Raw genomic sequence first — 57,671 nt, 5'->3', positions numbered from 1 at the left:
GTGCCCCGGCAGGTCCTCGGCGTTCGCCAGGGTGACCACGTGCGCGGCGACGTCCGCCAGCGCCTCCCGGTCGTACTCCACGACCTGGACGCCGCGCAGGAAGGTCTGCACCGACAGCCCGGAGGAGTGGCAGGCGCAGCCGCCGGTCGGCAGCACGTGGTTGGAGCCGGCCGCGTAGTCGCCCAGCGAGACCGGGGTCCAGCGGCCGATGAAGATCGCGCCGGCGTTGACCACCCGGGCGGCCACGGCGTGCGCGTCGCGGGTCTGGATCTCCAGGTGCTCGGCCGCGTACGCGTTGACGACGGCGAGGCCCTGGTCCAGGTCGTCGACCAGGATGATGCCGGACTGCTTGCCGCCCAGCGCCTCGGCCACCCGCTCGCCGTGCTTGGTCCGCGCGACCTGAACGGCCAGCTCGGCCTCGACCGCGTCGGCCAGCTCCGGGGAGTCGGTGACCAGCACCGAGCCGGAGGTCGGGCCGTGCTCGGCCTGGCTGATCAGGTCGGCGGCGACGTCGGAGGCCAGCGCGCTGTCGTCGGCGAGGACGGCGATCTCGGTCGGGCCGGCCTCGGAGTCGATGCCGATCCGGCCGGCGAAGTAGCGCTTGGCGGCGGCCACGTAGATGTTGCCCGGGCCGGTGACCATGTTCACCGGCGCGCACTCCTCGGTGCCGAGGGCGAACATCGCGACCGCCTGGGCCCCGCCGACGCTGTAGACCTCGTCCACGCCGAGCAGGGCGCAGGCCGCCAGGATGGTCGGGTGGACGCGGCTCCCGAACTCCTTCTGCGGCGGCGAGGTGACCGCGATGCCCTTGACGCCGGCCGCCTGGGCGGGCACCACGTTCATCACCACGGAGGACGGGTAGACCGCCAGCCCGCCCGGCACGTACAGGCCGACCCGCTCGACCGGCACCCAGCGCTGGGTGACCGTGCCGCCCGGCACCACCTGGGTGGTGTGCCCGGTGCGCCGCTGGTCCGCGTGCACGGCGCGGGCCCGGCGGATCGACTCCTCCAGCGCGGCGCGGACCTTCGGGTCCAGCGTCTCCAGCGCGGCGGTCAGCTGCTCGGCCGGGACCCGGGTCGACTCCAGCCGGACGCCGTCGAAGCGCTCGGTGATCTCGATCAGCGCCGCGACCCCGCGATGGCGTACGTCCTCGGCGATCGGCCGCACCTTCTCCAGGGCGGCCGCGACGTCGAACTCGGCACGGGGCAGCAGGTCACGCGGGTCGTCGAGCGAGCCGCGGAGGTCGATTCGAGAGATCACGCCATCCAGTGTAAGGAGTGGCCGGAACCGCTGGTCCCGCATTTCAGTCCGTGATACGAAAGGCGAGACGACCGGGGGGACGGGGAAAACCATGGCGGAGCGCGCTCCGGAGAGCTGGACCGAGACCGAGCACGCGCTCTGGGAGGCCTACCACCAAGGCGAGATCCTGGACCTCCGCAGTGGCGAAGCCGACACCGACGACGCCTTCGGCGAGGTCGTCTGGGGCCCGGAACGCACCGTCCGCGCCGAGGCGCTCGCCCACCTGCTGCTGGTCCGTCCGGAGCCCGCCCCCGGGCGGGTCGCCTCGCTGCGCCTCAGCGGCGTCCTGGTCACCGGCTCGCTCAACCTGGCCGGCGCGGCCATCGGCGACTACGTGGAGCTCCACGACTGCCGCTTCGAGCACAAGATCCTCATCTCCGAGGCGGCGGCCTCCACGCTGCGCTTCGTGAAGTGCCTGATCCCCCGCCTGGAGGCCTCCCGGGTCTCCACCACCGGCGACCTCCACCTCGCCCGCTGCCGCGTCCCCGACGGCATCCGGCTCACCGACGCCCGGATCGGCACCGACCTGCTGCTCAACCAGACCGTCGTCGGCGGCGACCGCCACGGCCGCGCCGTCTCCGCCGACGGGATCACCGTCAACCAGGACTTCGAGGCCGAACGCCTGGAAGCCCTGGGCGAGTTGAGCATACGCACCGCCCGGATAGGCGGCCGGCTCTCGCTGCGCGGCGCCCAGCTGCGCGCCGACCTGGACCACAACCGCACCTGCCTCAACGCCGTCCGGGTCACCGTCGGCCACACCCTCTACCTGACCGGTTCCGCCGACCTCGGCTGGGTCGGCTCGCGCGGCTACTACGGCTCCGGCTACGGCGAGACCCCGCCGCCCGACGGCCCCATCACCCCCTTCCGCGCCTTCGGCCGGGTCCGGCTGTCCGACAGCCGCTTCGACGGCGCCTGCCTGATCTCCGGCGAATTCCACCTGGAGGGTGACGACGAGCTCTCGCTGCGCCGCATCCACACCCCCGAACTGCGCTTCACCTGCAAGTTCCGCCCCACCGGCACCGTCTCGCTCTCCCGGGCGCGGGTCGGCAACCTGGTCGACACCCCGGAGGCCTGGCCGCGCGGCAAGCACCTGGGCCTCACCGGCTTCGTCTACGAGAACCTCCGCCCGGTCGACCCCTTCCCGGTCCAGCGGCGGATCGCCTGGCTGGAGGGCTCCGCGGTGGACTTCCAGCCGGAGTCCTACGAGCAGCTCGCCGCCGCCCTGCGCCGCGACGGCGCAGACGACGACGCCCGCGAGGTGCTGTACGCCAAGCAGCGCCGCCGCCGGAGCACCCTGCCGCTGCCCGCCCGGGTCTGGGGCGCCGTCCAGGACGCCACCGTCGGCTACGGCTACCGGCCCGGCCGGGCGGGCCTGTGGCTGCTGCTCGCCTGGATCCTCGGCAGCCTCTGGTTCGCCACCCACCCGCTGGAGCCGCTCAAGGCCGACGAGCGGCCGCACTGGAACCCGGTGCTGTACACCCTCAACCAGCTGCTGCCGATCGTGGACCTCAACCAGGGCGGCTGGAACCCCGGCGGCCTCAGCCAGTGGCTCTCCGCCGGGCTGGTCGTGATCGGCTGGTTGCTCGCCTCCACGGTGGTGGCCGGCGCCACCAGGATGCTCCAGCGCGGCTGAGCCGGCGGCGGGTCGGCGGAAAGCGGCGGCCCGGCCGAGCGGAAGGCTGCGGGCCCGGCCGAGCGGGCCCGCCGGCCGGTCGGCGGCGCGGCCCGTCGACCGGCCGACCCCGATAACCGTGCGACAAGGCCCCCGTCCGGGGAACTACGCTGTCCGCCGTGACAGAACGGCTCCCGCTCTTCCCGCTGAACACCGTGCTCTACCCGGGCCTGGTGCTGCCCCTGAACGTCTTCGAGGAGCGCTACCGCCGTCTCGTCGCCGACCTGCTCGAACAGTCCGAGGACACCCCCCGGCGGTTCGGCGTGCTCGCGATCAGGGACGGCCGGGAGGTCGCCCCGGTCAGACCCGAGGAGGGCCCGGCCGGTCCGCTGGACGGCCTGGGCACCGTCACCGGGGACCCGCTGGAGGCGATGTTCCACATCGGCTGCGTCGCCGACATCGCCTCGGTCGAACACCGGCCGGACGGCCGCTACGAGCTGCTGGTCACCGGCACCACGCGCTTCCGGCTGCACTCGGCGGACGTCTCCGGCCCGTACCTGACCGGGGAGATCGAGCCGATCGAGGAGCGCCCCGGCGAGGGCTCCGGCGCGTTGGCCTCCGAGGTCGAGCGGGCGTTCCGGGTCTACCAGAAGCGCCTGGCCGGCGCCCGCGAGGCCAGCACCGTCGGCCACCAGGACCTCCCGGACGACCCGCAGGTGCTCTCCTACCTGGTCGCCGCCGCCTCGGTGTTCGAGACCCCGGTCAAGCAGCGGCTGCTCGCCTGCCCGGACAACGCCCAGCGGCTGCGCACCGAACTCGACCTGCTGCGCCGCGAGACGGCCGTCCTCAGCTGGCTGCCCTCGCTGCCCGCCGCCGACCTCACCCGCCAGCGCTTCAGCCCCAACTGACCGAGGATCCCGAGGACCCGACATGGCCAAGAAGCCCAGGAAGGGCGGCCAGGGCACACCCGCCACCGTCGCCCTGGAAGCCGCCGCCGTCCCGTTCACCGTGCACGCCTACGACCACGACCCGGCCGCCGCGTCCTACGGCGGCGAGGCCGCGGAGGTCCTCGGCATCTCCCCCGCGCGGGTCTTCAAGACGCTGGTCGCCGACGTGGACGGCACCCTCACCGTCGGCGTGGTCCCGGTCGCCGGCCAGCTCGACCTCAAGGCCCTGGCGGCGGCCGTCGGCGGCAAGCGCGCCGCCATGGCCGACCCGGCCGCCGCCGAGCGCAGCAGCGGCTACGTCCTCGGCGGCATCTCCCCGCTGGGCCAGCGCCGCCCGCTGCGGACCGTCGTCGACGCCAGCGCGCTCGGCCACCCCACCGTCTACGTCTCGGCGGGCCGCCGGGGCCTCGAAGTCGAACTGGCCCCCGCCGACCTCGTCACCCTCACCCAGGCCCGCACCGCCCCCATCGCCCGCTGAGCCCGCTGGAACCGCTGAGCCCGCTGGGACCGCCCCGAGCGCCCCGGCCCGCAGGGCGCCGAGGCGTGCGGGGAACGGGCGCGCGTCAGTGCCCCGTACCGCTCCCCGGCTCCGGCCCCGCCCCGGTCCCGGTCCCGGTCCCCGGGAGCGGCCCGGCCCACGGCCCCGTCGGCGCCCCCGCCGACGGCGCCCCCAGCGGCGTCGGCGCGATCGGCGCCCAGTACGGCGGCGGGTCCTCCTCCCGCTTCCCGAACGCCGCCGAGAGCAGGAGCAGCACCACCATCGCCGCCATCGGCCAGACCAGCAGCGCCCCCAGCGCCCCCAGGTCGATGCCCGCGTCGAAGTGCCCACCGTTGCCGACCCGCCGGGCCTCGGCGATCAGGTCGTTGCCCGGGCCGAGCCGGCGACCGATCCGCCAGGCCCCGATCGATCCGAGCAGCCCGCCGACGGTCAGCCCCAGCGCGACCGCGATGCCGCCGCCGCGCCTGCGGGTGGCCAGGAAGGCCCCGAGCGCGGTCAGGATCCCCGCGCCCAGGCCGATGAGCACGAACACCGCGTCGGCCCCGGCCCGCTGCTCCCCCTCGGGGTCGGCGTAGAGGATGCGGTCCCCGTCCACCACCAGCGGCACCTTCGGCGCCAGCCAGGCCCACAGCCCAGCCGCCACCAGACCGGCCACCAGACAGGCGACCACGACCCCCGCCCCGACCCGCGCCTCCGGCAGCAGCCGCTGCCCCAGCGGGGTCGTCGTCCCGTGTCCGAGGGCGGTGGCCCCGTGCGGCGGCGCGAACGGGTCGGACGCTGCGGCCGGCACCGCCTGCTCGTCGCGCACGTCGTGCACCCGGTGCACGTCGGCGGGGGCGGGATCCGGAGGTGTGTTCGGTACGGTCACAGGCCCCATCGTGTCACGACGGCCACTCGAACGACCCACCACCGTACCGACCGCTGTACCGACCCGCCGGGCCCGGGCACCGCCGCCGGACGCCCTACCGCGAGACCGCCCGCCGGTACGCCCAGGTGGCGAGCGCCAGCGAGACCACACCCACCCCCGCGCAGACCGCCAGGTCCCCGAGTACCAGCGCCCAGTCCGGGTCCGGCGCGAACGTCCGCGCGAAGGCGTCCACCCCGTACGTGGACGGCAGCAGGTCCCGCAGCCACTGCACCGGCTGCGGCAGGTGCTCCACCGGCAGCACGCCCAGCAGCAGCGCGGCCGACATCCCGAGCTGCCCGAGCATCGTCGCGATCTCCTGGCGCGGCGCCAGCAGCCCGCAGACCGCTCCCAGCCCGGACAGCGCGGCCCCGGCCAGCGGCACGACCGCCAGCAGCACCCACAGCTGCCCGAGCGGCAGCCCGAAGGTGACCGCCCCGAACACCGCCGTGACCAGCGTCCCGGGCAGGGTGAAGGAGGCGTACGCCCCGGCCGCCCCCAGCACCACCGAGGCGGCCGGCACCGGCAGCGTCGCGTAGTGGTCGAGCCCGCCGGTGGCGCGCAGCTTCCCGAAGTACTGGGCGAGCAGGTTCAGCGCGACGAAGGCCACCACCAGCACGCTCGACCCGGCGACCACCGACCGCGCCTCCGAGGTCTGCCCGGCGTCCACCACGCCCCGCATCATCACCAGGATGCCCACGGACTGGAAGGTGGCCACGAACAGCAGCGGGATGCGCGCCACCCGCGCCCGGGCGAGCTGCGCCCGGTAGACGGCCGCGAGCGCCGGCAGCAGCCTGGCCGCGGGGGCGAGCGGAGCGGGAGCGGCCGTGGACCAGTCGGTCCGCGGGGGCACCGAGAGCAGCGTCACTTGGCCAGTCCTCCGTGGCGGCCGCCCAGCTTGAGGTACGCGTCCTCAAGGCTCGGGGTGGCGAGGGTGAAGTCGTCGAGGGCGGCGAAGGCCGGGCCGGTGGTGACGGCGGCGACCAGTTCGCGGGCCTGCTCGGGGGTGGTGCGGACGGTCCAGCGGCGGCCGGTGCACTCGGCCCGCTCGCGCAGCGCGGCGACGGCGGGCACCCCGAGCGGCGCCTCGTCCCGCCAGACCAGGTCGAGCCGGACGTCGCCGTCCACCAGCGCCTTGAGCCCGCCAGGTGTGTCGCAGGCGATCACCCGGCCGTCGTCCACGACGGCGACCCGGTCGAGCACCGTCTCCGCCTCGATCACGTTGTGGGTGACCAGCAGCACGGTCGTCCCGCGCTCGGCGCGCCGCCGGTCCACGGCGCTCCACACGGCCCGCCGGGCGACGGGGTCCATGCCGGTGGTCGGCTCGTCCAGGACGAGCAGCGGCCGGTCCCCCACCAGGGTGGCCGCGACGCAGGCGAGCCGCCGCTGTCCGCCGGACAGCTTGGCGAGCGGCCGGGTGGCGATCGGCTCCAGGCCGAGCTCCGCCAGCACGTCGGCGGCCGCGCCGCGGGCCTGCGCCCGGGTGAGTCCCCGCAGCCGTCCGGTGGTCTCGGCGGCGAGCGCCACCGTCAGCTCGTCCAGCGCGGTGGACTCCTGCCCGAGGTAGCCGAGCAGCCGGGCGGCCCGCTCGGGGTGCCGCACGATGTCGTGGCCGAAGAGTTCGACGGATCCCGAGTCGGGGCGCAGCAGCCCGGTGAGCTGGCGCACCAGCGTCGACTTCCCGGCTCCGTTGGGCCCGAGCAGCCCGAAGATCTCGCCGGTACGGACGGTGAGGCTGATCCCGTCGTTGGCCCGGATCTCGGTGGCGGCGGCGCCGCGGCCACTGCGATAGGTCCTGACCAGGTCGCGCACGACGGCGCACGGCTGGGGTTCCTCGGGTGCTCGCCCGGCCGTCTCGTTCACGACCGAAGACTCTACGCGCTCATACGGGCGAACCGGACAACGGGGCCCTACCGGCCCCCGGGCCGCCGACCGGTCGGCCCAGTCGTCGGTCCGGCCGTCGGCTCGGCTCCGTCCTCGGGGCGGTTCAGCGGGCGGCCCGTCCCTCGGCCCGCCCCCGGCCCGACCGTCCGCCCGGCTCAGTCGTCGACGACCATCGACCCGCCCGGCACCCTGGCCGCCAGCTCCTTCCAGAACCCGGCCCGGATCGCGTAGCGGTCGTGCTCGTCGATCTGGTCGTCCTTGTGCGCCAGCAGCCCGAAGCGGGCGGCGTAGCGCAGCAGCTCGCCGTCCACCCGGTGCGGGATGCGCGGGTAGTCGGGCCAGAGCATGGTGAGTCTCTCGGCGTCGCCGACGCGTTCGCTCCAGCGGCGGGCGAAGACCTGCCCGACTTCGTGGGCGTCGCCGCCGATGGAGGTGATGTCCTCCTCGCGGTCGGCCCAGCGCTGCTCGGCGGTGGTGAGCTGGGCGAGGGTGGGCAGGCTGTCGCCGGCGGTGACGGCGGGTTCCGGGGCGGGCCGGTCCACCCAGCCGCGGTCGGAGGACCACCGCAGCACCGGCCCGGCCTGCGCGACGGCCCCGGTCCCGTTGACGCCGTGGCCGTTCATGCCGTGCCCGTTGGTGCCGTGCCCGTTCGTGCCGTGCCCGCTGGCCGCGTGGCCGTTGGTGCCGTTGGCGACCGGGGTGATCGGGGTGACGGAGGAGGCCCGCCCGGCCAGGTCCTTCGGTGTCGGGACGACCTTGAGCGCGGCCGCGGCCGGCTGCGGCCCTCCGTCGGCGGCGGGGTCCGCTTCCCCCGGAGCCGAAGCCGAAACGGCGGCCGCGGCGCCCGTCGCCGCGGCCGCCGCCGGACGGACCACCGGTGGCACCACGGTGGGCAGTACGGCGGGCGGGGCGGCGAGGATCTTGGCGATCTCCTGCCGGGCCCCCGGGGCCGGGAACATGCTGGAGTGCTCCCGCAGCGAGAAGGACCCCTCGATCCACTCCCGGTCCAGCACCCGCCGCTCGTCCGCCTCGCCGACCAGGTCCTCGGACTGGTTGAAGTCGCCGTCGGCGGCCTGCAGGGCCCACAGGTGGACGGCCACCCCGTGTTCCTTGGCGGTCATCATGCCGGGCAGCAGGTCCCCGTCGCCGGTGATCAGCACGACGTCGGCGCAGGCCCGGTTGCGGGCGAGTTCGGAGAGTTCGGCGTGCATCGCGGCGTCCACGCCCTTCTGCACCCAGCGCCCCTCGGCCCGGGTGAGCGCGCCGAGCCGTACGGTGACCCGGGGCAGCACCCGCAGCCGCCGGTGCTCGGGCATCGGGCGCCGGTCGGGCGCGGCGTCGAACCAGTAGATCCGCAGCAGCGGCAGGCCGGTCTCGGCCTCGGCGCGCTCGCGCAGCGCGGTGATCAGGGCCGTGTGGTCCACCGTGACCTTGGACCGGGACGGGTCCCCGGCGAGCAGGCTGGCGGCGGCGCCCAGCAGATATCCGGCGTCCACCAGGACGACACAGCGGTCCATCGCGCACCTCTTTTCGCTCGCCCTCGGAATCAGTCGGGGTGGGTCGATTCGGGAATGGGCGATCCTCCCGCCGTCCGGGCGTGCCGAGGTGAGGGGCCCCCGTCGTCGCCCGATCGTTGGGTCACCTTTTACCCGCGGTTCGCCTGCCGAACCTCGCCGGTTGTCCCGGTCCCGCAACAGCCTGCCCGAGGCGGGGCGAACGAAAGCGAAGGCGGGCCCCGTACAACGACGAGGCCCGCCCGAGGTCACGCGGCGGTGGTCCGACCGGAGGACGCCGACGGTCCGGTTCGACGGTCCGGCCCGGGGGTCCGCCCAGGGGGTCCGCCCCTTGAGCACGACCGGAGGCACCCGACCGGAGGCACCCGACCGAAGGCGCCCGACCGGAGGCGGTCAGCCCTTGAGCTCGGCGGCGACCAGCTCGGCCAGCTGGACGGCGTTCAGCGCGGCGCCCTTGCGCAGATTGTCGTTCGAGACGAACAGCGACAGCCCGTTGTCCACCGTCTCGTCCACCCGGATGCGGCCGACGTAGCTCGGGTCCCGGCCGGCGGCCTGGAGCGGGGTGGGGATGTCGGACAGCTCGACGCCGGGGGCGCCGCTGAGCAGCTCGGCGGCGCGCTCGGGGCTGATCGGGCGCTCGAAGCGGGCGTTGATCTGCAGCGAGTGGCCGGAGAAGACCGGGACGCGCACGCAGGTGCCGGCGACCTTCAGCTCCGGGATGCCGAGGATCTTGCGGCTCTCGTGGCGGAGCTTCTGCTCCTCGTCGGTCTCGTTGGAGCCGTCGTCCACGACGGAGCCGGCCAGCGGCACCACGTTGAAGGCGATCGGCCGCTGGTAGACCTTGGGCTCCGGGAACTCGACGGCCCGGCCGTCGTGGGCGAGCGCGGCGGCGCCGTCCACGACCTTGGCGGCCTGGTCCTGGAGCTCGGCGACGCCGGCCACACCGCTGCCGGAGACGGCCTGGTAGGTGGAGACGACGAGCGCGGCCAGGCCGGCCTCCTCGTGCAGCGGGCGCAGCACGGGCATGGCGGCCATGGTGGTGCAGTTCGGGTTGGCGATGATGCCCTTGGGGCGGTCCGCGATGGCCTCCGGGTTGACCTCGGAGACGACCAGCGGGACCTCGGGGTCGCGGCGCCAGGCGGAGGAGTTGTCGATCACGACGGCACCGGCCGCGGCGGCCTTGGGGGCCAGGGCCTTGGAGGTCGAGCCGCCGGCCGAGAAGATCACGATGTCCAGGCCGGTGTAGTCGGCCGTGGCCGCGTCCTCGACGGTGACCTCGGTGCCCTGCCAGGGCAGCGTGCGCCCGGCCGAGCGGGCCGAGGCGAACAGCCGCAGCTGCTCCACCGGGCCCAGTCCACCTTCACGACCAGCGCGCTCCGCCAGGATCTCGCGGACCACGCCGCCGACCTGGCCGGTGGCACCGACAATGCCGATCTTCATCTCCGACTACTCCTCTGAATGGTGCTGTTCACAGCCGCACTCTGCCCATCATGCCTTGTCACGCGGGTGGGGCGGCCTGGTGTTCCACGGTGTGAGAGGCCGACCGGACGGGCCCTAGTGGTCCAGACCACTGGCGAGGGCCAGCGCGGCGCGGACCTCCGCCTCCCCGGCCGGCAGCAGCGGCAGCCGTACGTCCGGGGTCGGAATGCGGCCCTGGGCGTGCAGCACGCCCTTGGTCACCGACGGGTTCGGCGCCGTGAAGGCGGACAGCGCCAGCCCGGTCAGCCGGTGCCCGAGCGCCCGCGCCCACGTCACGTCCCCGGCCTGCCAGGCCTCGGCCAGCTCGACGAACCGGGCGGTCGCCAGGTGCGCGGAGGCGAGGATGCCGCCGGCCGCGCCCAGCGCCAGCATCGGCGACAGGTACGCGTCCTCACCGGTGAGGAAGGCGAAGCCCTCGGGGGTGTCGGCGAGCAGCTCGGCCGCCGTCTGGTCCAGCCCGCCGGTCGCGTACTTGACGCCCACCACGCCCTCGATCGCGGCGAGTTCGCGCAGCGCGGCGGTGGAGAGCTGCTGCCCGGTGCGGTACGGGATGTGGTAGACGACCAGCGGCAGCGGGCTGCTCGCGGCCAGCGCCCGGAAGTGCGCGACCGTCCCGGCCTCGCCGGCCCGGACGAAGGACGGCGTGGTCACCAGGGCCGCCGCCCGCGGCACCCGCGCGCCGAGCGCGGCCAGCGCCTCGCCGACGCTCCGGGTGTCGCCACCGGAGGCGCCGACGGTCAACTGCGCCCCGCGCGCCGCGCAGGCGGCCGCGGCGACGTCCACCACCGCGTCCCGCTCCTCGGCGGTCAGCGCGGCCGGCTCGCCGGTGGTCCCGAGCGCGACCAGCCCGGCCGCCCCGGCGTCCAGGACCTCGTGCGCGAGCTTCTCCAGCGCGTCGAGGGCGACGGAGCCGTCGGCGGCGAAGGGGGTGATCAGGGGGACGTGGATGCCCTTGAGTTCCATGCCCACGATCCTGCGGTCGCCGATCGCCCAGGTCCAGTTCACATTTCCGACGCTTCTCGTAAGCTGAGCCGATGCTCGCCCCGAACAGGCCCTAGTCTGGACGGATGCTGGACGTCCGACGCCTGCGCCTGCTGCGCGAACTCGCCCACCTCGGCACCATCGCGGCCGTCGCCGAGGCGCTCTCCTTCAGCCCTTCGGCGGTGTCCCAGCAGCTGTCCGTCCTGGAGAAGGAGGCGGGCGTCCCGCTGCTGGAGCGCACCGGGCGGCGGGTCACCCTCACCCCGGCCGGGCTGGGCCTCGTCCGGCACGCCGAGGCGGTGCTCGCCCTGCTGGAGCAGGCCGGGGCCGAACTCGCCCAGGCCAAGCGGGGGTTGGCCGGCCCGCTGCGGATCGGCACCTACCCGTCGGCGGCCCGGGCGATCATCCCGGGGGTGCTCGCCGAACTGGCCGGCTGGCACCCGGGGCTGGAGCCGATGGTCACCGAGGTGGACCCGGCGGCCGTCGGCGCGGCGCTGCGGGCGGGCGAGCTGGACGTGGCACTGGTGCACGAGTACGACCTCGTCCCGACCGACCCGGAGCCGGGCCTGGCGGTGACCCGCCCGGTCTTCACCGAGCCCATGTACCTGGCCGCCCGCACCCCCGGCACCGTCGCCGAGCAGCGCGGCGCGCCGTGGATCATGTCCCCGCCCGACACGCTCTGCCACACCATGGCCGTCCGCGCCTGCGAGGCGGCGGGCTTCGCGCCCCGCATCCGGCACCAGATCGACGACTTCACCACCGTGCTGGCGCTGGTGGCCGCCGGTCAGGGCGTCGCCCTGGTCCCCCAGCTGGGCACGACGGGGTGCCCGCCCGGCGTCGTCCTCACCCGCCTGCCGATGTACCGCCGCACCCGCGCCGCCTTCCGCGCCGGCGCCGGCTCCCACCCGGCCATCTCCGCCTTCGTCTCCGCCCTGCACACGGCCGTCCCCGCGGCCCTGGGTACCGGCACCTGACGGACCCCCTCCCCCGGACGCGAAAGGCCCGGAGCGCCCACCACGGCGGGCACCCCGGGCCTCGGCCCGCGTCCTAGCCCGCCAGACAGCTCGGCCCGAGCAACTGCTTCAGGTCCCCGAACAGCGCCGGGTCCGACTTCACCCGGTGCCGGTCCAGCCGCAGCACCGTGGTCTTGTCGCGGCTCTCCAGCCGCACCCGCACCTCGGTGGTGCCGCGGTGGCTCCCCAGCACCTCGCCGAGCCGGGCCACCAGCGGCGGGGTGACCTTCCCGCTCGGGATGTTGATGACGATCGGCGCCTCGGCGTGCGCGTTCGACAGGTCGGGGACGGACAGTTCCATCCCCATCAGCCGCGGCACGTCCTCCCGCTTGTCCAACTTGCCGCGCACGAAGACGACGGCGTCCTCGACCAGTTGGGAGGACACCAGCTGGTAGCTGGCCGGGAAGAACATGCAGTCGATCGAGCCCGCCAGGTCCTCGACGGTCGCGATGGCCCACGCGTTGCCCTGCTTGGTCATCTTCCGCTGGAGGCCCGAGATGATGCCGCCGATGGTGACGATCGTCCCGTCCGGCCGCTCCGCGAGGTCCGCGACCGCGCAGTCCGCCTTGTCGGCGAGCACGTGCTCGATGCCGTGCAGCGGGTGCGAGGAGACGTACAGGCCGAGCATCTCCCGCTCCTGGGTGAGCAGGAAGGACTTCTCCCACTCCTCCTCGGAGAAGACGACGTCCAGGCCGAAGCTCGGCTCGTCCGCGGTGGCGTCGCCGCCGAAGAGGTCGAACTGCCCCTCGGCCTCCTTGCGCTTCACGCCGACGACGTTGTCGATCATCGGCTCGAACTGCGCGCTGAGGCCCTTGCGGGTGTGCCCCATCGAGTCGAAGGCGCCGGCCTTGATCAGCGATTCGACGGTCCGCTTGTTGCAGACCACCGACTCCACCTTGTCCAGGAAGTCGGGGAAGGACGCGAACTTCCCCTTCGCCTTCCGGGTCCGGATCATCGAATCGACCACCGGCCCACCGACGTTGCGGATGGCGGTCAGGCCGAACCGGACCAGGGTGTCACCGTGCGGGGTGAAGTCCGAGTCCGACTCGTTGACGTCCGGCGGCAGCACCTGGATGCCCATCTTGCGGCACTCGTTGAGGTAGACCGCGGACTTGTCCTTGTCGTCCTTGACGGAGGTGAGCAGCCCGGACATGTACTCGGCCGGGAAGTTGGCCTTGAGGTAGGCCGTCCAGTACGAGACCAGCCCGTACCCGGCGGTGTGCGCTTTGTTGAACGCGTAGCCGGAGAAGGGGACGAGGACGTCCCACACGGCCTGGATGGCCGCGTCGGAGTAGCCCCGCTCGCGGCAGCCCTTCTGGAAGGGGACGAACTCCGCCTCCAGGATCTCCTTCTTCTTCTTGCCCATCGCCCGGCGCAGCAGGTCCGCCTGGCCGAGCGAGTACCCGGCGAGGATCTGCGCGGCCTTCTGCACCTGCTCCTGGTAGACGATCAGGCCGTACGTCGGCCGGAGCACCTCCTCCAGGGGCTTCTCCAGCTCCGGGTGGATCGGGGTGATCTCCTGCTGGCCGTTCTTGCGCAGCGCGTAGTTCGTATGGGAGTTGACGCCCATCGGGCCGGGTCGGTACAGCGCCAGGACGGCGGAGATGTCCTCGAAGTTGTCGGGCTTCATCAGGCGCAGCAGCGAGCGCATCGGCCCGCCGTCGAGCTGGAACACGCCGAGCGTGTCGCCTCGCGCCAGCAGTTCGTACGTCGGCTTGTCGTCCAGGGGCAGATCAAGCAGGTTGATCTTGATGCCCTTGTTCTTCTCGATCGCCTTGACGGCGTCGTCCATGATCGTCAGGTTGCGCAGGCCGAGGAAGTCCATCTTGAGGAGGCCGAGGCCCTCACAAGTCGGGTAGTCGAACTGCGTGATGGTGACGCCGTCGGTGTGCCGGGTCCAGACCGGGATGTGGTCGGTCAGCGGCTCGGCGGACATGATGACGCCGGCGGCGTGCACACCGGGCTGGCGGATCAGGCCCTCGATGCCGCGCGCGGTGTCGATGACCTTCCGGACGTCCGGGTCGGTCTCGTACAGCCCCCGGATCTCGCCCGCCTCGCTGTAGCGCGGGTGCGAGGAGTCGGTGATGCCGGAGAGCGGGATGCCCTTGCCCATGACGTCCGGCGGCATCGCCTTGGTGATCCGGTCGCCCATCGCGTACGGGTAGCCGAGGACGCGCGAGGAGTCCTTGATGGCGGCCTTCGCCTTGATGGTGCCGTACGTGACGATCATGGCGACCTTGTCGGATCCCCACTTCTCCGTCACGTAGCGGATCACGTCACCGCGCCGGCGCTCGTCGAAGTCGATGTCGACATCGGGCATGGAGATGCGCTCGGGGTTGAGGAAGCGCTCGAAGATCAGGCCGTGCGGGATGGGGTCGAGGTCGGTGATGCCCATCGCGTACGCGACCAGCGAGCCGGCCGCCGAACCACGGCCGGGGCCCACCGCGATGCCCTGGCTCTTGGCCCACATGATGAAGTCGGCGACCACGAGGAAGTACGCCGGGAACCCCATCTGGATGATGGTGTCCATCTCGTACTCGGCGAGCTTCTTGTGCTCCTCGTCGTACCCGCCCGGGAAGCGCCAGTCCATGCCCTCCCAGACCTTGGACTTGAAGAAGTCCGCCTCGGACTCGAAGCCCTCCGGGATGGGGAACCGGGGCATGAGGTTCCTGAACTTGAACATGCCCTCGGTGTCGACCCGGGAGGCGACGAGGAGCTGGCTGTTGCGGCAGCCCTCCTGCCAGGCGTCCGAGGAGTCGAGGGCGTACATCTCGGCGGCCGACTTGATGTAGTAGCCGGTGCCGTCGAACCGGAAGCGGTCCGGGTCGGAGAGGTTCTTGCCGGTCTGCACGCAGAGCAGCAGGTCGTGCGCGCCGGCGTCGGCCTCGGTGGTGTAGTGCGAGTCGTTGGTGACGACCGGGGGGATGCCGAGCTTCCTGCTGATCTCCAGCAGCCCGTCGCGGACCCGCTTCTCGATGTCGAGGCCGTGGTCCATCAGCTCCAGGAAGTAGTTCTCCTTGCCGAAGATGTCCTGGTAGTCGGCGGCGGACTTCAGGGCCTCGTCGAACTGGCCGAGGCGCAGCCGGGTCTGCACCTCGCCGGAGGGGCAGCCGGTGGTGGCCATCAGACCGCCGGAGAGCTCGGAGATCAGCTCCTTGTCCATCCGGGGCCACTTCACGAGCCAGCCCTCGGCGTAGGAGCGCGAGGTCAGCTTGAAGAGGTTGTGCAGGCCCTCCTTGTTCCGGGCCCAGATGGTCTTGTGGGTGTACGCGCCGGACGCGGAGACGTCGTCCCGCTTCTGGTGCGGCTGGCCCCACAGGATGCGCTTGGTGTTGGAGCGGGACTCCGGGGCGACGTACGCCTCGATGCCGATGACGGGGGTGATGCCGGCGGCGGTGGCCTGCTTGTGGAACTCGGCGGCGCCGTACATGTTGCCGTGGTCGGTCATGGCCACGTGGGTCTGGCCGAGGCGCTCGACCTCCTTGAACATCTGCTTCAGCCGGGCGGCACCGTCCAGCATCGAGTACTCGGTGTGGACGTGCAGATGCGCGAACGGCTGGTCGCTCAAGGCGGGGCCTCCGGAGGCTCTGGTGCTGGTCGGGTGGGCCGGCGAACGTGCAGGTCACAGGGGATGCCCCTGGAAATGGATGTGGCCCGGAGCACCTCTCGGGGCCCGGACCACCACTCACACGTTCACGCGTCCACTCTAGCCCCCTCGAAGGGCCGGGAGGCCCGAGCGAGGGGGCCAACGGGACGAGGCCGGGCTCCGGGTCACGGTGGTGGTAGAGGACGTACAGGGCGTCCGTCCTGCGCTCCTCCGACGAGGCCGGGTCGGCGACGACCTCCAGGAGTTCCGCGTTCGTCAGCCCGGCCGGCGCGGGCGGCCGCCGGGGCGCGCGCTCGGGAGTCGGGATCGAGACGCCCCAGTGCTCCCACGCCTTCGCCCAGGGCGTCGGGTCGTCGTCGGCGCCGAGGCGGGCCCGCGCGACGTCGCCGAGGTCCTCCCACCACTCCACCGGCCAGCGCGCGGACACGGACTCCAGGACGGACACCCAGTGCTCGCCCTCGCGGACGTACGCCCGCAGGACGTCCCGCGCCTCGGCGGAGCCGGACAGCGCCAGCAGTTCGAGGATCCCTGCGATCTCCTCGGCGTCGTGGCCGTCCTCCGTGGTGGCCAGGGCGTCGGCCACCGGAGCGAGCGGCAGGGCCAGGTCCCGCAGGAGCCGGGCGAGGTGGACGCGGTGCTCGTCGACCAGCCGGTCCCAGCGCCAGTCCGTACGGAGGCAGGCGTGGACGGCGTCCGCGACAGCGGCGGGATCCTCGGCTGCCTGCAACGCTCCCAGACCCCGGCCGCGCTGGAGGAGGCCGAGGAGGGTGTCCACCGGCGCGTACGCCTGGCCCGTCACGGCTCGCACCGTCCCACGAGCCGCGCCCCGGCGGCCTCGCGGACCTGCGGCTCCTCCATGGGATCGTCGCGGAGGCAGGCCAGGCGGGCCCACACCTCGGGCCGGTCGGGAGCGTGGGCGACGCCGAGCAGGCGCGCTCCGGCTTCACAGTCCCACAGCGACTCGGCAAACGCCTCGGCCGTGCCTGCGGCCCCCATCGCCACCAGCGCCTCCAGATAGTCGGCGCGCTCGTACGAATGCGGAGTGCAGAGCCAGAAGCGGCGCAGCAGGGAGACGGCGTCGGCGGCCTTCGGGCCGAAGCGCGCCAGGCCGCGCGCGAGATCGTCCGGGCCGCACCAGGACCGTTCCACCCAGCACCGCTCCAACTCGGCGACCAGGACCGGGATGTCGCCCTCGTCACCGTGGGCGGCCAGCACACCGAAGCCGATCCCGGCCAGCCACGCCTGCTCCGAGGCCGCCCACTCCCGGGCCGCCGGCACGGCCTGCTCGGCCAGCCGGTCGACGGCCCTGCCCAGCAGCGGCAGCGGTCGGGTGCCGTCGGCGGCACCGAGCTCGGGCACCAGGGGGAGCAGAGCGGGCTCGGGCGAGCGGAGCGAGAGGGCCACGAGAGCGGAGGCCTTGGCTCCCTCGGGCGCCGCCGGATCGCGTAGCAGGGCCAGCAGGCCCGCGCTGTCCCGCTCCGGGTACGGATCCGGCCGCCGCACCCGGCGGCGCGCGGGCGGCTCGTCCTCCTCCGGAACGAAGTCCGGCAGCGCTGCCCGGGCGTCCGCCGAGCCGGCGAGCACTAGCAGTTCCAGCACGCCGGTGGCCCGGCCGCGGGTGTCCTCGTCCCGGGCCGTCGCCATCTCGACGACGGGCCCGAGCGGGAGTTCCAGGTCCCGGATCAGCCGGGCCAGGTAGAGGTGTCGGTCGTCCACCTGCGAGTCCCAGCGCCAGTCCCAGCGGATGCAGCCGTGGACCAGGTCGGCGGCCGAGGCCGGGTCCTCGGCCGCGAGCAGCGCGCCCTGGCCCCGGCCGCGCTGGAGGAGGCCGAGGAGGGTGGTCGGCGGCGCATAGTGGTCGCTGTGCATGGGGTCCATCGTGCCGCAGCCCCCGGCGCGCGGGCGGCGGGGGCTGGCGGGGTCAGACGTTCCCGTCAGGCGTCCTCGTCGGGCGGCGGGGCCGGCGGAGGCGCCCCGAACGACTTCGCCAGCAGAGTCGCCCATCCGACTTCCTGTGCACGCACGACCCGACCGCCCCCAAGGGTCACCACCAGCCACCCTCACTCCACGGCAGCCCCTGCCACCCGCAGGGGTCCGCCGAGTGGCGGATGCCCGGCAGCGGCGAAAGGGTGACTGGCAAGGGCCCCACCAGACCCCCAGACCCCACCGGCCCCACCAGGACCGCACCGAAAAGAGGCGAGCATGCCCGAAGTCACCACCCCGTACGCGACCGGCACCCCGTGCTGGGTCGATCTGATGGCCAAGGACCAGCAGGCCGCACTGGACTTCTACCGCGACCTCTTCGGCTGGCAGGGCCAGCCCGGCCCGGCCGAGTTCGGCGGGTACGCGGTCTGCGAGCTCGACGGCAGGGCGGCGGCCGGCATCGGCCCGGCGGTGGCTCCCGAGGGGATGCCGGAGCCTCCGACCGTCTGGACCAGCTACCTGGCCAGCACCGACGCCCAGGCCACCCAGGACGCGATCGTCGCCGCCGGCGGCACCCTGATCGTCCCGACCGTCGACGTCGGCGACCTGGGCCGGATGCTGGTCGCCGCCGACCCGCAGGGCGCGGTGTTCGGCGTCTGGCAGCCGGGCGCGTTCTCCGGCGCGAGGGTCGTCAACGAGGCCGGCGCACTGACCTGGAACGAGCTGCACACCGGCGACATCCAGGCTGCCACCGCCTTCTACGGCGAGGCGTTCGGCATCGAGATCGAGCCCCTGGACGGCGCGGACGCGTACTGGGAGCTCCGGGTCGGCGGCCGGACCGTGGGCGGCGCCACCCTGCTCGCCAACGACCCGCCCGGCACGCCGGCGCACTGGCTGACGTACTTCTCGGTGGACGACGTCGACTCCACCGTGGACGCCCTGGTCAAGCGCAACGGCACCGTCCTCGCGCCGCCCTTCGACATGATGGCCGGCCGGATGGCCGTGGTCGCCGACCCGCAGGGCGCCCCCTTCGCCATGATCAAGCCCCGGCCGCTCTGAGCCGGGCCACTTCGACCCGAGCCGCTCCGCCCCGGGCTCCCCGCGCCGTCCCGCACCGCCCGCCCGAACTCCGATCCGGGCGGGGCGGGCGGGCGGGCAGCAGGCCTCCCCGGCCGCCCCTACCGCCGAACCGCCCGCAGCCACACCGCGAGCCCGAGGCAGAGCAGGCAGGCCCCGGCCAGCACCAGCGGGATCACCACCGCCCCGCCCGACCCGCCGAGCGCCCCACCACCGACGGCACCACGGCGTTGCCCAGCATGCAGCAGAGCGTCAGCACGGAGGTCGCCTGCTGCGGGACGTCCGCGACACCGGAGACCCAGGCGATCAGGGTCGGCAGCACCGGCGCCATCGCCAGCCCGGCCAGCGGGTAGGCCACCACGGCGAGGTGCGGCACGGCGGCCAGCAGCAGCGCCGCGAGGGCTGCCGCCAGGTACCCCGGCAGGGTGGTGCGGCCCGGCAGTCGTCTGGTCAGCTGCGGGACGACCAGGCGCCCGATCGCCATCCCGGCCCAGAACCCCGAGGCCGCCGTGGTCGCCGCCTGGGTGCTCCAGCCGTCGCGCACCAGTTGGGTCGACTGCCAGGTACCGATGCTGGTCTCCATGCCCGCGTACACCAGGCCCACCAGCAGGAACGGCAGCAGCCCCAGCCCGACCCGCACGCGTCGACCGCCCCGCGGCCCCGACTCGGCCTCGGGGACGGCGAGCACCGCCCCCGCCCGTCCGACCAGGAAGCAGGGCAGCGCGCACACCGCCGCCGCCAGGGCCAGCAGCCGGATGTCCGCGTGCCCGACGGCCCCGGCGGCCAGCGGGCCCAGCATCGCGCCGATCCCGAAGACGGCGTTGAGCCGGTTGACCATCACCACGCTGTTGCCCGCGAATCCGCGCGCGAACGCCGTGTTGAGGGTGAGCGCCAGCCCGCCGTAGCCGATGCCGGTGACCGCCGCGCAGCCGAGGTAGGCGCCCCATCCGGGGCTCGCCGCCATCCCGGCCGCGCCCGCCGCGAAGACGGCGAGCAGGACGGGCGGCGCCGCCCGGACGTTCAGCCGCCGCCCGAGCAGCCCGATGCAGACGGTCGCCGCGAGCGCGCCGAGGTTGTACGCGGAGACCACCCGCCCGACCTCGTGCTCGGCGCCGAAACGTTCCCGCAGGAAGGGGAGCGAGGCGCCGAGCGAGGCGGTGAGCGAGGCGGTGAGCACACCGAGGACGAGGAACACGCCGAACGCCGAGACCGCCGCCGACCTGGCCATCACCGGCGCCTTCGGCTCCGCCGCCGCCTCCCGGGCGTCCCCCGGAGGCTTCGTCACACCCGTTCACACCCGTACCACGAGCCCCACCAGCCCCTCGGTGACCAGGCGGAACGCCCCCGGAAACGCCGGAGGCCGGGCCGAGGCACCCGCCTCGACCCGGCCTCCACGACCGCCACGGCCTTCACGGCCTTCATGGCCCTCACGGCTTCCGCGTACGTCCCGCCCCGGACCGGACGGCGCTCGCGACGGCCCTCTCAGCCGTCCAGCTCCGCGAGGAAGTCCAGCGACGCCGCCCAGGCCCGCTCGGCCGCCTCCTCGTCGTAGTCCGGCAGCTCCGGGTCGGTGAACAGGTGCCCGGCGCCCTGGTAGCGGTGCACCTCCACCTCGGCCCCGGCCCGCCGCATCCGCAGGTACCAGGCGTTCAGCCAGTCCTCCGGCTCGAACGGGTCCGGCTCCGCGATGTGCAGCTGCACCGGGATCTCGGTGGCCGCGTCCTCCCGCAGGTCGGAGGTGCCGTGCAGGAGCAGCAGCCCGCGGGCCTTCTCGTCGGCCAGCGCCAGGTTCTGCGCCACCGCGCCGCCGAGCGAGAACCCGGCGTACACCAGCCCGCCCTCGGACACCGGCGCGGCCGCCGTCACCGCCCGCCGCAGCAGCTCGTCACGGCCGCCGAGCTCCTCCTGGAACTCCTGCGCCTCCTCGACGGACTCGAAGGTCCGCCCGTCGAACAGGTCCGGTGTGTGCACGGTGTGCCCGGCGGCGCGCAGCCGCTCGGCGGCGGCGTGCACGGCGGGGCGCAGCCCGTAGGCGGAGTGGAAGAGGACGATCTGGGCCACGGTTCGGGTCCTTCACCAGGGAGGTCAGCTACCCACCCATGATCCCGCATGCCCCGCCGGTGCCCCACCGCACGCCCACGCCACCGCGCCTGCGGCACCCACGCCGACGGCACCCACGCCCACGCCGGCACGACCGCGGCGCCCACGCCACCGCGCCTACGACACCACGTCCTTGCGCGCGAACCCCCGGAACGCCAGCGCCAGCAGCACCACCGCGTACGAGAGCGACAGCGAGACGCCCTGCACCATGCCGCCCCACTCCAGCTGCGGCTGCAGCGCGTCCGCCCAGGAGTACTGCCAGTGCGCCGGCAGCCACTCCCGCAGGTCGCCCAGCGCGGTGACGGCGTCCAGCACCCCGGTGATGATCGAGGCGAACACCGCGCCGCCGACCGCGCCCAGCGGCGCGTCCGTCGCGGTGGAGAGCCAGAAGGCGAGCGCCGCGATCACGAGCTCGCTGAGGAAGACGAAGGCCACCGCGACGGCGATCCGGGGCAGCGCCTGCCCGGCCGGCAGGCTGACCCCGGCGGGCAGCTTGAGGTCCCCCCAGCCGTACGCGGCCGTGCCGACGACCAGCCCGATCGCGGGCAGCATCACCACCGCCGCCGCCGAGAACGCCAGCCCGACGGCGAACTTGCGGGCCAGCAGCCGGGCCCGGGGCACCGGTGCGGCCAGCAGGTAGCGCAGCGAGGACCAGCTGGCCTCGGAGGCGACGGTGTCCCCGCAGAACAGCGCGACCGGGATGACCAGCAGGAAGCCGGTGCCGACGAACAGCATGGTGACCGCGAAGTTGGCCCCCGAGGCGGTGGCCAGCTCGATGAAGGTGGTCCGCCCCGGACGGCCCGGGGTGCCACCGATCTGGAACGCGGCCAGGATGACGAACGGCATGGCGGCCAGCACCGCGCCGATCACCAGCGTGCGGCGCCGGCGCAGCTGCCGCATCGCCTCCACCCACAGCGGCAGCGTCCGGCTCGCCCGGTACCCCGCGGCGTGGTCCATCGACACGGCGCGGTCCTTCGCCTCGGCGTGCTCCGTCGGGACGACGCTCACGCTCCACCTCCGATCAACGACAGGAACGCGTCCTCCAGGCGCCGCTGCGGCCCGACGCTCTCCACCGGCACCTCCAGCCGCACCAGTTCGGCCAGCAGCGCGCTGGCCGCCAGTCCGTCCAGGCGCACCAGCAGGCCGCCGTCGACGGCCTCCACCGAGCCGACCCCGGCCAGCGCGGCCACCTTCTCGACCACCGGCACCGGGTCGTACGGGCCGGCGACGCCGATCATCAGCAGTTCGCCGGCGCCCACGATGTCCCCGACCGGGCCGGCCGTGACCAGCTGCCCGCGGTCCATCACCACCAGGTCCGTACAGCTCTGCTCGACCTCGGACAGCAGGTGGCTCGACACGATCACGGTCCGCCCGCCGGCCGCGTAGCGGATCATCACCTCGCGCATCTCGCGGATCTGCGGCGGGTCCAGCCCGTTGGTCGGCTCGTCCAGGATCAGCAGGTCCGGCATCCCGAGCATCGCCTGCGCGATCGCCAGCCGCTGCCGCATGCCCTGCGAGTACGTCCGCACCGCGCGGTCCAGCGCCTCGCCGAGCCCGGCGATGGCCAGCGCCTCGTCGAAGCGGGCGTCGGCCTCCGGCCGTCCGGTCGCCTGCCAGTACAGCCGCAGGTTGGCCCGCCCGGTGAGGTGCGGCAGGAAGCCCGCGCCCTCCACGAACGCCCCGACCCGCGACAGCACGGGCGCGCCGGGCCGCACCAGGTGCCCGAAGATCCGGATCTCCCCGGCGTCCGGCCGGATGAGTCCCATCAGCATCCGCAGCGTGGTGGTCTTGCCCGCGCCGTTCGGCCCGAGCAGTCCGAGCACCTGCCCCTGCTCCACCCGGAAGCCCAGCTCCCGTACGGCGTAGCGGTCCTGGGCGCCCTTGTAGCGCTTGGTCAGCCCGCTGATCCGCAGCGGCACCGCGGCCAGCTCCGGGTCGAAGTCGGGCCCGGCGGCGGCCCGGCGGCGGCGCAGGCGCGGTGCCAGCACCAGGGCGGCGGCCACCAGGACGGCGATCACCGGCAGCAGCCAGGTGCGCGAGGGCAGCGGCGCCGCCTCGGTGACCAGTTCCTCGACGGTCGGCACGGTGAGCGCCCCGGCCGGCGCCACCCGGTAGGTGGCCGGCTTGACCGGCGAGGCGTAGGCGAGGTCGGTGCTCGCCAGCACCAGCCGCACCCGGTGCCCGGCCGGGAAGGTGTGGTCGACGGTCGGCAGCGCCACCGTGACGGTCCGCCCGGCGTCCGCGCCGGTGACCCGCAGCGGGGCGGCGAGCTGCTGGGGCAGCACCGCCTTGCCGTCCGGCCCGACGTCGTACAGCTTCGCGAACAGCACGGCGTCCGGCCGGTCCGCGGTCACCCGCAGCGGCACGGTCGGCTGTCCGGTCAGGTGCAGCGGGGTGTCCAGCGGCGCCGAGTCGAAGGCGGCGTTCTGCCCGGGGAAGTCCAGGGAGAGCCCGGCGCCGAGCGAGGCGGCCTGGCTGAGCGCTCCGACGCCCGGCAGGGTCGAGATCCCGGGCGGTGCGCCGCCGGGCGGGTTGGCGAGGGTCTGCTCGCCGCCCGCCAGCTCGACGGTGCGCGAGCCGGTTCCGCCCAGCCCCGGGTAGCGGTCGGCGCCGGCTCCGCGCAGCACGGCCTGGAAGCCGGTCGAGTCGACTCCGCCGGTGCGGGTGACCCGGAACGCGGCGCCGGTGTCGCCCCCCTGGCCCTTCAGGTGGTGATCGAACCAGGCCGTCACCCGGTCGTCGACCCGCGCGCTGGTGTCCGTCCCGCCGTCGTGCCCGCCGGCGAACCAGTCCACCGCCACCGGCGCGCCGTTGGCGGCCACCGCCTGGGCGATGCGGTCGCCCTGGTCCAGCGGGAACAGCGAGTCCTGCTGCCCCTGCACCACCAGCGTGGGCGCCTTGAGCTGCGCCGCCACCGAGGACGGGCTGGAGCGCTCCAGCAGCGCGACGGCCTCCGGATCGGCGTGCCCGGCGGTGGCGACCCGGTCGTACATCCCGCAGAGCGACTCCAGGAACCGACCGCAGCCGACCGGCGCGTCCGCGGCCGGCTTCGGCCCGCCGCTCTCCCGCGGCGCCTCGCCGGAGGGCCCGAGGTCTCCGGCCGAGCCGGTGGTGAAGAAGATCCCGGCCCACAGTTTCTTGAACACGCCGTCCACCGCGCCGGAGCCCTGGACGCCCTGCGGGAACAGCGCGTCGGCCAGGTTCCACCAGGTGATCCGGGTGGCGACGGCGTCGATCCGGTGGTCGTACGCGGAGGCCAGCAGCGAGACCGCGCCGCCGTACGAGGCGCCGGTGATGCCGACCCTCGGGTCGCCGGTGGTGTCCAGCTGCACCTCGGGGCGCTGGGCCAGCCAGTCCACCAGGTGCCTGACGTCCTCGACCTCGCGGTCCGGCGCGTTCAGCCCGATCTTCCCGCCCGAGTGTCCGAAGCCGCGCGCCGACCAGGTCAGCACCGCGTACCCCTGCCGGGCCAGCTGCTCGGCGCGCTCGCGCTCGCCCTCCTTGGAGCCGCCGAAGCCGTGCGCCAGCAGCACCGCCGGGCGCGGACCGCCGTCGGTGGTGAAGAAGGAGGTGTCCAGCTGGATCTGCTGGGCGCTGCCGGGCGTCTCCGGCATGCTGAGGAAACGGTCCTCCTGATGGACCGTCCGCTCACCGCCGGACGCCACCGTCGCGGTGCCGGCCGCGGCCACCGCCACCAGGGCCACCGCCCCGGCCAGCAGCCTGCGTCTGACCGTTGTTCCCCGGGCGCGCCAGCGACGCCATGCCCCACCGAACTCCATGGGCGCTGATCGTATCCGCCGTCCGGGTAGGCGTCCGATAAGGCCGCCACCCCCTTTCGCCCGGTTCGCCCCACTGCGCCCGAGTATCGTACGGCCCATGCCCTGGCCGCTGATCTCGCTGCTCGCCACCGTCGCCGCCACCCTGGCGATCGGCTGGATCGTCGACCAGGCCCTCCAGCGGATCGCCGCCCGCGACCCCTCGGCACCGGTCTGGCCACTGCTCCGCCGCTGCCGGATCCCGCTCCAGCTCTCCGTGGTGTCGGCCCTGCTGCTCGCCGCCCGGCCGCTCGAACGGGTCTTCCACCTGAAGGGCGGCGCCGACGCCCAGCACCTGCTCCAGCTGTTCCTGGTCGCCTCGCTGGGCTGGCTCACCGTCCGCGTGGTGGCCGCCCTCCTGGGGGCCGTGCTCAGCCGCTACGAGTCCCGCGTCGACGACCCGTCCCGGGTCCAGCGGGTGCGCACGCAGGTCGGCATGCTCCGCCGGGTGGTCAGCGCGCTGATCGTCGTGGTCACGGTGGCCGTGATGCTGCTGACCTTCTCCGCCATGCGCACCATCGGCGCCAGCCTGCTCGCCTCGGCGGGCATCATCGGCATCGTGGCCGGCATCGCCGCCCAGAGCACCCTGGGCAACTTCTTCGCCGGCCTCCAGATCGCCTTCAGCGACACCGTCCGGATCGGCGACACCGTGGTGGTGGACGGCCAGCAGGGCACCGTCGAGGAGATCACCCTCACCTACCTGGTGGTCCGGCTCTGGGACTACCGCCGACTGGTCGTCCCGGTCTCGTACTTCGTCAACAAGCCCTTCGAGAACTGGACCCGCCGCGACCCCGGCCTGCTCGCCGCCGTGCTGCTCCACCTCGACCACAGCACCCGGGTGGACGAGCTGCGTGCCGTCCTGCGCGCCCGTCTGGACCGGCACCCGCTCTGGGACGGCGACGAGTGGGCCCTCCAGGTCACCGACACCACGCCCAGCACCATCGTCGTCCGCGCCACCATGACCGCCCGCACCCCGGACGACGCCGCCCGGCTCCGCTTCGACATCCGCGAACAGCTCATCGCCCACCTGCGCGACGAGCACCCCCACGCCCTCCCGCGCCTGCGCACCACCGACACCTGACCCGCGCCCTCCCCCGGGAACGGGAGTTCCCCGCGCCCCGAGGGGGACGCGGGGAACCGCGCGACCAGCCGTCCGCCGGCCAGGTCCTCAGAGCACCCGCGTCATCGTCCGGTGCGGAATCCCCGCATCGTCGTACACCGGCCCCTCGGCCACGTACCCCAGCCGCTCGTAGAACCCGAGCGCCCGCACCTGCGCGTGCAGCTCGACCTCGGCACCCCCGCGCTCGGCGCCCGCGGCCTCGATCGCCCGCACGAGCTCCGCGCCCAGCCCCGTCCCCCGGGCCGCCGCCACGACGGCGAGCCGTCCGAGCAGCACGCGCCCTTCGACGCCGCCGGTCAGCTCGCGCGCCTGCTCACCGAAGATCAGCCGCCCGGTGCCCAGCGCGGCCCCGTCGGCCCCGACGGCCAGCAGGTGCACCGAGGTCGCGTCGTACTCGTCGTACTCCAGCTCCTCCGGCACGTTCTGCTCGACGACGAACACCTCGCGCCGGACGGCCCGGACCAGCTCCAGGTCGGCGTCCGCCTCGGCGATCCGGATGGTCGCGGCCGCCACTCAGCTCTCCGCCGCGATGATGTCCAGCGCCTTCTCCAGGTCCGCCGGGTACTCGCTGGAGAACTCGACCCACTGCCCGTCCGCCGGGTGCTCGAAGCCGAGCGACACCGCGTGCAGCCACTGCCGGGTCAGGCCCAGCCGCTTGGCCAGCGTCGGATCGGCGCCGTACGTCAGGTCGCCCACGCAGGGGTGGCGCAGCGCGGACATGTGGACGCGGATCTGGTGGGTGCGCCCGGTCTCCAGCTTGATCGCCAGCAGCGAGGCGGCGCGGTACGCCTCGATCAGGTCGTAGTGGGTGACGGACGGCTTGCCCTCCCGGGTGACGGCCCACTTCCAGTCCGAGCTGGGGTGCCGCCCGATCGGCGCGTCCACCGTCCCGCTCATCGGGTCCGGGTGGCCCTGCACCAGGGTGTGGTACCGCTTCTCGGTGATCCGGTCGTGGAACTGCCGCTTGAGGTCGGTGTAGGCGCGCTCGGACTTGGCGACCACCATCAGCCCGGAGGTGCCGACGTCCAGCCGGTGCACGATGCCCTGGCGCTCGGCGGCGCCCGAGGTGGAGATCCGATACCCGGCCGCGGCCAGCCCGCCGATCACGGTGGGGCCGGTCCAGCCCGGGCTGGGGTGCGCGGCGACGCCGACCGGCTTGTCGACCAGCACGATGTCCTCGTCGTCGTGGACGATGCGCATGCCCTCGACGGCCTCGGCGACGATCCGCACGGGTGCGGCGGGGGCCGGGATCTCGACCTCCAGCCAGGAGCCGGCGGTCACCCGGTCCGACTTGCCGGCCACGGCGCCGTCGAGCGTCACCTTGCCGTCGGCGGCCAGCTCGGCGGCCTTGGTCCGGGAGAAGCCGAACATCCGGGCCAGGGCGGCGTCGAGGCGCTCGCCCTCCAGGCCGTCGGGTACGGGGAGGCTGCGGATCTGCGCTGCGGTACTCACCCGTACGAGTATGCCGGAACCCGCGGCCCTCCCCCGCCCGCCGGTGCCCGGGGCTACTTCTCGGGCCGTTCCGTCTTCTCGGCCTTGTCGGCCTGCTGGTGGACGGTCCCGTCCGGGTTGCTGCCCCGGAAGGAGAGCAGTACGACCAGGATCCCGCCGCAGACGATCGCCGAGTCCGCGAGGTTGAAGACCGCGAAGTGCTGGACGGAGATGAAGTCCACCACGTGCCCGCGGAAGACGCCGGGCGCGCGGAACAGCCGGTCGGTGAGGTTGCCGAGCGCCCCGCCGAGCAGCAGCCCGAGCGCGATCGCCCAGGGCAGGCTGTACAGGCGGCGGGCGATCCGCCAGATCACCACGATGACGGCGGAGGCGATCATCGTGAAGACGACGGTCAGCGCCTGCCCCATCCCGAAGGCCGCGCCCGAGTTGCGGATCACCTGGAAGGTGACCACGTCCCCGATCACCTTGATCGCCGCGTGGTTCTCCAGCCGGGCGACCACCAGCAGCTTGCTGCCCAGGTCGATCAGGAAGGCGAGCACCGCGACGACCAGCAGCACGCCGACCCGGCGCGGGCCCTTGGGCTTCTCGGCCGCCGCGTCGTCCACGGACGCCCCGGTCGGCTCGGCCACGGGCACCTCCACGGCATCGGCGGGGGACGGGACGGCGTCGTCCCGGGTCTGGGGGGAACCTTGCGTACTGATGATCCGCTCCGCTGCCGATGGAGCTCCCCCGGTCCGCAGGAGGGGGAGGGTGGTGGGCCGGTGATGACCTGCCCGCGTTCACGAACGCGTCAGGCGACGTTGCTCAGGCGACGTTACGGGGTCGAGCGTACGGCAAGCCCGACCCCCCGCGTCGCTCCGGTGGCCCGGTTCAGCGGCGTTCCTGCTTGGCCTTGCACTGCACGCAGAGCGTCGCCCTGGGGAAGGCCTGCATCCGGGCCTTGCCGATGGCCTGCCCGCAGGACTCGCAGGTGCCGAAGCCGACGCCCTCCAGCCGCTCCAGCGCGCGCTCGGTCTGGGCCAGGCTGTCCCGCGCGTTGTTCGCGAGCGCCAGCTCGCTCTCCCGCGAGATGTTCTTCGTACCGGCGTCCACCTGGTCGTCGCCGGCTCCGTCGTTGGAGTCGCGCATCAGACCGGAGATGGCCGCCTCGGCGGCGTCGATCTCGTTCCGGAGCCGGTCGAGGTCGCTGATCAGCTCGTCGTGCAGCTCGTGGACCTCCTCGGTGGTCCACGGGTCCTCGCCGGGCCGGACCGGCAGCGTGGCCGGGTCCACGGACTCGGCGCCGCGCGGCGCGGTGACGGTGTCGGTGCCGCTCTTCGGTGCGGTAGTGGTCACGGTCCCCTCCCCTGGGTCGACCGCCACGGCCTTGCGTGCCCGCTTGGTGGCGGTACCCGCGCCGGTTCCCTTCTCAGCCATGGCTTTCGACCCCATCTACGAACGAACCGAGCCGCCGGTTCCCGGCGGCTTCCAGTGCCGGAACGATAATCCCGATCAAAACCGGTCACAACATGACATACCGACGCCTCATAACGTTCCCACCCAGGCAGGCGCCCCAACCGTCACGCCCCGTGCGCTCAGAGATTTGTGCCCACATCGACCCCGGCTAACCGCCCTCGACGAGCGCCCCCGGGGCGCTCACCGGAACGCTCCCGGCGCGCCCCCGGAACACCCCCGCCCGCCCACCGGAAAACGGTTTGGACAAACCGCCGCACCCGGCCGATACACTGGCCGTGCAAGGCGCAGATGGGACGAGTACCGACGTACGCAGCCACCAGCGACCCGGGGACGGTGCGAGCCCGGGGGTGTGCACGGCGGGAAGATCACCCCGGAGCCGCCGGAAGAACGGCCGCCGCGATGCCGCGGTGGCCCACTAGACCCGGCAGCAAGCCCAAACAAGAGGGCCGCGAACGCAGCACCGCGGCCAAGGAGGGTGGTACCGCGGGGCGGCCAGGCCGTCTCGTCCCTCCGGAGGATCCAGTCCCAGCATCCGCCGGAGGTAGACGCCCGCGATGAGCTCCTATAACCCCGTCCCCGCACAGGTTGATCTCCCCGCCCTGGAGCACCAGATCCTGTCCTTCTGGCAGGACAACAAGATCTTCCAGCGCAGCCTGGAGCAGTCCGAGGGCCGCCCCGAGTGGGTGTTCTACGAGGGCCCGCCGACCGCCAACGGCATGCCCGGTGCCCACCACATCGAGGCCCGCGTCTTCAAGGACGTCTTCCCGCGCTTCCGGACCATGAAGGGCTACCACGTCGCCCGCAAGGCCGGCTGGGACTGCCACGGCCTGCCGGTCGAGCTCGCCGTCGAGAAGGAGCTGGGCTTCTCCGGCAAGCAGGACATCGAGGCGTACGGCATCGCCGAGTTCAACGCCAAGTGCCGCGAGTCGGTGACCCGCCACACCGACGCCTTCGCCGAGCTGACCACCCGGATGGGCTACTGGGTCGACCTCGACGAGGCCTACCGGACGATGGACCCGTCGTACGTCCAGTCCGTCTGGTGGTCGCTCCGGCAGATCTTCGACAAGGGCCTGCTGGTCCAGGACCACCGGGTCGCCCCCTGGTGCCCGCGCTGCGGCACCGGCCTGTCGGACCACGAGCTGGCCCAGGGCTACGAGACCGTGGTCGACCCCTCGGTCTTCGTCCGCTTCCCGCTGACCAGCGGCCCGCTGGCCGGCCAGGCCGCCCTGCTGGTGTGGACCACCACCCCGTGGACCCTGGTCTCCAACACCGCCGCCGCCGTCCACCCCGACGTGGTCTACGTGGTGGCCACCGACGGCAACGAGCGGCTCGTCGTCGCCGAGCCCCTGCTGGCCAAGGCCCTCGGCGAGGGCTGGGAGCCCACCGGGCAGCGCTTCACCGGCGCCGAGATGGAGCGCTGGGCCTACCGCCGCCCCTTCGACCTGGTCGAGATCGAGAACGCGCACTACGTCCTCAACGCCGACTACGTCACCACCGAGGACGGCACCGGCATCGTCCACCAGTCCCCCGCCTTCGGCGCGGACGACCTCGCGACCTGCCGCAAGTACGGCCTGCCGGTGGTCAACCCGGTGCTCGGCGACGGCACCTTCGCCCCCGAGGTCCCGCTGGTCGGCGGCCAGTTCTTCAAGAAGGCCGACGAGGCCCTGGTCGCGGACCTCAAGGAGCGCGGCCTGCTCTTCCGCCACCTGCCGTACGAGCACAGCTACCCGCACTGCTGGCGCTGCCACACCGCGCTGCTCTACTACGCGCAGCCGTCCTGGTACATCCGGACCACCGCCGTCAAGGACGCGATGATCCGCGAGAACGAGGCCACCAACTGGTTCCCGGAGACGGTCAAGCACGGCCGCTTCGGCGACTGGCTGAACAACAACATCGACTGGGCGCTCAGCCGCAACCGCTACTGGGGCACCCCGCTGCCGATCTGGCGCTGCGAGGAGGGCCACCTCACCTGCGTCGGCTCGCTGGCCGAGCTGTCCGAGCTCACCGGCACCGACCAGAGCGGCCTCGACCCGCACCGCCCGTACATCGACGCGGTGACCTTCGCCTGCCGCGACTGCGGCGGCACCGCCACCCGCGTGCCCGAGGTCATCGACGCCTGGTACGACTCGGGCTCGATGCCCTTCGCCCAGTACGGCTACCCGTACCAGAACAAGGAGCTGTTCGAGAAGCGCTACCCGGCGCAGTTCATCTCCGAGGCGATCGACCAGACCCGCGGCTGGTTCTACACGCTGATGGCCGTCGGCACCCTGGTGTTCGACAAGAACAGCTACGAGAACGTCGTCTGCCTGGGCCACATCCTGGCCGAGGACGGCCGCAAGATGTCCAAGCACCTGGGCAACATCCTCCAGCCGATCCCGCTGATGGACCAGCACGGCGCCGACGCCGTCCGCTGGTTCATGGCGGCCGGCGGCTCGCCCTGGTCGGCCCGCCGGGTCGGCCACGGCACCATCCAGGAGGTGGTCCGCAAGACCCTCCTCACCTACTGGAACACCGTCGCCTTCCAGGCCCTGTACGCCCGCACCTCGAACTGGGCGCCCTCGGCCGCCGACCCGGCCCCGGCCGACCGCCCGCAGCTGGACCGCTGGGTGCTCTCCGAGCTGAACACCCTGGTCCGCGAGGTCGACGCCGCCTACGAGGCGTACGACACCCAGCGCGCCGGCAAGCTGCTCTCCGGCTTCGTCGACGACCTCTCCAACTGGTACGTCCGCCGCGGCCGCCGCCGCTTCTGGCAGGGCGACGCCGCCGCGCTCGCCACCCTGCACGAGGCCCTGGAGACGGTCACCCGCCTGATGGCCCCGCTCACCCCGTTCATCACCGAGCGGGTCTGGCAGGACCTGGTCGTCCCGGTCGCCCCGGAGGCCCCGGCCTCGGTGCACCTGGCCACCTGGCCGGAGGCCGACGAGTCGCTGATCGACACCGAGCTCTCCCGGCACATGGCCCTGGTCCGCCGTCTGGTCGAGCTCGGCCGGGCCACCCGCGCCGAGTCCGGCGTGAAGACCCGCCAGCCGCTCTCCCGCGCGCTGGTCGCCGCCCAGGGCTGGGAGGAGCTGCCCGCCGACCTGCGCGCGCAGATCGCCGAGGAGCTCAACGTCGCCACCCTCGAATCCCTCGCCGAGGTCGGCGGCTCGCTCGTCGACACCAGCGCCAAGGCCAACTTCCGTGCCCTGGGCAAGCGTTTCGGCAAGGGCGTCCAGGACGTCGCCAAGGCGGTCGCCGCCACGGACGCCGCCCGCCTCGCCGCCGACCTCCGCGCCACCGGCGAGACCACCGTCGAACTCGACGGCGAGACGATCACCCTCTCCCCCGACGAAGTGATCATCACCGAGACCCCGCGCGAGGGCTGGGCCGTCGCCAACGAGTCCGGCGCCACCGTCGCCCTCGACCTGGCCATCACCCCGGAACTCAAGCGCCTCGGCATCGCCCGCGACGCCATCCGCCAGATCCAGGAGGCCCGCAAGAACTCCGGCCTGGACGTCGCCGACCGCATCGTCCTCCGCTGGCGCGCCACCTCCGAGGACACCGCCGAAGCCATCGCCGAACACGGCCCCCTCGTCGCCGAGGAGGTCCTCGCCACCGACTTCGCCGCCGGCGCGGCCGACTGGGACTCCGAGACCTTCGCCGACGACTCCCTCGGCCTGGCCTTCCAGCTCCGCAAGGCCTGACGCCCCACCAACGAAGCCGCCGTCACCCCGAGGTGACGGCGGCTTCGCCATACCCACCCGCCCCCAACAAGCCCCGCCCCACCCCCTCCCTCCCCCAGCAAGAGGGACGCGCCCCCGACACCCACCCTCCCGAGAGCCCAAACCCCCGAACACAGACAAGGGCGCCCCCTCCCCGACCCAAAGGCCGAAAAGGGGACGCCCTCAAAAACCCCGGCTACAACCTCAGTTGTCGCCGTCCTCATCGATCAGGAATCCCCGCATGGGCGCCGGAGCCTGCTGCATCGGCTGCGGCGGCTGCGGCCGCACCGCCGCCATCGGCTGCGTCATCCCGGCCGGCTGCATCTGCGGCGCACCGCTGTTGCCGCCGGTCGACTGCCCGCCGAAGCTCGGCGCCGAGGAGCCGCCGCCGAAGGAGCTGTTCCCGCCGAAGGACGGCGAGTTGCCACCGAAGGACGGCTGGTTGCCACCGAAGCCCGGCGCGCCACCGCTCATCGCGCTGGCACCGGCCGGGGCCATCGACGAGGCCGCCGGCGGCAGCGACGCGGTGGCCGGGATCCGCGGCGGGGCGAGCGAGTCGTCGGCCTGCGACTCCAGCTGACGCAGCTGGGTCTCCAGGTACGACTTCAGTCGCGTGCGGTACTCACGCTCGAACGCCCGCAGGTCCTCGACCTTGCGCTCCAGCGTGGCCCGCGCGGACTCCAGCGACCCCATCGCGACGCGGTGCTTCTCCTGCGCGTCCCGCTCCAGCGCGTCGGCCTTGGCGCGGGCGTCCCGCTCCAGACCCTCGGCGCGGCTGCGCGCCTCGCCGACGATCTTGTTGGCCTCGGAACGGGCCTCGGAGATCGCCTGGTCGGCGGTCTGCTGAGCGAGCGCCAGCACCCGGGCGGCGCTGTCGCCGCCGGGGCCCTGCTGCTGCATCGGGCCGCCCATGGGGCCGCCCATCTGCTGCGGGCCGCCCATGGGGCCGCCCATCGGCTGCATCTGCTGCTGGCCCATGCCCTGGCCCATCGGGTTGCCCATCTGCTGCGGGCCACCGGGGCCGCCCATGGGCTGGAGCATCTGACCGCCCATCGGCTGGACCAGCTGCTGCTGGCCGCCCATGGTCTGGTTCATCTGCTGCTGCGGGCCGCCGGCAGCGGGGAGCTGCGGCGGGGAGCCGGCGGGCAGGCCGAGGGGCTGGTTGCCCATCTGCTGCTGGGGGCCGCCGGGGCCCATCTGCTGCGGACCACCCGGACCCATCTGCTGCGGACCACCGGGGCCCATCTGCTGCGGACCGCCCGGGCCCTGCTGGCCGGGGACCGGCGGACCGGATATGGCGGCCGGCACCGGAGCGCCGCCCTGTCGGGGCGCGTCCTGCTGCGGCTCCTTGCGCAGGTTGGCCTGGTTCTGCGCGGCGGCACGAGTCGCGGCGGCCAGCTTGGCGCGCAGGTCCTCGTTCTCCCGGAGGAGGCGGGTCAGCTCCGCCTCGACCTCGTCGAGGAAGGCATCGACCTCGTCCTCGTCATAGCCTTCACGCAGGCGGACGGTCGTGAACTGCTTGTTCCGAACGTCCTCGGGGGTCAATGGCATCTCTTCACCTCAACGTGATCGTCGGCACACCGGCATCCTGTCGCATCGCTCACCTACGACTAGGGGTGCACAAGCGAGATCAGGACATACACAATGATCATCAGTACGAAGAAGGACAGGTCGAGCGCCACGCCCCCGAAACGCAACGGCGGGATGAGCCGCCGAAGAAGCTTGAGCGGCGGATCCGTGACAGTGTACGTGGCCTCCAGGACCAGGACCATGGCCTTGCCGGGCCGCCACGAACGCGCGAACTGGAAGACCCAGTCCATGACCAGCCGTACGAGCAGGAACACCAGGAAGACGGTCAGGGCGTAGTAGAGCACCGCCCACACGATGTCCATCGCGTTTCCCTCTCCCCGGTCCCGATCCCTCGGGCCTGCCGCTCGTCACCTGTCGCTAATCCACTGTTGATCAGATCCACACGTAAAGTCGTGGCCGGGTCAGCTCTGGTTGAAGAACCCACCCTCGGCGATCCGAGCCTTGTCCTCCGCCGTGACATCGACGTTAGCAGGCGACAGCAGGAACACCTTCTGTGTCACGCGCTCGATACTGCCGTGCAGACCGAAGACGAGTCCAGCGGCGAAGTCTACGAGGCGCTTCGCGTCGGTGTCGTCCATCTCGGTCAGATTCATGATCACGGGGGTCCCGCCGCGGAACTGTTCCCCGATGGTACGGGCCTCGTTGTAGGTTCGGGGGTGCAGCGTGGTGATGCGGTAGGGCTCTCGTTCGTTCACGACCTTGGGCATGATCACCGGTGCGCTCTTCTCCAGGTTGTGGCGACGTTCGGGTGTGATGGACGACACGGGGGCCATCCTCGGAGTCTCCTGCCGGATCGGCACCGCCGCGGGCACCGGCTGCGGGGTGATCGAGGAGACCGGGGCGGGCGCGGCGGCCGCGGGAGCCGGGGCCGGCCGGGGGATGTCCTCGGTCCGCTGGCCCGTCCGGATCGGTTCGGGGTCCGCGTCGTAGTCGTCGTCGGGGTCGTACCCCTGGCCGTCGTACGTCTCGTCCTCCACGAGGCCGAGGTAGACCGCCATCTTGCGCATTGCGCCGGCCATGCTCCTGTCTCCTCCGCTCATAGCCACTTCGCTCGCGCTCGGTGGCGGCTTCGCGATGCGCGGGCCTTCTGACGGCCGCTCGCTTCGCTCGTTCCGTACGGACCGGCTCCGGCCCGGGCCGTACGGCCCCGCCTGCGGATTCCGCGGTCCTTCCACGACGGCGTGTCAGCCCGACGGCCGGTCGGTTTCGTGGAGTGGGGGCCGCGGAGCTGCGATCCACGGTTCGCTAGCGCTCCGAAGAGCTGCTAGATTCTGTCCTATTTTGTCCTGCTGTCTGATCTACTTACCCGGTGACGTTACCTGAGGGGTGACCTCACTCCGAGTACCGCCGTTCCGACGCGCACATGTGTCGCTCCGGCGGCAATCGCCTGCTCAAGGTCGCCGCTCATCCCTGCGGAGACCATGGTGGCAGTCGGATGGGCCGCCCGTACGGCGGTTGCGATTTCCGCCAGCCGATCGAAGGCGCGGGCCGGGTCTCCGGCCAGCGGCCCGGCCAGCGGAGCGACGGTCATCACACCGTCCAGTCGCAGCCCGGGCGTGTCGGCGATCGCGTCGGCCAGTCGCGCGACGTCCTCCGGCGCGACCCCCGCCCGGTGCTCACCCTCCCCGTACGCCTTGTCCAGTGCCACCTGCACCAGGCAGCCCAGCTCCGGGCGTTCCGCCTTGAGCACCGCCGCGGAGAGCGACTCGACCAGCCGGAGCCGGTCCACCGAGTGCACGTGGTTCGCGTAGCGGACGACCGAGCGGACCTTGTTGGTCTGCAGCTGGCCGACGAAGTGCCAGCTAAGAGGAAGGTTTCTGCACTGCTCCGCCTTGGGGGCGGCGTCCTGGTCACGGTTCTCCGCGACGTCCGTCACCCCGAGTCCGGCCAGCAGCGCGGTGTCCTCGGCGGGGTAGGTCTTGGTGACGACGACCAGGGTGACCTCGTCCCGGGCGCGCCCGGCGGCCGCGCAGGCGTCCGCGATCCGGCGCTCGACCACGTCGAGGTTGGTGCCGAGTTCCTCGTAGCGGGCCCGCTGGCCCTCCGTCAGCGCCGCCGAGAACCCGGCGCTCCCCGGGAACGGTCCGTAGATGTCGTTCGTCATCAGTGATCAGAGCCCAACCAGACGTAGCTCGCGAGCCGGCCGGTGCGCTGCTCGCGGCGATAGGAGTAGTGATCGGCGGATTCAAGGGTGCAGACCGGTGATCGCACCAGCTCCTTGACCCCCGCGGCGGCCAGCTGGGCCGCGACTCCCTCCGGCACGTCCAGCGCCGGGGTCCCCCAGGAGGTCTCGGCGAACGCCTCCGGCACCACCGCGGCGACCTCGGCGCGCAGCCGGGCCGGCACCTCGTAGCAGCGGCCGCAGACCGCGGGCCCGGTGGCGGCGGTGATCCGCGAGGGCTCCGCGCCCAGGTCGGCCATCGCCCGGACGACCGCGGGCACCACCCCGGCCGCCAGCCCGGGCCGGCCCGCGTGGGCCGCGCCCACCACGCCCGCCACCGGATCGGCCAGCAGCACCGGGGTGCAGTCGGCGGTCAGCACCGCCAGGGCGAGCGGCCGGTCGGAGACCACCGCGTCCACCGTCGGGGCCTCACCGAGCGGCTGGCGCTCGGTCACCACGGCGACCTCGGCGCCGTGCACCTGGTTCATCCAGACCACGTCGGCCGGGTCGAGTCCCAGCTTCCGGGCGGCCAGCGCCCGGTTCTCCCGCACGGCCCGTGGGTCGTCCCCCACCGCGCCGCCGAGGTTGAGCTCCCCGTACGGCGAAATGCTCACCCCGCCCCACCGGGAGGTGAAGGCGAAGTGAGCACCCGCGCGGATCGAGTGATCGATCACTTAAGGAAGTCCGGGACGTCGAGCTCCTCGGCCGGGCTCTCCACGAACGGCTGCCGGACCGGCTGCACCTGCGGCGGGACCGGGGCGGTGGTCGTGGTGGCCGGGGTCTCGGCGGTCCGGCTCGACGAGGTGGTCGAGGACTCGCCCTCCGTACGGGACGTCACCGAGCCGATGCTCCCGTAGGACGGGCGGCCGGCCGGGCGCTCCGGGGCGGCCGGCGGGGTGGCCGGGCGCTCCGGGGCGGTGGACTTGACCACCGGGTCGCGGACGATCGCCGGCGGCTGCCCGCCGTCGAAGCCGGCCGCGATGACGGTGACCCGGACCTCGTCGCCGAGCGCGTCGTCGATGACCGCACCGAAGATGATGTTCGCCTCGGGGTGGGCGGCCTCGCTGACCAGCTGGGCCGACTCGTTGATCTCGAACAGGCCGAGGTCGGAGCCGCCCGAGATGGACAGCAGCACGCCGCGGGCGCCGTCGATCGAGGCCTCCAGCAGCGGGGAGGAGATCGCCATCACGGCGGCGGCCTTGGCGCGGTCCTCGCCGCGGGCCGAGCCGATGCCCATGAGCGCCGAACCGGCCTCCGACATGACGGACTTGACGTCGGCGAAGTCGAGGTTGATCAGACCCGGGGTGGTGATCAGGTCGGTGATGCCCTGGACACCGGAGAGCAGGACCTGGTCGGCCGAGCGGAAGGCGTCGAGAACGCTGACCTGGCGGTCCGAAATGGACAGCAGCCGGTCGTTGGGGATCACGATGAGGGTGTCGACCTCTTCGCGCAGGCTCGCGATGCCGTCCTCGGCCTGGTTGGCCCGGCGGCGGCCCTCGAAGGTGAACGGACGGGTGACCACGCCGATGGTCAGGGCGCCCAGCGAGCGCGCGATGTTGGCGACGACGGGCGCGCCGCCCGTGCCCGTGCCACCGCCCTCGCCGGCGGTCACGAAGACCATGTCGGCCCCCTTGAGGACCTCCTCGATCTCCTCGCGGTGGTCCTCGGCGGCCTTGCGGCCGACCTCGGGGTTGGCGCCGGCGCCGAGGCCCCGGGTGAGTTCACGGCCCACATCGAGCTTGACGTCGGCGTCGCTCATCAGGAGGGCCTGCGCATCGGTGTTGATCGCGATGAACTCGACGCCCTTGAGACCGACCTCGATCATCCGGTTGATGGCGTTGACACCACCGCCGCCGATTCCGACGACCTTGATGACTGCGAGGTAGTTCTGCGGTGCTGCCACGTCGAAGGCCTCTCGCCTCGAATTTCCGGGTCGGCCCGACCCGGGGCGGGGCCGTACCGACGGATGTCGATGGGTAGGGAGCCTGGTTTCTGACTGAATGTCCGAAATGCCGACCGCCGACCCCAACCCTAAACTTGACCTTTAGGGTTAGTTCTGTGCCTCCGTCACATCACCAGGAAACACAGTCTGGTGACACAGGACACTAGGTGGCTCCAGGCACGCGTTTCAACGAACACGCCGAGCTTCCCTTTTTCTTTTGAGCCTATGTGATCATCGGCCGGCTTAGGAAACCGGGGGTGACCACCAAGAGTCGGGCCGACACTTCAAGGCGTCAACCCCTCCCTCAGGCAGAGAACCTACCGGATCATCCCGACACCGCCGGCGCCTCCGGCGCCGTCACGTCGAAGTTCGTGCCCTTCTGGTTCATCAGCGCGACGAGCACCCGGGCCTTCCGGTCGATCTGCTCCGGACTCCCCCAACGCACCGTCGCACCCCCGCTGAGCTGCAACTCGATGTCGTCGTACGAGTGCACCAGCACCGAGCCGGCCCGCTTGGCGACCTCCGGCGGCAGCCCGGCGGCCACCGCCACCGCGCCCTGCACCAACTGCGGACGGGAGATCACCCCGTCCACGTCGTTCGCCTGCTGACTGAGCCGCAGCTCGACCACCGGAACGCCCGCCGGCGGGGCCGGCTCGGTGGCGAAGCTCACGCCCCCGGCATCCACCTGGGTGAACTGGCCGTCATCCCCCTTGACGGCGGCCACCGCCCTGCGCTCGACGACCTTCACCCGCAGGGTGTGCGGCCAGCCCCGCCACACCTCGGCCTCGGCCACCCGGGGGATCCCCTCCACCCGGCGCCGGACGTCGTCCAGGTCCACGCGCGCCAGCGGGCCGTCGGCCAGCCCGCCGATCGCCCCGCGGACCTGGTCCGCCGTCAACTTGTCGTCGCTCGTCCCCTGGACCGCGACACTGCGCACGTCCAGGACCGAGGAGAGGAACACCAGCCAGGCCAGCACGCCGAGCACCGTGGCGCCGAGCACGCCCAGCACCACGATGCCCCGCCGGGAGAGCCGGAGGCGGGGAGCGGACTCCTCCACCTCCAGCTCCTCCTCCAACGGGTCGGCGAGCCGGCCGTCAGCCACGGCGGCGGCCGCCGCGGTGGGCCTGGATCGCCTCGTAGACCATGCCGACCAGCAGGTCGTCGGCGTCCCGGCGGCCGAACTCGGCGGCCGACCGGCTCATGTCCCACAGCCGCTGCGGGTCGGTGAGGACCGGCAGCACGTTCTGGAGCACCCAGTCCGGGGTCAGCTCGGCGTCGTCCACCAGCAGGCCGCCGCCGGCCTTGACCATCGGCTGGGCGTTCAGCCGCTGCTCGCCGTTGCCGATCGGCAGCGGGACGAAGGCGGCGGGCAGGCCGACGGCCGCCAGCTCGGCCACCGTCATGGCGCCGGCCCGGCAGAGCATCATGTCGGCGGCCGCGTAGGCGAGGTCCATCCGGTCCAGGTACGGCACCGGGCGGTACGGCGGCATCCCGGGGACGTCCGCCACCTGCGGCAGCTCGTTCTTCGGGCCGACGGCGTGCAGGATCTGCACGCCGTACTGCTGGAGCCGCGGGGCGATCGCGGTGATCGTCTCGTTGAGCCGGCGCGCGCCCTGGGAGCCGCCGGAGACCAGCAGGGTGGGCAGCCGCTGGTCGAGGCCGAAGTAGTGGCGGGCCTCGGGGCGGGCCGCGGCGCGGTCCAGGGTGGCGATGGTCCGGCGCAGCGGGATGCCGATGTACCGGGAGTCGCGCAGCTTGCTGTCCGGCGTGGAGACCGCGACGAAGTCGCTGTAGCGGGCGCCGATCTTGTTGGCCAGGCCCGGGCGGGCGTTCGCCTCGTGCACCACGATCGGCACGCCGGCCCGCTTGGCGGCCAGGTAGGCGGGCATCGCGACGTAGCCGCCGAAGCCGACCACGGCGTCCGCGTTGACCCGCTCGATGATCTCCTGGGCGGCCCGGACGGTGCCGCGCAGCCGGCCGGGGACGGTGATCAGCTCCGGGGTGGGCTTGCGGGGCAGCGGGACGGCCGGGATGAGCTCCAGCTGGTAGCCGCGCTCGGGGACCAGCCGGGTCTCCAGTCCGCGCTCGGTGCCCAGGGCGGTGATCCCGACGGACGGGTCGTGCCTGCGGAGGGCATCCGCGAGGGCCATGGCCGGCTCGATGTGACCGGCGGTCCCCCCGCCGGCGAGTACGACATGCACCGAAATTCACCGCTCCCTGCGTGCCGGCCCCGGGGCCGGGCGCGCTGTGGTTCGTCGTCGTGGCAGCACCCGGGCCAGTTGTCTCCTGATCCGGGAGTTCTTGCTCCGGGCGGCCAGGGCCGCCTTCGCGCCCGAGGAGCTGCGCGCCAGGCACAGCAGCACTCCGATCGCGGACAGGGCCGACAGCATGGCGGAACCGCCGTAGGAGAACAGCGGGAGCGGGACGCCCGCGATGGGCAGCAGTCCCAGCGCCGACCCCAGGTTGATCATGGCCTGCGCCATGATCCAGGTGGTGGCGGCTCCCGCGGCGTACCTGACGAAGGGGTCCTTCGTGCCGATGGCCACACGGATACCCGCGTAGCCTAGTGCCGCGAAGAGACCGAGGACCGACAGCGTCCCCACCAGACCGAGTTCCTCGCCGGTCGCGGCGAAGATGAAGTCGGTGTGCGCCTCGGGCAGCTGGCCCCATTTCTCCACGCCGGCGCCGAGGCCGGTGCCGAAGCCGCCGCCGTTGGCGAACGCGAAGACGCCGTGCAGGGCCTGGAAGCAGGCGCCCTCCGGGTCGATCTTGGTGACGCCGATGCAGCTCAGCCGCTCCGCCCGGTGCGGCACGGTGACCACCAGGGCGGTGCAGACCACCACCGCCACCCCGAGGGTGGCCACGAACAGCCGCAGCGGCGCGCCGACCATCCAGAGCAGCGCGAACACCATGGCCACCAGGATCATCGAGGTGCCCATGTCGCCGCCGAACATGATCAGCGCGAGCAGCAGCAGGGCCCCCGGCACCAGCGGCACCAGCAGGTGCTTCCACGAGTTGAGGGTGCCCGCCTTCTGCTTGCGGGCGAGCAGGTCGGCGCCCCAGAGCACCAGCGCGAGCTTGGCGAACTCCGAGGGCTGGAACTGGAAGAAGCCGAAATCCAGCCAGTTCTGGTTGCCGTTGATCCGCACCCCGATGCCGGGGATGGCGACCAGGGTGAGGGCGCCGATCACCCCGATCATCACCGGGTAGACGATCACCCGCAGCACCGCCACCGGGACAGAGGCGAAGCCGATCAGCAGGACCAGGCCGAGGATGGCCGCGATCAGCTGCTTGAGGAAGTAGTACTGCGCCGTGTGGTGCTGGTTCAGGGCGAGGATCTGCGAGGCCGAGAAGACCATCATCAGACCGAGCACGACCAGCAGCAGGGTGCTGCCGAGGACCAGCAGGTACGGGGTGAGCGGCCGGTCCAGCCAGTACCGGACCCGGGCCCGGAAGGCCTGGACCCGGGCCAGCGGACCGGCCGACTTGTACTTGGTCGTGGTGGCGGAGATCACTCTCATCGGCTCGGCGGCGTCCTGCTTCACAACACCGGAATCCGCTCTGCCCTGCCCCGCCACCGCTCCCCGCTCACTCTCTCCGTCCGACGTCCGCGCCGGACCGCCTACTCGCCCGCCAGCTCCCGGACGGACGCCGCGAAGAGGTCGCCGCGCTCGCCGTAGTTGGTGAACATGTCCATCGAGGCGCAGGCCGGCGCCAGCAGCACCGTGTCACCCGATCGGGCGAGCGACGCGGCCGTGCGAACGACCTCGGCCATCGCCACCGCGCCAGTCTGGCCCTCGGCCGCGTCGATCACCGGCACATCCGGAGCGTGTCGCTCCAGTGCCTCCCGGATCAGCCCCCGGTCCTCGCCGATCAGCACCACCGCGCGCAGCCGCTCGGCCGCGCCCTGCACCAGGTCGTCGAAGGTCGCGCCCTTGGCCAGGCCCCCGGCGATCCAGACGATCGGCCGGTAGGCGGCCAGCGAGGCGGCCGCCGCGTGGGTGTTGGTGGCCTTGGAGTCGTCGATGTACGTGACCTCGCGGACCACGCCGACCTCGGCGATCCGGTGGGCGTCCGGGCGGAAGGCCCGCAGGCCCTCCCGGACGGCCTTCGGCTCGACGCCGTACGCCCGGGCCAGCGCCGCCGCGGCGAGCGCGTTGGCGATGTTGTGCGGGGCCGGCGGGTTCACGTCCGCGACGGCGCCCAGCTCGGCCGCGTTCTTGGCCCGGTCCTCGACGAAGGCCCGGTCCACCAGCAGCCCGTCCACCACGCCGAAGTTCGACGGGCCGGGCGCGCCGAGGCCGAAGCCGATCGCCCGGCAGCCCTCCTCGACGTCGGCCTCGCGGACCAGCGCCTCGGTGGCCGGGTCGGCCAGGTTGTAGACGCAGGCGACGACGTTGCCCTCGTAGATCCGGCCCTTGTCGGCGGCGTACGCCTCCATCGAGCCGTGCCAGTCGAGGTGGTCCGGTGCCAGGTTGAGCACCGCCGCCGAGTACGGACGCAGCGAGGGCGCCCAGTGCAGCTGGTAGCTGGAGAGCTCGACGGCGAGCACGTCGTACGGCTCCTCGGCGAGCACCGCGTCCAGCACCGAGACCCCGACGTTGCCGACGGCGGCGGTGCGCTCGCCGGCGGCGGTGAGGATCGAGGCGAGCATCTGGACGGTGGTGGTCTTGCCGTTGGTGCCGGTGACGGCCAGCCAGGGGGCGGGCTCGCCGGTGCCGGGCAGCGGCTTGCGCAGCCGCCAGGCCAGCTCGACGTCGCCCCAGACGGGCACCCCGGCCGCCCCGGCGGCGGCGAACAGCGGGCTGTCCGGCGCCCAGCCGGGCGAGGTGACGATCAGCTCGGTGCCCTCGGGCAGGCTCGCGCCGTCGCCGAGCCGCACGGTGACGCCCAGCGCCTCCAGTTCGGCGGCCCGGGCGGCCAGGCCGGGCCCGCTGCCGCCGTCCACCACGGTGACCCGGGCGCCGAGGCCGTGCAGGACGCGCGCGGCGCTGATGCCCGAGACGCCGAGCCCGGCGACGACGACCGGCAGGCCGTCGAAGTCCGGGTTGGCCGGGTTCGGGCCGGTCAGGCCGGAGTCTGAGTCGGAGTCGGTCATCCGGTCACCCATCCCGCGTAGAACAGGCCGAGGCCGACGGCGACGCACAGGCCCTGGATGATCCAGAACCTGACCACGATCAGGACCTCGGTCCAGCCCTTGAGTTCGAAGTGGTGCTGTAGTGGCGCCATCTTGAAGACGCGCTTGCCGGTCATCCGGAAGGAGCCGACCTGGATGATCACCGAGAGGGTGATGATCACGTAGAGGCCGCCGAGCAGGGCGAGCAGCAGCTCGGTGCGGGAGCAGATCGCCAGACCGGCCAGGGCGCCGCCGAGGGCGAGCGAGCCGGTGTCACCCATGAAGATCTTGGCGGGCGAGGTGTTCCACCACAGGAAGCCGAAGCAGGAGCCCATCAGGGCGGAGGCCACGACGGCGAGGTCCAGGGGATCGCGGATGTCGTAGCAGTTGGCGGTCGCGGTGATGGCGTAGGCGCAGCTCTGGGTGTGCTCCCAGATGCCGATGAAGGTGTAGGCGCCGAAGACCATCACCGAGGCACCGGTGGCGAGGCCGTCCAGACCGTCCGTCAGGTTCACGCCGTTCGACATCGCCGCGATCATGAAGTACGCGAAGATGACGAACAGGACGGGGCCGATGGCCCACTTGAAGTCCCGGACGAAGGACAGGCTCTGGGACGCCGGGTTGAGGCCGCGGTCGTCCGGGAACTGCATCGCCAGGACGGCGAACCCGAGGCCGACGATCGACTGGCCGGCCAGCTTCGCCTTGGCCCGCAGGCCCAGCGAGCGGCGCTTGACCACCTTGATGTAGTCGTCCAGGAAGCCGACCAGGCCGAGGCCCGCGGTCAGGAAGAGCACCAGCAGCCCGGAGGCGGTCGGGCTCTCGCCCGTTATCGCCTTCGTGGCGAAGTACGCGATCAGGGTCGCCAGGATGAAGGCGATGCCGCCCATGGTGGGCGTGCCCTTCTTGCTGTGGTGCGCCTTGGGGCCGTCGTCACGGATGTACTGGCCGTAGCCGTGCTTCGCGAGCACCTTGATCAGGGCCGGGGTGCCGAGCAGCGACAGGATGAGACCGATCATCCCGGAGAAAAGGATCTGCTTCATTACTCGGCCACACCGTCCGCCAGGAGGGCCTCGGCCACCTTCTCCAGCCCCACCGAACGGGAAGCCTTCACCAGGACCACATCCCCCGGCCGAAGCTGACTGCGCAGCAGCTCGACCGCCGCGTCCGCGTCGGACACCAGCACCGACTCCTCACCCCACGAACCTTCGTTCCTCGCGCCGAGTTCCATGCAGGCCGCCTCGCGTCCGCCGACCGCCACCAGCTTGGTGACGTCGAGCCGGACGGCGAGCCGCCCGATGGCGTCGTGCTCGGCCAGGCTCTCCTCGCCGAGCTCCCGCATCTCGCCGAGCACCGCCCAGGTGCGGCGGCGCTCCGGACCCCGGCCCCCCATCGAGACCAGCGCCCGCAGCGCGGCCCGCATCGAGTCGGGGTTCGCGTTGTAGGCGTCGTTCACGACGGTGACACCATCGGCCCGGTCGACGACCTCCATGCGCCAGCGGGACAGCGCACCCGCTTCGCCCAGGGCTGCCGCGGTGTCGTCGACGGACATCCCGAGCTCCACCGCCACCGCGGCGGCGGCGAGGGCGTTCGAGACGTGGTGCTCACCGTACAGGCGCAGCCGCACGGGCGCGGAACCGGCCGGGGTGGTGAGCGTGAACGATGGCCGGCCGGTGGCGTCCAGGCGAACGTCGGTGGCCCGTACGTGGGCGTCCGGGGATTCCCCGAACAGGACCACCTTCGCCCTGGTGCGGGAGGCCATCGCGCGCACCAGCCGGTCGTCCGCGTTGAGGATCGCGGCGCCGTCGGCGGGCAGCGACTCGACCAGTTCGCCCTTGGCCTCGGCGATCGCCTCCTGCGAGCCGAACTCGCCGACGTGGGCGGTGCCGACGTTGAGGACCAGGCCGATCCGGGGCGGGGTGATCGAGGTGAGGTACTCGATGTCGCCCTTGTGCCGGGCGCCCATCTCCATGACCAGGTGCCGGGTGCCGGCCTCGACCCGCAGCGCGGTCATCGGGTGGCCGATCTCGTTGTTGAGCGAGCCGGGCGGGTAGACGGTCTCGCCGTGGCGCTGGAGCAGCTGGGCGATCAGGTCCTTGGTGCTGGTCTTGCCGGCCGAGCCGGTCAGCGCGACCACGGCGGTGCCCTCGGCGCGGGCGACCACGGCGCGGGCCAGCCGGCCGAGCGCCTCCACCACACTGTCGACCAGGACGGCGGGCACGCCGACCGGACGGGAGGCCAGCACCGCGACGGCGCCGTCCGCGACCGCCTTGGCCGCGTAGTCGTGGCCGTCCACGTGCTCACCGACGAAGGCCGCGAACAGGCCGCCGGGGTTCACCTTCCGCGAGTCGACCTCGACCAGGCCGGTGACCAGGGCGTCCGGGTCGGCGCCGTCCAGCGTGCCTCCGACGGCGGCGGCCACCTCGGCGAGGGTCAGTGCGATCACTGCTGCTCTACTCCTCGGTCGCCCCGTACGGCCGTGGTCTGCGCGATGGATTCGCGCAGCACCTCCCGGTCGTCGAAGGGGCGGATCTCGTCTCGTACGTACTGACCGAGCTCGTGGCCCTTGCCGGCCACCAGCACGGTGTCCCCCGCCCGGGCACCGGCGACGGCGAGCCCGATCGCCTCGGCCCGGTCGGGGACGACCAGGACGGTCCCGCGCTCGGCCTCGGGCACCGCGGCGGCGCCGGTCAGCATGGTGGCGAGGATCGCCAGCGGGTCCTCGCTGCGCGGGTTGTCGCTAGTCAGCAGGGCGGTGTCGGCCAGGCGGGCGGCGATGGCGCCCATCGGACCGCGCTTGTGCGGGTCGCGGTCGCCGCCGCAGCCGACCACGACGTGCAGCCGGCCCTCGGTGACCTCGCGCAGCGAGGCGAGGACGGCCTGGAGGGCGTCCGGCTTGTGCGCGTAGTCGACGACGGCGACGAACGGCTGTCCGGCGTCCACCCGCTCCAGCCGGCCGGGCACGCCGGGGACGGCGGCGACCCCGGCCACGGCCCGCTCCAGCGGCAGCCCGGCGGCGACCAGCACGGTGATCGCGGCGAGCGCGTTGGCGACGTTGAACGGGCCGGGCAGTGGGACGGCGGCCTCGGCCTCGGCGCCGTCCGGGCCGACGACCCGGAAGGTGGAGCCGACCGGCCCGAGCCGGACGTCCAGGGCCCGCCAGTCGGCCCCGGCGGCGCCGGTGGCCGAGAAGGTGGTCACCGGGATCTTGGCCTCGGCGGCGAGCCGGCGGCCGTACTCGTCGTCCACGTTGACCACGCCGTGGCGGGACTTGCCGGGCTGGAAGAGCCGGGCCTTCGCCTGGAAGTAGTCCTCCATGTCCGGGTGGAAGTCGAGGTGCTCGGGGGTCAGGTTGTTGAACAGCGCCACGTCGTACACGACGCCGTCGGTGCGGCCGAAGACCAGGGCGTGGCTGGAGACCTCCATGGTCACCGCGTCGGCGCCGCGCTCGGCCATCACACCGAGGATCGCGTGCAGGTCGGTGGCCTCGGGGGTGGTGCGCTCGCTCTTGATCCGCTCCTCGCCGACCCGCATCTCGACGGTGCCGATCACGCCCGGGCTGCGCCCGGCGCCGCGCAGGCCGCCCTCGACCAGGTACGAGGTGGTGGTCTTGCCGTTGGTGCCGGTCAGCCCGAGCATCAGCAGCCGCCCGGAGGGACGGCCGTAGACGATCGCGGCCAGCTCGCCCATCACGGCCCGCGGCCGGTCGACGACCAGCAGCGGCAGGCCGGTGGCGGCCGCGAGCTCGGCGCCGGCCGGGTCGGTGAGCACCGCCACCGCGCCGGACTCCGCGGCCTTGGCCGCGAAGGCCGCGCCGTGGTGGTTGGCGCCCGGGAAGGCCACGTACACGTCGCCCGGGCGGACCGCGCGGGAGTCGTGGGTGACACCGCTGACGGCGCCGCCCTCGACGGGCGGCAGGCCCAGTTCGGCGGCCAGCTCGGCGAGCGGCAGGGCGGTGGTCCCGGTCGGGCGGGGTGGACTCACGGTGGTTTGATCGGGTTTCGGCACGGCGGGAAGGCTATCCGCCGAAGGGTGTCCAGGGCCAAACCGGCCCTTCGCCGCGCCGCGCTCCAGCCCGGCCCGCTCGTCGCTCATCGCTCGCTCACGGCTTCCACTCGACGGCCAGGTTGGGCGCCGGGCTGCCGCTCGGCGGGACCTGCATGGTCTTCAGGGTGAACTCCATCACCTGCTTGAACACCGGGCCGCACAGCTGGCCGCCGAAGTGGCCGTTGACCGGGCCCTGGAGGGTGCAGGAGACGGTGTACCGGGGGGCGTCGGCGGGGGCGAAGCCGATGAAGGAGGCGGTGTAGCCGTCGTATCCGACGCCGTTGGCGGCGCCCCGGTTGGCGGTGCCGGTCTTGCCGGCGACCCGGTAGCCGGGGATGGCCGCCTTGCCGCCGGTGCCCTGCTCGTCGTCGACGACCGACTCCAGCATCGAGGTGAGGGTCTTGGCCGTCTCCGGGGAGACCACCCGGGTCTGCTCCCCCGGCGCGGTCGGCGTGTAGGCGCCGTTCGGGTCGGTGACGCCCTGGACGATGCTGGGCGCGACCCGCACCCCGCCGTTGGCGATGGTCGAGTAGACCGAGGTGGCCTGCAACGCGTTCATCTGCATCGGGCCCTGGCCGAAGGAGATGTTGTACTTCTCCGAGGCGACCAGGTCCTCCGGCTTCTTGAGCATCCCCTGGGCCTCCCCGGGGAAGCCCAGGCCGGTCGGCTGGGCCACGCCGAACTTGCGCATGTAGCCGTCCAGCACCTGGTTGGCCTTCAGCTGGTCGCCGTCGCCGAGGGTCTCGACCGCCTCGATGGTGCCGATGTTCGAGGACTTGGCGAGCACCCCGGCCAGGGTCAGGTACCAGGTGCCGTGGAAGACGTCGTCCTTGAACTGCTGCCCGGCCCGGACCAGCGGGTACGGCACGGTGACCTTGGTGTCCCAGGTGGCCTTGCCGGTGTCGAGGACGGCGGCCAGGCTCATCAGCTTGGCGGTGCTGCCCGGCTCGTACGCGTCGACCAGGGCGGGGTTGCCCAGCTGCTCCGGCTTGGACAGGCTCAGGTCGTTCGGGTTGAAGCCGGGCGCGGAGGCCATCGCGAGGACCTGTCCGGTCTTCACGTCCTGGACCACCACGTAGCCCTTCTCCGCGCCGGAGTTGGCCACCTGGTCGGTGATCGCCCGCTGGGCGGCCCACTGGATGTCCCGGTTGACGGTCAGCTTCACGTCGCTGCCCGCCACGGCCGGCTCCATCGAACCGCCGGCGGTGGGCACCAGCCGCCCGCCCGACTGGGCGTAGCTGCTGTGGCCGTCCTTGCCGGCCAGCAGCTTCTGGTACTGGAGCTCCAGGCCGCCGGCGCCCTCGCCCTCGGCGTTGACGAAGCCGACCAGGTTCGCCGCCAGCCCGTCCGCCGGGTAGATCCGCTTCTGGGTCTCCCGGTTGAACACCCCGGCCAGCGGGTTGGCGCACTCGTTGTCCACCCGGGTGCGGCCGCCCTGGTCGGCGGGCTTGCCGAGCAGCTTCTTCTGGGCCTGGCAGGCCCGCGAGCCGGCCTGCTTCTCCAGTCCCGACTTGAGGTCGCTGATCTGCTTCTTGGCGGCCGGGGTCTGCTGGGCCGCGAGCCGCTTGTAACGGCTCTTGGGGGTGTGGAGGTCGGCGGCGATCTTCTCCCTGGGCACGCCGAGGATCGGCGACAGCAGCGCGGCCGCCTGCTCCGGCGCGTCCGGGATGCCGGTCGCCTCCGGGGTGAACATCGCCGGGTCGGCGGTGATGTCGTACGCGTCGACGGTCGCCGCCAGCGCGACGCCGTCGGAGGACGTTATCGAGCCGCGTTCGGCGGTGATCGGGATGTTCAGGTAGCGGTTGGTGTTGGCGTCGGCGGCCAGCGCGTCGGCGTCCACCAGCTGGAGCTGCACCAGGCGCCCCGCGAAGACGGAGAACACCAGCGACAGCACGATGGTGATCACCCGCAGCCGGCGCTTCGGCTCGGCCAGCTTGAGCGCCTTGGGGCGCGACGACGGACGGCTCCTCGGCCGCACCGCCGCCTGGCTGCGGGCCGGCGGGCGCCCCTCGGGGCGGCGCTGCTGCGGCGCCCGCGGGGTACGGCCGACGGAGGCCGACTTGGCGGGCTGGGCCTTGGCCGACTGGCTGCGCGCGGGCTGCGCCTTGGCCGGCTGACCCTTCGGGGGCTGGCTCCGCACGGGCTGCGCCTTGGCCGGCTGACCCTTCGCGGGCTGACTGCGGCCGGAGCCGGACTGCGCGCGCGGCGCTCCGCTGCGGGGCACCGGGCGGCGGCCGTTGCCGCCGGAACCGCCGGTGGGCTGACGTGGGGTACTCATGCGCCCGCCTCGCTTCGCTCGGCAGGGGCATTCGCCCACACGCGCCTCTTGACGATTCGCTCGCTCCGCTCGCTCATGCGCCCGCCTCGCTTCGCTCGGCAGGGGCATGCGCCCACACGTGCCTTCTGACGATCCGCTCGTTCCGCTCGTTCACCGACCGGCACCCCCGCTCGGCTTCGCGCCCGCGGCGGGCGCGACCGGGTTGAGCTGGATCACCGAGTCACCGGCGGACGCCGCCGGGGCCGACGCCGGCGGCGGGGCGGCCGGCGACGGGGCGCCGCCCGGCTGCGGCGCGGCCGGCGACGGCCCGGCGCCGGGCTGGGCCTTGGTCGGCCACGGCTCGGCCGTGGAGCGCTTGACCGGCGGGCTGTCCTGCGCCGGGCCCGGGGTGCCGACCACCTTGCCGCCGTTCGGGACGTCCAGGAAGGCCATGCCGCCGGCCGGGATCATGCCGAGCTCGGCCGCCCGCCTGGCCAGCGCGTCCGGGGCCGAGCTCTTGTCGATCTCGTGCTGGAGGCTCTGCTGCTCGTCGGTCGCCACGGTGGTCTGCTTCTGCAGCCGGGACAGCTCGAAGGAGCCCTCGTTGAGCGCGGTGTTCAGCGCGAGCAGGCCGAGCAGCCCGGCCGCCAGCAGCACCACGATGAGCACCGCGAACGGCGTGCGCCGCCGTACCGGGCGCCTGCCCGGCCGGACCGTGATCCGCGCCCTGCCCTGCCCGGGGAGTCCTCCCCGCCCCGCCCGGACCTCACCGGCCACCGGCCCCACCGCTCTCCTCCGCCCTTCGGACCCCGCCGGGCCGGTTCGTCAGCCCCGCTTGCTTCGGTCCCTGATCCTCTCCGCCACCCGCAGCCGCACGGGCGCGGCGCGCCGGTTCTCCTCGATCTCCTCCTCGGTGGCCAGCTCGGCACCGCGAGTGATCAGTTTGAGCCAGGGCTGGTGCTCCTCCGGGATGAACGGCAGCCCGGGCGGGGCGGTGCTGGTCGCACCGGCGGCGAGGTACTGCTTGACCAGCCGGTCCTCCAGCGACTGGTAGGACATCACCACGATCCGGCCGCCCACCGCGAGGACGTCCAGCGCGCCGGGGATCGCCCGGTCCAGGACCTCCAGCTCGCCGTTGACCTCGATCCGCAGCGCCTGGAACGTCCGCTTGGCCGGGTTCCCGCCGGTCCGACGCGTCGCCGCCGGGATGGCGTTGCGCACCAACTCGACCAGACGCGCGCTGTTGGTGAACGGTTCCTTCTCCCGCTCCCGCAGGATCGCCGAGGCGATCTTCCCGGCGAACCGCTCCTCGCCGTACACCTTGAGGATCCGGGCCAGGTCGCCGTGGCTGTAGGTGTTCAGCACCTCCGCCGCGCTGATCCCCCGGGTCTGGTCCATCCGCATGTCCAGCGGCGCGTCCTGCGCGTACGCGAAGCCGCGCTCCGCCTCGTCCAGCTGCATCGAGGAGACGCCGAGGTCGAACAGGACGCCGTCCACCTCGTCGATGCCCAGGCGCTCCAGCACCTCGGGGATCTCGTCGTAGACGGCGTGCACCAGGGTGGCCCGGTCGCCGAACGGCGCCAGCCGCTCGCCGGACAGCTTCAGCGCCGCCGGGTCGCGGTCCACCGCGACCAGCCGCACGTCCGGGAACTGGGTCAGCAGCGCCTCGCTGTGCCCGCCGAGGCCGAGGGTGGCGTCCACCACGACGGCTCCGGGGCGCGAGATCGCCGGGGCCAGCGCGTCCATGCACCGCTGGAGCATCACCGGAACGTGCTTGGGGCCCGGTTCGTTGGTGGTCATGCGCGGTGGCGCCCTTCCTCGGTGCGGAGCAGCCCGACGTCCGGGAGCTGCGACCATTCTCGCCCACCGCGCCCCGGCACGACGAAGCGGCCCGTGGTCCCCGCCCGCTCGAGGGGAAGATCGTGACCGCCCGGCGCCGGGGAAGGTGCGCCAGGTGGGCACGGAGCGGGAGGAGGCCACGGGCCGCGTCGACCGGGCCGCACCGGCCGGGGAGGCCCCGTTGACGGGCCCCGGCGGGTGTGCTCCACTGCGCCGCAAACTCTATCGCGCGGGCCTTGCCAGTCAATGGTCCGCTCCGGCGCACCACCCGGGCGGCGGTACGGATCACCGCAGGTCGCAGCCGTGGGGGTGGACCTGTGGCGGCGGGGACCGGGGGCCTTCGGCGGCGGGCGCGCGCCCCCTGTCCGCCCCGCGTGCGGGTCACCCGGCACCCGTCCGGACCAGCCCGGTACCAGCTCGGACAAACCCTCCCGTTGTGGCTATGCGCTCGATCACAGCGCCCGGTTCTGTAGCCCATCGCCCCACCGCGCGGGCCCGATCCGCACTAACGTCGCCCCCATGACAGTGACTCCTGACCGGCCCTCGCCGAACGCCGCTGCCGCCCCCGCCAGACCCACCGTCATCGACCGCTTCGTCACGGCCAACCGCACCTACGCCGTGACCTTCCGGGACGGCGGGATGGACGCCCGTCCGGTGCAGAAGATCGCCGTGGTCGCCTGCATGGACGCCCGCCTCGACCTGTTCGCCGCGCTCGGCCTCGAACTCGGCGACGCCCACGTCATCCGCAACGCCGGAGGCGTCGTCACCGACGACACCATCCGGTCCCTGACCATCAGCCAGCGCGCCCTCGGCACCCGCTCGATCGCGCTGATCCACCACACCGGCTGCGGCCTGCTCGGGCTCACCGAGGACTTCCGCCGCGAGCTGGAGCTGGAGGTCGGCCAGCGCCCGCAGTGGGCGGTGGAGGCCTTCGTCGACCTGGACGGCGACGTCCGCCAGTCCATGCAGCGCGTCCGCACCTCTCCCTTCCTGCTGCACACCGACGACGTCCGCGGCTTCGTCTTCGACGTCCACACCGGCCTGCTGCGCGAGATCGACTGAGTTCTCCGCCCCGCTCGTCCCCGGGCGGGTCACAGCCCGCCCGGAGGCGAGCGGGCACGTCACCGCCGTCCGGTCATTCGGGCGTCGCCGAATGGTGACTTCTGGCCACCCCGCAGGGGAGAATGCGCCTGCCGGTCGGACCCCGAACCACCTGGGGCGGCCAGGCCGCAGGCCGCCTTTCCCGGCGCCGGCTCCTCCTTCGGAACCGCCCCCGGGACGGCCGCGTCAAGCATGGGGTGGGGCCCGGCCTCGGGACGGGGCGGGCACAGGGTGCCAGGGAGCGTAAACGGGTGACGAGCTACAACGATCAGGCCGGACTCGGCAGTCCTGCGGGGGGCGAGCAGCAGAGGGCGAACGGGTACCGGCCGGTCGGGCTCCCCGAGCTCGCCGCGGTCGTCGACCGCGTCCGCGCCAACGTCGAGAGCGTGATCGAGGGCAAGCCGGAGGCCGTCCGGATCGCCCTGACCGTCCTGCTCGCCGAGGGCCACCTGCTGCTGGAGGACGTGCCCGGCGTCGGCAAGACCATGCTGGCCAAGGCGCTCGCCCGCTCGCTCGACTGCACCGTGCGCCGCATCCAGTTCACGCCCGACCTGCTGCCCTCGGACGTCACCGGCACCAACATCTACGACCAGCAGCGGCACGACTTCGAGTTCCGCCCGGGCGCGATCTTCGCCCAGGTCGTGGTCGGCGACGAGATCAACCGCGCCTCGCCCAAGACCCAGTCCGCGCTGCTGGAGTCCATGGAGGAGCGTCAGGTCACCATCGACGGCACCAGCTACGAGCTGCCCTCGCCGTTCATGGTCGTGGCCACCCAGAACCCGGTCGAGATGGAGGGCACCTACCCGCTGCCGGAGGCCCAGCGCGACCGCTTCATGGCCCGGATCTCGATCGGCTACCCCAGCCCCGAGGCCGAGCTCGCCATGCTGGACGTGCACGCCGGCGCCAGCCCGCTGGAGGACCTCCAGCCGGTCGCGCACGCCTCCGACATCCTCAAGCTGATCGACGTGGTCCGCGGCGTGCACATCGCCGACCCGGTCCGCCGCTACGCCGTCGACCTGGTCGGCGCCACCCGCACCAGCCCGGAGCTGCGCCTGGGCGCCTCGCCGCGCGCCACCCTGCACCTGGTCCGGGCCGCCCGCGCCGCCGCCGCGCTGGACGGGCGCGACTACGTCACCCCGGACGACATCCAGCGCCTCGCCGTCCCGGTCCTGGCGCACCGTCTGATGCCGACCGCCGAGACCCAGCTCAGCCGCCGCACCTCCGAGCAGATCGTGGCCGACCTGGTCGCCCGGCTGCCGCTGCCGCGCCCGCAGGGCGGCCCGGCCGTCCGGAGGGGCTGAGGTGGCCCAGTCCGACTCCGCTTCGGGACTGCGGGCCGGGTTCCGCGGTCTCACCACCCGGGGGCGGTCCTTCCTCGCCGCCGGGGTCACCGCGGTGGTCTGCTCCTACCTGCTCGACCAGGACGCCCTGCTGCGCGTCGGCGTCCTGCTCGCCGCGCTGCCGCTGGTCGCCGTGGTGGTGGTCGCCAACACCCGCTACCGGGTGGCCAGCGGACGCCGGCTCAGCCCGCGCCGGGCGGTCGCCGGCCAGGAGGCCCGGGTCCACCTGCGGGTCGACAACGTCTCCCGGGTGCCCACCGGCGTGCTGCTGCTGGAGGACAAGGTCCCGTACGTGCTCGGGCCGCGCCCGCGCTTCGTGCTGGACCGGGTCGAGCCGCGCGGCCACCGCGAGGTCTCCTACCGGGTCCGCTCCGACCTGCGCGGCCGCTTCCCGCTCGGGCCGCTCCAGCTGCGCCTGTCCGACCCGTTCGGGATGTGCGAGGTGACCCGCGCCTTCACCGCCTCCGACGTCCTCACCGTCGTCCCCCAGGTCCAGCCGCTGCCGGCGGTACGGCTCAGCGGCGAGTGGATCGGCCAGGGCGAGAGCCGCAGCCGCACCCTGGCGCTGGCCGGCGACGACGACGTGATCCTGCGCGAGTACCGGCCCGGCGACGACCTGCGCCGGGTGCACTGGCGCTCCACCGCCCGCTACGGCGAGCTGATGGTGCGCCGCGAGGAGCAGCCCCAGCAGGCCCGGGCGACCGTCCTGCTGGACACCCGGGAGATCGCCCACCGGGGCAGCGGCCCCGCCTCCTCCTTCGAGTGGGCCATCGCCTGCGCCGCCTCCGTCGCCGTCCACCTGCTGGAGCGCGGCTACCAGACCAGGCTGCTCACCGACACCGGGCAGTCGGTGCCCGGGCCGGGTGCGGGCGGCAGCCACAGCGGCGCCGACACCTCCGGGCTGATCCTGGACGCCCTCGCCGTCGCCGACCTGTCCGACGGCGGCACCCTCTCGCGCGCCGAGGATCCGCTGCGGGCCGGCGGCGAGGGCCTGCTGGTCGCCGTCCTCGGCGACCTGGACGACGCCCAGGCCACCCGGCTGGGCCGGCTGCGCAGCCGCGCCGGCGGGGCGATCGCCTTCCTGCTGGACACCGGCACCTGGGCCGGCCTGCGGATGCTCGCCCCGGACACCGGCGGCGACGACTTCCGGGCCCGGGTCCAGCAGCTGCGCGAATCCGGCTGGACGGTGATCCCGGTGCGTGCCGGGGACTCCGTCCCGGACCTGTGGCGGGCCGCCGACGGCAGCAGGACGACCGCCCCCTACCGAGAAGAGGCCGGCGCGTGACCACCCGGGCCAAACTGACCGCGTACTCGGCGCTGGCCACCGCCCTCGCCTCGCTGTGCATGATGCCGCTGCTCACCACCCGCAGCTGGTTCACCCACGCCCTCCTGGTGATCGCCGTGATCGCCGCGGTCGGCGCCGGGCTGCGCCGTTCCCCGCTGTACCGCTGGACGGTGCCGGTCGGGCAGCTGCTGGTGCTGTTCCTGCTGATGCTGCTCGGCTTCGCGGGCGCCGGCGGGGTGCTGCCCGGGCCGTCCACGTTGCGGGTCCTGGACCAGGTCCTCGCCTCCGGCCTGGACGACATACAGCAGTACGCCATCCCGGCTCCGCCCACCGCCGGACTGCGGCTGATCCTGGTGTCGGCGATCGGCCTGATCACCGTCGCGGTGGACACCGTCGCGGTGACCTACCGGCGCTCGGCGCTGGCCGGGCTGCCGCTGCTGGCCCTGTACTCGGTCGGCAACGGCCTGGCCGGGGAGCACGGCAGCTGGGTCTGGTTCGCCGTCGCCGCCCTCGGCTACCTCCTGCTGCTGTTCGCCGAGGGCCAGGACCGGGTCTCCCGCTGGGGCCGGGTCTTCTACGGCGGCGCGCGCGGCTCGGTGGAGTCCGGCCGGGTCAGCCCGGGCGGCCGGCAGGTCGGTGTGCTGGCCCTGGCGGTGGCGCTGCTGCTGCCGGTGGTCCTGCCGCACTGGAGCTCAGGGCTGCTGACCTCCGGCTCCGGCGGCTCGAAGGGCAAGGGCGTCGGCGGGAGCCTGTCGACCAGCCTCGACCCGCTGGTCAGCCTGGAGGCCGCGGTCACCAAGCCGACCGACGCGGAGCTGCTCACCTACACCATGGACAGCCCGCTGGCCGACCAGACCTACCTGCGGACCGGCTCGCTCGACCAGTTCGACGGCACCAACTGGAAGCTCGGCAGCACCACGGTCAACGACCTGCCGGCCACGCTGCCCGCCCCCGAGGGCCTGCGCAACACCCAGCTCCCCCGGATCGAGGTCGACGTCAAGGTCGACGAGCGGCTGGGGGGGAGCTGGCTGCCGATGCCCTACCCGGCCGCTTCCGTCCAGGTCCCCGACCCCGGCGACTGGAGGCTCGACCCGCTGACCCGCACCGTCCTGCCGGCCGACGACAAGGCACTCCGCGGCCTGCGCTACCACGTCAGCGCCCTCGACGTGCGGCCCACCGCCACCGAGCTGCGCCTCGCCGGCACCGCGCCGCAGGACATCAGGGAGCACTACACCGCCCTCCCGGCCGACCTGCCGTCGGTGGTCACCGAGAAGGCCACGGCCGTCACCGCGGGCGCGCAGAACGACTACGACCGGGCGACGGCACTGGTCAACTGGTTCACCGGGCCGAACTTCACGTACGACACCTCGGTCAACGGCGGCACCGGCAGCAACGCCATCTCCGTCTTCCTGCGCGACCGCCGGGGGTTCTGCGTGCACTTCGCCTCCACCATGGCGGCGATGGCCCGGACGCTGAAGATCCCGGCCCGGGTGGCCGTGGGCTTCACCCCCGGCGACAGCAAGGGCAACGACGTCTACTCGGTGACCGGCCGGATGTACCACGCCTGGCCCGAGCTGTACTTCGCGGGCTACGGCTGGCTGCGCTTCGAGCCGACCCCGAGCCGCGGCGTCCCGGCCCGCTACACCGAGGCGTCCAGCGTGCCGACCGCCGCGCCGACCCAGCAGGCGACCGCCGCCCCGCAGACCGGCTCGGCCGCCCCGGCGCCGACCTCCGGCTCGGACTGCACCCCCAAGCAGCGCCAGCTGGGCGAGTGCGACACCAAGGGCAAGGCCGTCGCCAAGTCCGCCGAGGAGTCCTGGCTGCTCTCCGGCCAGGTGCTCGGCACCCTGGCCGCGGTGCTCGTGCTGCTCGCACTGCTGCTCGCCCCGATGCTCTGGCGCGCCGCCGTGCGCCGTCGCCGGCTGGGCGGCGGCGGCCGGCGCGGGCCCGGCGGGAGCGGGCCGGCGGAGCTGACCGACGCCCAGGTGCTGGCCGCCTGGGACGAGCTGATCGACTCCGCCTGGGACCTCGGAATTCCCCCGGACGAGTCACGCACCCCGCGGTCGGCGGCCCGCCGGATCACCGAGGAGGCGCACCTGGACGCGGACTCGGCGGCCGCCACCGGCCGGCTGGCGCTGGCCACCGAGCGGGTGCTCTACGCCCCGCCCGGACAGCCCGCCACGGAGCCGCTGGCCTCCGACGTGCGCACCGTCCGGCGCGGGCTGCGGGCGAGCGCCGGCCGGGCCGGGCGGACCAGGGCGCTGCTGCTGCCGCCGTCCTCGGCCCAGCTGTGGTGGCGGATCTCCGACGCCGTGCGGGCGGCCCGGGCGGCGCTCGGCACCCGGGCCGGCCGGGTGGCCGAGGCGGTCCGCACGCCGGTGCGGCGGGTCTTCACCCGGCGCAAGCGCTCCACGCCGGGGTCGTGACGGGCGCGCCCGTGACGGCACGCCGGTGATGCCGGGATCCTGATGCCGGGGCCCTGATGCCGGGGTCCTGGTCCGGACACGAAGCCGGGGCGGGGGGGGGGGGGGGAGGCCCCCCCCCCCGCGGGCGGGTTGGGTGGGGCCGGGCCCGGGTCGTATAAAAAAAAAACAGCCCACCACAAAACAGAACA

General features: G+C 73.3%; 44 protein-coding genes (1 of these 44 cut by a window edge). 11 read left to right on the top strand and 33 right to left on the bottom strand.

The window, feature by feature from the left end:
• Positions 1 to 1,260 carry the 5' portion of a histidinol dehydrogenase gene (hisD, locus tag ACFWP2_RS02035; protein WP_380447284.1) on the bottom strand. The gene continues 48 nt to the left of window position 1, outside the view, so only the first 1,260 of its 1,308 coding nucleotides appear in the window; the start codon lies at positions 1,258 to 1,260; its stop codon lies beyond the left edge, outside the window.
• Positions 1,261 to 1,351: 91 nt separating this feature from the next.
• Here hisD and ACFWP2_RS02030 point away from each other — a divergent pair, with 91 nt between their 5' ends.
• The 3 genes from ACFWP2_RS02030 to ybaK all read left to right on the top strand — a co-directional run bounded on the left by ACFWP2_RS02030 (position 1,352) and on the right by ybaK (position 4,336).
• Positions 1,352 to 2,932, top strand: a complete 1,581-nt coding sequence (locus tag ACFWP2_RS02030; protein WP_380447282.1) for an oxidoreductase — start codon at positions 1,352 to 1,354, stop codon at positions 2,930 to 2,932.
• Between the two features lie 158 nt (positions 2,933 to 3,090).
• Positions 3,091 to 3,819: an LON peptidase substrate-binding domain-containing protein gene (locus tag ACFWP2_RS02025; protein WP_380447280.1), complete on the top strand. Its 729-nt coding sequence runs from the start codon at positions 3,091 to 3,093 to the stop codon at positions 3,817 to 3,819.
• A 22-nt stretch (positions 3,820 to 3,841) separates the two neighbouring features.
• A complete protein-coding gene (gene ybaK / locus ACFWP2_RS02020) occupies positions 3,842 to 4,336 on the top strand; it encodes a Cys-tRNA(Pro) deacylase (protein WP_380447278.1) in 495 nt (164 codons plus the stop codon).
• Between the two features lie 85 nt (positions 4,337 to 4,421).
• Here ybaK and ACFWP2_RS02015 read toward each other — a convergent pair whose 3' ends face one another.
• The 6 genes from ACFWP2_RS02015 to ACFWP2_RS01990 all read right to left on the bottom strand — a co-directional run bounded on the left by ACFWP2_RS02015 (position 4,422) and on the right by ACFWP2_RS01990 (position 11,143).
• Positions 4,422 to 5,225 carry a hypothetical protein gene (locus ACFWP2_RS02015; RefSeq protein ID WP_380447276.1) on the bottom strand — a complete coding sequence of 268 codons (804 nt, stop codon included), beginning with the start codon at positions 5,223 to 5,225 and terminating at the stop codon, positions 4,422 to 4,424.
• A gap of 94 nt (positions 5,226 to 5,319) precedes the next feature.
• A complete protein-coding gene (locus ACFWP2_RS02010) occupies positions 5,320 to 6,129 on the bottom strand; it encodes an ABC transporter permease (RefSeq protein WP_380447274.1) in 810 nt (269 codons plus the stop codon).
• The gene (locus ACFWP2_RS02005) at positions 6,126 to 7,124 is read right to left on the bottom strand and encodes an ABC transporter ATP-binding protein (protein WP_380447272.1); all 999 of its coding nucleotides are present in this window, start codon (positions 7,122 to 7,124) and stop codon (positions 6,126 to 6,128) included. The genes ACFWP2_RS02010 and ACFWP2_RS02005 overlap by 4 nt, the downstream gene beginning before the upstream one ends.
• 176 nt (positions 7,125 to 7,300) lie before the next feature.
• Positions 7,301 to 8,662, bottom strand: a complete 1,362-nt coding sequence (locus ACFWP2_RS02000) for an NYN domain-containing protein (protein ID WP_380447270.1) — start codon at positions 8,660 to 8,662, stop codon at positions 7,301 to 7,303.
• 390 nt (positions 8,663 to 9,052) lie between these two features.
• Entirely contained in the window at positions 9,053 to 10,099 is a 1,047-nt protein-coding gene (locus ACFWP2_RS01995) for an aspartate-semialdehyde dehydrogenase (protein WP_380447268.1), read from the bottom strand.
• Between the two features lie 114 nt (positions 10,100 to 10,213).
• On the bottom strand, positions 10,214 to 11,143 hold the full coding sequence (locus ACFWP2_RS01990; protein ID WP_380447266.1) for a dihydrodipicolinate synthase family protein: 930 nt from the start codon (positions 11,141 to 11,143) through the stop codon (positions 10,214 to 10,216).
• Between the two features lie 62 nt (positions 11,144 to 11,205).
• On the opposite strand from ACFWP2_RS01990, the gene ACFWP2_RS01985 reads away from it, so the two are divergent.
• On the top strand, positions 11,206 to 12,093 hold the full coding sequence (locus tag ACFWP2_RS01985; protein WP_380447264.1) for a LysR family transcriptional regulator: 888 nt from the start codon (positions 11,206 to 11,208) through the stop codon (positions 12,091 to 12,093).
• A gap of 73 nt (positions 12,094 to 12,166) precedes the next feature.
• Here the strand turns inward: ACFWP2_RS01985 and dnaE are convergent, their stop codons facing one another.
• Together dnaE and ACFWP2_RS01975 are read right to left on the bottom strand one after the other, a co-directional pair.
• Positions 12,167 to 15,700, bottom strand: a complete 3,534-nt coding sequence (gene dnaE, locus ACFWP2_RS01980; protein ID WP_380447262.1) for a DNA polymerase III subunit alpha — start codon at positions 15,698 to 15,700, stop codon at positions 12,167 to 12,169.
• A gap of 834 nt (positions 15,701 to 16,534) precedes the next feature.
• Positions 16,535 to 17,608 carry a hypothetical protein gene (locus ACFWP2_RS01975; protein ID WP_380447260.1) on the bottom strand — a complete coding sequence of 358 codons (1,074 nt, stop codon included), beginning with the start codon at positions 17,606 to 17,608 and terminating at the stop codon, positions 16,535 to 16,537.
• A 333-nt stretch (positions 17,609 to 17,941) separates the two neighbouring features.
• Here ACFWP2_RS01975 and ACFWP2_RS01970 point away from each other — a divergent pair, with 333 nt between their 5' ends.
• Positions 17,942 to 18,721, top strand: coding sequence for a VOC family protein (locus tag ACFWP2_RS01970; RefSeq protein WP_380447258.1), 780 nt, complete (start codon positions 17,942 to 17,944; stop codon positions 18,719 to 18,721).
• A gap of 193 nt (positions 18,722 to 18,914) precedes the next feature.
• Here the strand turns inward: ACFWP2_RS01970 and ACFWP2_RS01965 are convergent, their stop codons facing one another.
• The 4 genes from ACFWP2_RS01965 to ACFWP2_RS01950 form a co-directional block, all read right to left on the bottom strand.
• Complete coding sequence (locus ACFWP2_RS01965; RefSeq protein ID WP_380447256.1) at positions 18,915 to 20,024, bottom strand: MFS transporter; 1,110 nt, start codon at positions 20,022 to 20,024, stop codon at positions 18,915 to 18,917.
• Positions 20,025 to 20,221: 197 nt separating this feature from the next.
• Positions 20,222 to 20,800: a dienelactone hydrolase family protein gene (locus tag ACFWP2_RS01960; RefSeq protein ID WP_380447254.1), complete on the bottom strand. Its 579-nt coding sequence runs from the start codon at positions 20,798 to 20,800 to the stop codon at positions 20,222 to 20,224.
• Positions 20,801 to 20,956: 156 nt separating this feature from the next.
• The gene (locus ACFWP2_RS01955; protein WP_380447500.1) at positions 20,957 to 21,796 is read right to left on the bottom strand and encodes an ABC transporter permease; all 840 of its coding nucleotides are present in this window, start codon (positions 21,794 to 21,796) and stop codon (positions 20,957 to 20,959) included.
• A 47-nt stretch (positions 21,797 to 21,843) separates the two neighbouring features.
• Complete coding sequence (locus ACFWP2_RS01950; protein ID WP_380447252.1) at positions 21,844 to 24,618, bottom strand: alpha/beta fold hydrolase; 2,775 nt, start codon at positions 24,616 to 24,618, stop codon at positions 21,844 to 21,846.
• A gap of 97 nt (positions 24,619 to 24,715) precedes the next feature.
• Between ACFWP2_RS01950 and ACFWP2_RS01945 the strand changes: the two genes are divergently transcribed.
• Positions 24,716 to 25,735: a mechanosensitive ion channel family protein gene (locus ACFWP2_RS01945; protein WP_380447250.1), complete on the top strand. Its 1,020-nt coding sequence runs from the start codon at positions 24,716 to 24,718 to the stop codon at positions 25,733 to 25,735.
• 87 nt (positions 25,736 to 25,822) lie between these two features.
• On the opposite strand, the gene ACFWP2_RS01940 is transcribed toward ACFWP2_RS01945, so the two are convergent.
• The 4 genes from ACFWP2_RS01940 to ACFWP2_RS01925 all read right to left on the bottom strand — a co-directional run bounded on the left by ACFWP2_RS01940 (position 25,823) and on the right by ACFWP2_RS01925 (position 28,561).
• Positions 25,823 to 26,287, bottom strand: coding sequence for a GNAT family N-acetyltransferase (locus tag ACFWP2_RS01940; RefSeq protein WP_380447248.1), 465 nt, complete (start codon positions 26,285 to 26,287; stop codon positions 25,823 to 25,825).
• Positions 26,288 to 27,226 carry an RluA family pseudouridine synthase gene (locus ACFWP2_RS01935; protein ID WP_380447246.1) on the bottom strand — a complete coding sequence of 313 codons (939 nt, stop codon included), beginning with the start codon at positions 27,224 to 27,226 and terminating at the stop codon, positions 26,288 to 26,290.
• A gap of 53 nt (positions 27,227 to 27,279) precedes the next feature.
• Entirely contained in the window at positions 27,280 to 27,966 is a 687-nt protein-coding gene (gene lspA / locus ACFWP2_RS01930; protein ID WP_380447498.1) for a signal peptidase II, read from the bottom strand.
• Between the two features lie 130 nt (positions 27,967 to 28,096).
• Complete coding sequence (locus ACFWP2_RS01925) at positions 28,097 to 28,561, bottom strand: TraR/DksA family transcriptional regulator (RefSeq protein WP_380447244.1); 465 nt, start codon at positions 28,559 to 28,561, stop codon at positions 28,097 to 28,099.
• 674 nt (positions 28,562 to 29,235) lie between these two features.
• Here ACFWP2_RS01925 and ileS point away from each other — a divergent pair.
• Positions 29,236 to 32,364, top strand: coding sequence for an isoleucine--tRNA ligase (gene ileS, locus ACFWP2_RS01920; protein WP_380447242.1), 3,129 nt, complete (start codon positions 29,236 to 29,238; stop codon positions 32,362 to 32,364).
• Between the two features lie 222 nt (positions 32,365 to 32,586).
• On the opposite strand, the gene ACFWP2_RS01915 is transcribed toward ileS, so the two are convergent.
• The 16 genes from ACFWP2_RS01915 to rsmH all read right to left on the bottom strand — a co-directional run bounded on the left by ACFWP2_RS01915 (position 32,587) and on the right by rsmH (position 51,292).
• Entirely contained in the window at positions 32,587 to 33,933 is a 1,347-nt protein-coding gene (locus tag ACFWP2_RS01915; protein ID WP_380447240.1) for a DivIVA domain-containing protein, read from the bottom strand.
• A gap of 59 nt (positions 33,934 to 33,992) precedes the next feature.
• Positions 33,993 to 34,274, bottom strand: a complete 282-nt coding sequence (locus ACFWP2_RS01910) for a YggT family protein (protein ID WP_030060143.1) — start codon at positions 34,272 to 34,274, stop codon at positions 33,993 to 33,995.
• A gap of 99 nt (positions 34,275 to 34,373) precedes the next feature.
• Positions 34,374 to 34,991: a cell division protein SepF gene (locus tag ACFWP2_RS01905; RefSeq protein WP_224276937.1), complete on the bottom strand. Its 618-nt coding sequence runs from the start codon at positions 34,989 to 34,991 to the stop codon at positions 34,374 to 34,376.
• 296 nt (positions 34,992 to 35,287) lie between these two features.
• Positions 35,288 to 36,076 carry a YggS family pyridoxal phosphate-dependent enzyme gene (locus tag ACFWP2_RS01900; protein WP_380447237.1) on the bottom strand — a complete coding sequence of 263 codons (789 nt, stop codon included), beginning with the start codon at positions 36,074 to 36,076 and terminating at the stop codon, positions 35,288 to 35,290.
• Positions 36,076 to 36,807 carry a peptidoglycan editing factor PgeF gene (pgeF, locus tag ACFWP2_RS01895; protein WP_380447235.1) on the bottom strand — a complete coding sequence of 244 codons (732 nt, stop codon included), beginning with the start codon at positions 36,805 to 36,807 and terminating at the stop codon, positions 36,076 to 36,078. The genes ACFWP2_RS01900 and pgeF overlap by 1 nt, the downstream gene beginning before the upstream one ends.
• Positions 36,804 to 38,036, bottom strand: a complete 1,233-nt coding sequence (ftsZ, locus tag ACFWP2_RS01890; protein WP_380447233.1) for a cell division protein FtsZ — start codon at positions 38,034 to 38,036, stop codon at positions 36,804 to 36,806. Before ftsZ ends, pgeF begins: the two co-directional genes overlap by 4 nt.
• A 364-nt stretch (positions 38,037 to 38,400) precedes the next feature.
• Positions 38,401 to 39,177, bottom strand: coding sequence for a cell division protein FtsQ/DivIB (locus ACFWP2_RS01885; protein ID WP_380447231.1), 777 nt, complete (start codon positions 39,175 to 39,177; stop codon positions 38,401 to 38,403).
• Positions 39,170 to 40,276 (bottom strand): undecaprenyldiphospho-muramoylpentapeptide beta-N-acetylglucosaminyltransferase, encoded by a 1,107-nt coding sequence (murG, locus tag ACFWP2_RS01880; protein ID WP_359912813.1) that lies wholly within the window; start codon positions 40,274 to 40,276, stop codon positions 39,170 to 39,172. Before murG ends, ACFWP2_RS01885 begins: the two co-directional genes overlap by 8 nt.
• A 6-nt stretch (positions 40,277 to 40,282) precedes the next feature.
• Positions 40,283 to 41,596: a putative lipid II flippase FtsW gene (gene ftsW / locus ACFWP2_RS01875; protein WP_380447496.1), complete on the bottom strand. Its 1,314-nt coding sequence runs from the start codon at positions 41,594 to 41,596 to the stop codon at positions 40,283 to 40,285.
• Between the two features lie 101 nt (positions 41,597 to 41,697).
• The gene (gene murD / locus ACFWP2_RS01870; RefSeq protein ID WP_380447229.1) at positions 41,698 to 43,173 is read right to left on the bottom strand and encodes a UDP-N-acetylmuramoyl-L-alanine--D-glutamate ligase; all 1,476 of its coding nucleotides are present in this window, start codon (positions 43,171 to 43,173) and stop codon (positions 41,698 to 41,700) included.
• Entirely contained in the window at positions 43,170 to 44,231 is a 1,062-nt protein-coding gene (gene mraY / locus ACFWP2_RS01865) for a phospho-N-acetylmuramoyl-pentapeptide-transferase (RefSeq protein WP_359827635.1), read from the bottom strand. Before mraY ends, murD begins: the two co-directional genes overlap by 4 nt.
• Positions 44,231 to 45,634 carry a UDP-N-acetylmuramoyl-tripeptide--D-alanyl-D-alanine ligase gene (gene murF / locus ACFWP2_RS01860; protein ID WP_380447226.1) on the bottom strand — a complete coding sequence of 468 codons (1,404 nt, stop codon included), beginning with the start codon at positions 45,632 to 45,634 and terminating at the stop codon, positions 44,231 to 44,233. Before murF ends, mraY begins: the two co-directional genes overlap by 1 nt.
• On the bottom strand, positions 45,631 to 47,196 hold the full coding sequence (locus ACFWP2_RS01855; protein ID WP_380447224.1) for a UDP-N-acetylmuramoyl-L-alanyl-D-glutamate--2,6-diaminopimelate ligase: 1,566 nt from the start codon (positions 47,194 to 47,196) through the stop codon (positions 45,631 to 45,633). The genes murF and ACFWP2_RS01855 overlap by 4 nt, the downstream gene beginning before the upstream one ends.
• Positions 47,197 to 47,290: 94 nt before the next feature.
• Positions 47,291 to 49,513 carry a penicillin-binding transpeptidase domain-containing protein gene (locus ACFWP2_RS01850; protein WP_380447222.1) on the bottom strand — a complete coding sequence of 741 codons (2,223 nt, stop codon included), beginning with the start codon at positions 49,511 to 49,513 and terminating at the stop codon, positions 47,291 to 47,293.
• A gap of 150 nt (positions 49,514 to 49,663) precedes the next feature.
• The gene (locus ACFWP2_RS01845) at positions 49,664 to 50,161 is read right to left on the bottom strand and encodes a hypothetical protein (RefSeq protein WP_380447220.1); all 498 of its coding nucleotides are present in this window, start codon (positions 50,159 to 50,161) and stop codon (positions 49,664 to 49,666) included.
• Between the two features lie 156 nt (positions 50,162 to 50,317).
• Positions 50,318 to 51,292 (bottom strand): 16S rRNA (cytosine(1402)-N(4))-methyltransferase RsmH, encoded by a 975-nt coding sequence (gene rsmH / locus ACFWP2_RS01840; RefSeq protein WP_380447218.1) that lies wholly within the window; start codon positions 51,290 to 51,292, stop codon positions 50,318 to 50,320.
• A 558-nt stretch (positions 51,293 to 51,850) separates the two neighbouring features.
• Here rsmH and ACFWP2_RS01835 point away from each other — a divergent pair.
• The 4 genes from ACFWP2_RS01835 to ACFWP2_RS01820 all read left to right on the top strand — a co-directional run bounded on the left by ACFWP2_RS01835 (position 51,851) and on the right by ACFWP2_RS01820 (position 57,483).
• Positions 51,851 to 52,393, top strand: a complete 543-nt coding sequence (locus ACFWP2_RS01835) for a beta-class carbonic anhydrase (protein WP_380447216.1) — start codon at positions 51,851 to 51,853, stop codon at positions 52,391 to 52,393.
• 290 nt (positions 52,394 to 52,683) lie between these two features.
• Positions 52,684 to 53,733 carry an AAA family ATPase gene (locus tag ACFWP2_RS01830; protein WP_380447214.1) on the top strand — a complete coding sequence of 350 codons (1,050 nt, stop codon included), beginning with the start codon at positions 52,684 to 52,686 and terminating at the stop codon, positions 53,731 to 53,733.
• Between the two features lies 1 nt (position 53,734).
• The gene (locus tag ACFWP2_RS01825; protein WP_380447212.1) at positions 53,735 to 55,057 is read left to right on the top strand and encodes a DUF58 domain-containing protein; all 1,323 of its coding nucleotides are present in this window, start codon (positions 53,735 to 53,737) and stop codon (positions 55,055 to 55,057) included.
• Entirely contained in the window at positions 55,054 to 57,483 is a 2,430-nt protein-coding gene (locus ACFWP2_RS01820; RefSeq protein ID WP_380447210.1) for a DUF3488 and DUF4129 domain-containing transglutaminase family protein, read from the top strand. Before ACFWP2_RS01825 ends, ACFWP2_RS01820 begins: the two co-directional genes overlap by 4 nt.
• The last annotated feature ends 188 nt before the right edge of the window (positions 57,484 to 57,671 follow it).

It is taken from the genome of Kitasatospora sp. NPDC058444 (assembly GCF_042721415.1).
Classification (GTDB): Bacteria; Actinomycetota; Actinomycetes; order Streptomycetales; family Streptomycetaceae; genus Kitasatospora.
This window is presented reverse-complemented; position numbering and strand designations above follow the sequence as displayed.

Coding starts and splice junctions, on each gene's coding strand:
- ACFWP2_RS02030 (WP_380447282.1), top strand. CDS start 1,352: ATGGCGGAGCGCGCTCCGGAGAGCTGGACCGAGACCGAGCACGCGCTC.
- ybaK (WP_380447278.1), top strand. CDS start 3,842: ATGGCCAAGAAGCCCAGGAAGGGCGGCCAGGGCACACCCGCCACCGTC.
- ACFWP2_RS02000 (WP_380447270.1), bottom strand. CDS start 8,662: ATGGACCGCTGTGTCGTCCTGGTGGACGCCGGATATCTGCTGGGCGCC.
- ACFWP2_RS01995 (WP_380447268.1), bottom strand. CDS start 10,099: ATGAAGATCGGCATTGTCGGTGCCACCGGCCAGGTCGGCGGCGTGGTC.
- ACFWP2_RS01985 (WP_380447264.1), top strand. CDS start 11,206: ATGCTGGACGTCCGACGCCTGCGCCTGCTGCGCGAACTCGCCCACCTC.
- ACFWP2_RS01975 (WP_380447260.1), bottom strand. CDS start 17,608: ATGCACAGCGACCACTATGCGCCGCCGACCACCCTCCTCGGCCTCCTC.
- ACFWP2_RS01970 (WP_380447258.1), top strand. CDS start 17,942: ATGCCCGAAGTCACCACCCCGTACGCGACCGGCACCCCGTGCTGGGTC.
- ACFWP2_RS01955 (WP_380447500.1), bottom strand. CDS start 21,796: ATGGACCACGCCGCGGGGTACCGGGCGAGCCGGACGCTGCCGCTGTGG.
- ACFWP2_RS01950 (WP_380447252.1), bottom strand. CDS start 24,618: ATGGAGTTCGGTGGGGCATGGCGTCGCTGGCGCGCCCGGGGAACAACG.
- ACFWP2_RS01945 (WP_380447250.1), top strand. CDS start 24,716: ATGCCCTGGCCGCTGATCTCGCTGCTCGCCACCGTCGCCGCCACCCTG.
- ileS (WP_380447242.1), top strand. CDS start 29,236: ATGAGCTCCTATAACCCCGTCCCCGCACAGGTTGATCTCCCCGCCCTG.
- ACFWP2_RS01915 (WP_380447240.1), bottom strand. CDS start 33,933: ATGCCATTGACCCCCGAGGACGTTCGGAACAAGCAGTTCACGACCGTC.
- ACFWP2_RS01910 (WP_030060143.1), bottom strand. CDS start 34,274: ATGGACATCGTGTGGGCGGTGCTCTACTACGCCCTGACCGTCTTCCTG.
- ACFWP2_RS01905 (WP_224276937.1), bottom strand. CDS start 34,991: ATGGCCGGCGCAATGCGCAAGATGGCGGTCTACCTCGGCCTCGTGGAG.
- ACFWP2_RS01900 (WP_380447237.1), bottom strand. CDS start 36,076: ATGACGAACGACATCTACGGACCGTTCCCGGGGAGCGCCGGGTTCTCG.
- ftsW (WP_380447496.1), bottom strand. CDS start 41,596: ATGAGAGTGATCTCCGCCACCACGACCAAGTACAAGTCGGCCGGTCCG.
- murD (WP_380447229.1), bottom strand. CDS start 43,173: ATGACCGACTCCGACTCAGACTCCGGCCTGACCGGCCCGAACCCGGCC.
- mraY (WP_359827635.1), bottom strand. CDS start 44,231: ATGAAGCAGATCCTTTTCTCCGGGATGATCGGTCTCATCCTGTCGCTG.
- ACFWP2_RS01850 (WP_380447222.1), bottom strand. CDS start 49,513: ATGAGTACCCCACGTCAGCCCACCGGCGGTTCCGGCGGCAACGGCCGC.
- rsmH (WP_380447218.1), bottom strand. CDS start 51,292: ATGACCACCAACGAACCGGGCCCCAAGCACGTTCCGGTGATGCTCCAG.
- ACFWP2_RS01835 (WP_380447216.1), top strand. CDS start 51,851: ATGACAGTGACTCCTGACCGGCCCTCGCCGAACGCCGCTGCCGCCCCC.